At 73.1% G+C, this 55,105-nt stretch carries 57 protein-coding genes and 1 pseudogene (1 of these 58 only partly in view); 42 read left to right on the forward strand and 16 right to left on the reverse strand.

Annotated elements, in window-relative coordinates:
* Together DEJ32_RS03485 and DEJ32_RS03490 are read right to left on the reverse strand one after the other, a co-directional pair.
* On the reverse strand, window positions 1-205 hold the 5' end (the start) of the coding sequence (locus DEJ32_RS03485; RefSeq protein ID WP_110900460.1) for a DUF3817 domain-containing protein. 254 nt of this gene lie to the left of the window's left edge; the window shows 205 of its 459 coding nt (coding positions 1-205); it begins with the start codon at window positions 203-205; its stop codon lies off the left edge, out of view.
* Window positions 206-285: 80 nt separating this feature from the next.
* The gene (locus DEJ32_RS03490) at window positions 286-1,725 is read right to left on the reverse strand and encodes a DUF4832 domain-containing protein (protein ID WP_110900335.1); all 1,440 of its coding nucleotides are present in this window, start codon (window positions 1,723-1,725) and stop codon (window positions 286-288) included.
* 152 nt (window positions 1,726-1,877) lie between these two features.
* On the opposite strand from DEJ32_RS03490, the gene DEJ32_RS03495 reads away from it, so the two are divergent.
* The 3 genes from DEJ32_RS03495 to DEJ32_RS03505 are packed head-to-tail and all read left to right on the forward strand — an operon-like array spanning window position 1,878 to window position 5,016.
* Window positions 1,878-3,041 carry a Gfo/Idh/MocA family protein gene (locus DEJ32_RS03495; RefSeq protein ID WP_110900336.1) on the forward strand — a complete coding sequence of 388 codons (1,164 nt, stop codon included), beginning with the start codon at window positions 1,878-1,880 and terminating at the stop codon, window positions 3,039-3,041.
* Window positions 3,038-3,841 (forward strand): ThuA domain-containing protein, encoded by an 804-nt coding sequence (locus DEJ32_RS03500; protein WP_110900337.1) that lies wholly within the window; start codon window positions 3,038-3,040, stop codon window positions 3,839-3,841. The genes DEJ32_RS03495 and DEJ32_RS03500 overlap by 4 nt, the downstream gene beginning before the upstream one ends.
* A complete protein-coding gene (locus tag DEJ32_RS03505; RefSeq protein ID WP_110900338.1) occupies window positions 3,838-5,016 on the forward strand; it encodes a GAF domain-containing protein in 1,179 nt (392 codons plus the stop codon). The genes DEJ32_RS03500 and DEJ32_RS03505 overlap by 4 nt, the downstream gene beginning before the upstream one ends.
* A 65-nt stretch (window positions 5,017-5,081) precedes the next feature.
* Here DEJ32_RS03505 and DEJ32_RS03510 read toward each other — a convergent pair whose 3' ends face one another.
* Complete coding sequence (locus DEJ32_RS03510; RefSeq protein ID WP_146234069.1) at window positions 5,082-5,513, reverse strand: hypothetical protein; 432 nt, start codon at window positions 5,511-5,513, stop codon at window positions 5,082-5,084.
* A gap of 51 nt (window positions 5,514-5,564) precedes the next feature.
* On the opposite strand from DEJ32_RS03510, the gene DEJ32_RS03515 reads away from it, so the two are divergent.
* The 6 genes from DEJ32_RS03515 to DEJ32_RS03540 all read left to right on the forward strand — a co-directional run bounded on the left by DEJ32_RS03515 (window position 5,565) and on the right by DEJ32_RS03540 (window position 11,168).
* A complete protein-coding gene (locus DEJ32_RS03515; protein WP_110900340.1) occupies window positions 5,565-6,464 on the forward strand; it encodes an aminoglycoside phosphotransferase family protein in 900 nt (299 codons plus the stop codon).
* 92 nt (window positions 6,465-6,556) lie between these two features.
* The gene (locus tag DEJ32_RS03520) at window positions 6,557-7,219 is read left to right on the forward strand and encodes a hypothetical protein (protein ID WP_146232821.1); all 663 of its coding nucleotides are present in this window, start codon (window positions 6,557-6,559) and stop codon (window positions 7,217-7,219) included.
* 206 nt (window positions 7,220-7,425) lie between these two features.
* Window positions 7,426-8,073 (forward strand): ABC transporter permease, encoded by a 648-nt coding sequence (locus DEJ32_RS03525; RefSeq protein ID WP_110824355.1) that lies wholly within the window; start codon window positions 7,426-7,428, stop codon window positions 8,071-8,073.
* Entirely contained in the window at window positions 8,060-9,385 is a 1,326-nt protein-coding gene (locus DEJ32_RS03530; RefSeq protein ID WP_110900341.1) for an ABC transporter ATP-binding protein, read from the forward strand. The genes DEJ32_RS03525 and DEJ32_RS03530 overlap by 14 nt, the downstream gene beginning before the upstream one ends.
* On the forward strand, window positions 9,382-10,146 hold the full coding sequence (locus DEJ32_RS03535) for an ABC transporter permease (RefSeq protein WP_110900342.1): 765 nt from the start codon (window positions 9,382-9,384) through the stop codon (window positions 10,144-10,146). The genes DEJ32_RS03530 and DEJ32_RS03535 overlap by 4 nt, the downstream gene beginning before the upstream one ends.
* Complete coding sequence (locus DEJ32_RS03540; RefSeq protein WP_110889353.1) at window positions 10,143-11,168, forward strand: glycine betaine ABC transporter substrate-binding protein; 1,026 nt, start codon at window positions 10,143-10,145, stop codon at window positions 11,166-11,168. Before DEJ32_RS03535 ends, DEJ32_RS03540 begins: the two co-directional genes overlap by 4 nt.
* Window positions 11,169-11,231: 63 nt before the next feature.
* Here the strand turns inward: DEJ32_RS03540 and DEJ32_RS03545 are convergent, their stop codons facing one another.
* Window positions 11,232-11,507, reverse strand: coding sequence for a hypothetical protein (locus tag DEJ32_RS03545; protein WP_110900343.1), 276 nt, complete (start codon window positions 11,505-11,507; stop codon window positions 11,232-11,234).
* Window positions 11,508-11,609: 102 nt separating this feature from the next.
* Between DEJ32_RS03545 and DEJ32_RS03550 the strand changes: the two genes are divergently transcribed.
* The 3 genes from DEJ32_RS03550 to DEJ32_RS03560 are packed head-to-tail and all read left to right on the forward strand — an operon-like array spanning window position 11,610 to window position 14,219.
* Window positions 11,610-12,281 carry a hypothetical protein gene (locus tag DEJ32_RS03550; RefSeq protein WP_110900344.1) on the forward strand — a complete coding sequence of 224 codons (672 nt, stop codon included), beginning with the start codon at window positions 11,610-11,612 and terminating at the stop codon, window positions 12,279-12,281.
* 47 nt (window positions 12,282-12,328) lie between these two features.
* Window positions 12,329-13,774, forward strand: coding sequence for an NAD(P)/FAD-dependent oxidoreductase (locus DEJ32_RS03555; protein ID WP_110900345.1), 1,446 nt, complete (start codon window positions 12,329-12,331; stop codon window positions 13,772-13,774).
* A 1-nt stretch (window position 13,775) separates the two neighbouring features.
* Window positions 13,776-14,219: an SRPBCC family protein gene (locus DEJ32_RS03560; protein WP_110824348.1), complete on the forward strand. Its 444-nt coding sequence runs from the start codon at window positions 13,776-13,778 to the stop codon at window positions 14,217-14,219.
* A gap of 121 nt (window positions 14,220-14,340) precedes the next feature.
* On the opposite strand, the gene DEJ32_RS03565 is transcribed toward DEJ32_RS03560, so the two are convergent.
* Window positions 14,341-15,159: a shikimate 5-dehydrogenase gene (locus tag DEJ32_RS03565; RefSeq protein ID WP_110824347.1), complete on the reverse strand. Its 819-nt coding sequence runs from the start codon at window positions 15,157-15,159 to the stop codon at window positions 14,341-14,343.
* Between the two features lie 90 nt (window positions 15,160-15,249).
* On the opposite strand from DEJ32_RS03565, the gene DEJ32_RS03570 reads away from it, so the two are divergent.
* From DEJ32_RS03570 to DEJ32_RS03585, 4 genes are all read left to right on the forward strand, one after another.
* Window positions 15,250-16,188, forward strand: a complete 939-nt coding sequence (locus DEJ32_RS03570) for an NADP-dependent oxidoreductase (protein WP_110824346.1) — start codon at window positions 15,250-15,252, stop codon at window positions 16,186-16,188.
* Between the two features lie 105 nt (window positions 16,189-16,293).
* On the forward strand, window positions 16,294-16,488 hold the full coding sequence (locus tag DEJ32_RS03575; RefSeq protein WP_110824345.1) for a PspC domain-containing protein: 195 nt from the start codon (window positions 16,294-16,296) through the stop codon (window positions 16,486-16,488).
* A 75-nt stretch (window positions 16,489-16,563) separates the two neighbouring features.
* Window positions 16,564-17,961, forward strand: coding sequence for an L-serine ammonia-lyase (locus DEJ32_RS03580; protein WP_110900346.1), 1,398 nt, complete (start codon window positions 16,564-16,566; stop codon window positions 17,959-17,961).
* A 130-nt stretch (window positions 17,962-18,091) separates the two neighbouring features.
* Entirely contained in the window at window positions 18,092-20,437 is a 2,346-nt protein-coding gene (locus tag DEJ32_RS03585; protein ID WP_110900347.1) for a S8 family serine peptidase, read from the forward strand.
* A 66-nt stretch (window positions 20,438-20,503) separates the two neighbouring features.
* On the opposite strand, the gene DEJ32_RS03590 is transcribed toward DEJ32_RS03585, so the two are convergent.
* Genes DEJ32_RS03590 through DEJ32_RS03610 form a run of 5 tightly spaced genes read right to left on the reverse strand, consistent with a single transcriptional unit; the run spans window position 20,504 to window position 25,290 of the window.
* Window positions 20,504-21,340, reverse strand: a complete 837-nt coding sequence (locus DEJ32_RS03590; RefSeq protein WP_110900348.1) for a class II fructose-bisphosphate aldolase — start codon at window positions 21,338-21,340, stop codon at window positions 20,504-20,506.
* The gene (locus DEJ32_RS03595; protein ID WP_110900349.1) at window positions 21,337-22,317 is read right to left on the reverse strand and encodes a 1-phosphofructokinase family hexose kinase; all 981 of its coding nucleotides are present in this window, start codon (window positions 22,315-22,317) and stop codon (window positions 21,337-21,339) included. Before DEJ32_RS03595 ends, DEJ32_RS03590 begins: the two co-directional genes overlap by 4 nt.
* Entirely contained in the window at window positions 22,314-23,438 is a 1,125-nt protein-coding gene (locus tag DEJ32_RS03600; protein WP_110900350.1) for an N-acetylglucosamine-6-phosphate deacetylase, read from the reverse strand. Before DEJ32_RS03600 ends, DEJ32_RS03595 begins: the two co-directional genes overlap by 4 nt.
* Window positions 23,435-24,412 (reverse strand): ROK family protein, encoded by a 978-nt coding sequence (locus DEJ32_RS03605; protein ID WP_110824339.1) that lies wholly within the window; start codon window positions 24,410-24,412, stop codon window positions 23,435-23,437. Before DEJ32_RS03605 ends, DEJ32_RS03600 begins: the two co-directional genes overlap by 4 nt.
* The gene (locus tag DEJ32_RS03610; RefSeq protein WP_110824338.1) at window positions 24,412-25,290 is read right to left on the reverse strand and encodes an SIS domain-containing protein; all 879 of its coding nucleotides are present in this window, start codon (window positions 25,288-25,290) and stop codon (window positions 24,412-24,414) included. The genes DEJ32_RS03605 and DEJ32_RS03610 overlap by 1 nt, the downstream gene beginning before the upstream one ends.
* Before the next feature lie 131 nt (window positions 25,291-25,421).
* Between DEJ32_RS03610 and DEJ32_RS03615 the strand changes: the two genes are divergently transcribed.
* The 12 genes from DEJ32_RS03615 (at window position 25,422) to DEJ32_RS03670 (ending at window position 36,762) form a co-directional block, all read left to right on the forward strand.
* Window positions 25,422-26,210, forward strand: coding sequence for a DeoR/GlpR family DNA-binding transcription regulator (locus DEJ32_RS03615; RefSeq protein WP_110824337.1), 789 nt, complete (start codon window positions 25,422-25,424; stop codon window positions 26,208-26,210).
* A gap of 155 nt (window positions 26,211-26,365) precedes the next feature.
* Window positions 26,366-27,607, forward strand: coding sequence for a Gfo/Idh/MocA family protein (locus DEJ32_RS03620; RefSeq protein WP_110889341.1), 1,242 nt, complete (start codon window positions 26,366-26,368; stop codon window positions 27,605-27,607).
* On the forward strand, window positions 27,604-28,920 hold the full coding sequence (locus DEJ32_RS03625; RefSeq protein ID WP_110900351.1) for a sugar ABC transporter substrate-binding protein: 1,317 nt from the start codon (window positions 27,604-27,606) through the stop codon (window positions 28,918-28,920). The genes DEJ32_RS03620 and DEJ32_RS03625 overlap by 4 nt, the downstream gene beginning before the upstream one ends.
* Window positions 28,921-29,041: 121 nt before the next feature.
* Window positions 29,042-30,001 (forward strand): carbohydrate ABC transporter permease, encoded by a 960-nt coding sequence (locus DEJ32_RS03630; RefSeq protein WP_110824334.1) that lies wholly within the window; start codon window positions 29,042-29,044, stop codon window positions 29,999-30,001.
* Window positions 29,998-30,906 (forward strand): carbohydrate ABC transporter permease, encoded by a 909-nt coding sequence (locus DEJ32_RS03635; protein WP_181419465.1) that lies wholly within the window; start codon window positions 29,998-30,000, stop codon window positions 30,904-30,906. The genes DEJ32_RS03630 and DEJ32_RS03635 overlap by 4 nt, the downstream gene beginning before the upstream one ends.
* Window positions 30,903-31,691, forward strand: coding sequence for a hypothetical protein (locus DEJ32_RS03640; protein ID WP_110889339.1), 789 nt, complete (start codon window positions 30,903-30,905; stop codon window positions 31,689-31,691). Before DEJ32_RS03635 ends, DEJ32_RS03640 begins: the two co-directional genes overlap by 4 nt.
* Window positions 31,688-31,882, forward strand: a complete 195-nt coding sequence (locus DEJ32_RS03645) for a multidrug transporter (RefSeq protein ID WP_110900352.1) — start codon at window positions 31,688-31,690, stop codon at window positions 31,880-31,882. The genes DEJ32_RS03640 and DEJ32_RS03645 overlap by 4 nt, the downstream gene beginning before the upstream one ends.
* A gap of 49 nt (window positions 31,883-31,931) precedes the next feature.
* Window positions 31,932-33,614: a bifunctional 3'-5' exonuclease/DNA polymerase gene (locus DEJ32_RS03650; protein WP_110900353.1), complete on the forward strand. Its 1,683-nt coding sequence runs from the start codon at window positions 31,932-31,934 to the stop codon at window positions 33,612-33,614.
* A 49-nt stretch (window positions 33,615-33,663) separates the two neighbouring features.
* Window positions 33,664-34,503 (forward strand): phosphatase PAP2 family protein, encoded by an 840-nt coding sequence (locus DEJ32_RS03655; RefSeq protein ID WP_110824330.1) that lies wholly within the window; start codon window positions 33,664-33,666, stop codon window positions 34,501-34,503.
* 45 nt (window positions 34,504-34,548) lie between these two features.
* Window positions 34,549-36,177, forward strand: coding sequence for a serine/threonine-protein kinase (locus DEJ32_RS03660; RefSeq protein ID WP_110900354.1), 1,629 nt, complete (start codon window positions 34,549-34,551; stop codon window positions 36,175-36,177).
* A gap of 54 nt (window positions 36,178-36,231) precedes the next feature.
* Window positions 36,232-36,516: a hypothetical protein gene (locus DEJ32_RS03665; protein WP_110900355.1), complete on the forward strand. Its 285-nt coding sequence runs from the start codon at window positions 36,232-36,234 to the stop codon at window positions 36,514-36,516.
* A 48-nt stretch (window positions 36,517-36,564) separates the two neighbouring features.
* Window positions 36,565-36,762 carry a hypothetical protein gene (locus DEJ32_RS03670; protein ID WP_110824327.1) on the forward strand — a complete coding sequence of 66 codons (198 nt, stop codon included), beginning with the start codon at window positions 36,565-36,567 and terminating at the stop codon, window positions 36,760-36,762.
* Between the two features lie 78 nt (window positions 36,763-36,840).
* Here the strand turns inward: DEJ32_RS03670 and DEJ32_RS03675 are convergent, their stop codons facing one another.
* The gene (locus DEJ32_RS03675) at window positions 36,841-37,779 is read right to left on the reverse strand and encodes an aldo/keto reductase family oxidoreductase (RefSeq protein ID WP_110900356.1); all 939 of its coding nucleotides are present in this window, start codon (window positions 37,777-37,779) and stop codon (window positions 36,841-36,843) included.
* Between the two features lie 59 nt (window positions 37,780-37,838).
* Complete coding sequence (locus tag DEJ32_RS03680; RefSeq protein WP_110900357.1) at window positions 37,839-38,453, reverse strand: hypothetical protein; 615 nt, start codon at window positions 38,451-38,453, stop codon at window positions 37,839-37,841.
* Between the two features lie 36 nt (window positions 38,454-38,489).
* On the opposite strand from DEJ32_RS03680, the gene DEJ32_RS03685 reads away from it, so the two are divergent.
* The gene (locus tag DEJ32_RS03685) at window positions 38,490-39,335 is read left to right on the forward strand and encodes a putative RNA methyltransferase (protein ID WP_110900358.1); all 846 of its coding nucleotides are present in this window, start codon (window positions 38,490-38,492) and stop codon (window positions 39,333-39,335) included.
* 40 nt (window positions 39,336-39,375) lie between these two features.
* On the opposite strand, the gene DEJ32_RS03690 is transcribed toward DEJ32_RS03685, so the two are convergent.
* Window positions 39,376-39,795, reverse strand: coding sequence for a VOC family protein (locus DEJ32_RS03690; protein WP_110900359.1), 420 nt, complete (start codon window positions 39,793-39,795; stop codon window positions 39,376-39,378).
* Between the two features lie 102 nt (window positions 39,796-39,897).
* Here DEJ32_RS03690 and DEJ32_RS03695 point away from each other — a divergent pair, with 102 nt between their 5' ends.
* The 8 genes from DEJ32_RS03695 to DEJ32_RS03725 all read left to right on the forward strand — a co-directional run bounded on the left by DEJ32_RS03695 (window position 39,898) and on the right by DEJ32_RS03725 (window position 48,917).
* Complete coding sequence (locus tag DEJ32_RS03695; protein WP_110900360.1) at window positions 39,898-40,917, forward strand: YafY family protein; 1,020 nt, start codon at window positions 39,898-39,900, stop codon at window positions 40,915-40,917.
* Window positions 40,883-41,104 (forward strand): hypothetical protein, encoded by a 222-nt coding sequence (locus tag DEJ32_RS16130; RefSeq protein ID WP_181420574.1) that lies wholly within the window; start codon window positions 40,883-40,885, stop codon window positions 41,102-41,104. The genes DEJ32_RS03695 and DEJ32_RS16130 overlap by 35 nt, the downstream gene beginning before the upstream one ends.
* A complete protein-coding gene (locus tag DEJ32_RS03700; RefSeq protein WP_017887940.1) occupies window positions 41,101-41,190 on the forward strand; it encodes a potassium-transporting ATPase subunit F in 90 nt (29 codons plus the stop codon). Before DEJ32_RS16130 ends, DEJ32_RS03700 begins: the two co-directional genes overlap by 4 nt.
* The gene (gene kdpA / locus DEJ32_RS03705) at window positions 41,190-42,872 is read left to right on the forward strand and encodes a potassium-transporting ATPase subunit KdpA (RefSeq protein WP_110900361.1); all 1,683 of its coding nucleotides are present in this window, start codon (window positions 41,190-41,192) and stop codon (window positions 42,870-42,872) included. Before DEJ32_RS03700 ends, kdpA begins: the two co-directional genes overlap by 1 nt.
* Entirely contained in the window at window positions 42,872-45,019 is a 2,148-nt protein-coding gene (gene kdpB / locus DEJ32_RS03710) for a potassium-transporting ATPase subunit KdpB (RefSeq protein ID WP_110900362.1), read from the forward strand. Before kdpA ends, kdpB begins: the two co-directional genes overlap by 1 nt.
* Window positions 45,016-45,618, forward strand: coding sequence for a potassium-transporting ATPase subunit KdpC (kdpC, locus tag DEJ32_RS03715; RefSeq protein WP_110900363.1), 603 nt, complete (start codon window positions 45,016-45,018; stop codon window positions 45,616-45,618). The genes kdpB and kdpC overlap by 4 nt, the downstream gene beginning before the upstream one ends.
* A 123-nt stretch (window positions 45,619-45,741) precedes the next feature.
* Window positions 45,742-48,234, forward strand: coding sequence for an ATP-binding protein (locus DEJ32_RS03720; RefSeq protein WP_110900364.1), 2,493 nt, complete (start codon window positions 45,742-45,744; stop codon window positions 48,232-48,234).
* The gene (locus tag DEJ32_RS03725) at window positions 48,231-48,917 is read left to right on the forward strand and encodes a response regulator (protein ID WP_110889327.1); all 687 of its coding nucleotides are present in this window, start codon (window positions 48,231-48,233) and stop codon (window positions 48,915-48,917) included. The genes DEJ32_RS03720 and DEJ32_RS03725 overlap by 4 nt, the downstream gene beginning before the upstream one ends.
* A gap of 109 nt (window positions 48,918-49,026) precedes the next feature.
* Here the strand turns inward: DEJ32_RS03725 and DEJ32_RS16645 are convergent.
* The 3 genes and pseudogenes from DEJ32_RS16645 to DEJ32_RS03740 all read right to left on the reverse strand — a co-directional run.
* Window positions 49,027-49,611: pseudogene (locus DEJ32_RS16645) on the reverse strand (nucleotidyl transferase AbiEii/AbiGii toxin family protein); the annotation flags it as partial.
* Complete coding sequence (locus DEJ32_RS03735) at window positions 49,539-49,850, reverse strand: transcriptional regulator (RefSeq protein ID WP_110900366.1); 312 nt, start codon at window positions 49,848-49,850, stop codon at window positions 49,539-49,541. The pseudogene DEJ32_RS16645 and the gene DEJ32_RS03735, both read right to left, overlap by 73 nt.
* Window positions 49,851-49,938: 88 nt before the next feature.
* The gene (locus DEJ32_RS03740) at window positions 49,939-50,877 is read right to left on the reverse strand and encodes a LuxR C-terminal-related transcriptional regulator (RefSeq protein ID WP_258368885.1); all 939 of its coding nucleotides are present in this window, start codon (window positions 50,875-50,877) and stop codon (window positions 49,939-49,941) included.
* A 113-nt stretch (window positions 50,878-50,990) separates the two neighbouring features.
* Here DEJ32_RS03740 and hxlB point away from each other — a divergent pair, with 113 nt between their 5' ends.
* The 5 genes from hxlB (at window position 50,991) to DEJ32_RS03765 (ending at window position 55,050) form a co-directional block, all read left to right on the forward strand.
* Window positions 50,991-51,563, forward strand: coding sequence for a 6-phospho-3-hexuloisomerase (hxlB, locus tag DEJ32_RS03745; RefSeq protein WP_110900367.1), 573 nt, complete (start codon window positions 50,991-50,993; stop codon window positions 51,561-51,563).
* A gap of 26 nt (window positions 51,564-51,589) precedes the next feature.
* Window positions 51,590-52,219, forward strand: a complete 630-nt coding sequence (hxlA, locus tag DEJ32_RS03750) for a 3-hexulose-6-phosphate synthase (RefSeq protein ID WP_110824313.1) — start codon at window positions 51,590-51,592, stop codon at window positions 52,217-52,219.
* 277 nt (window positions 52,220-52,496) lie between these two features.
* Window positions 52,497-52,964 carry a hypothetical protein gene (locus tag DEJ32_RS03755; RefSeq protein ID WP_146234070.1) on the forward strand — a complete coding sequence of 156 codons (468 nt, stop codon included), beginning with the start codon at window positions 52,497-52,499 and terminating at the stop codon, window positions 52,962-52,964.
* 84 nt (window positions 52,965-53,048) lie between these two features.
* Entirely contained in the window at window positions 53,049-53,726 is a 678-nt protein-coding gene (locus DEJ32_RS03760) for a response regulator transcription factor (RefSeq protein WP_110900368.1), read from the forward strand.
* Window positions 53,719-55,050 carry a HAMP domain-containing sensor histidine kinase gene (locus DEJ32_RS03765; RefSeq protein WP_258368887.1) on the forward strand — a complete coding sequence of 444 codons (1,332 nt, stop codon included), beginning with the start codon at window positions 53,719-53,721 and terminating at the stop codon, window positions 55,048-55,050. Before DEJ32_RS03760 ends, DEJ32_RS03765 begins: the two co-directional genes overlap by 8 nt.
* The last annotated feature ends 55 nt before the right edge of the window (window positions 55,051-55,105 follow it).

A 55,105-nucleotide genomic window follows, 5' to 3' on the forward strand; every position in this document is an offset into this window, starting at 1 on the left:
CGCCGAACGACCAGCGCTGGTTGACGGCGACGACGGTCGTGGCGACGAGGTAGGCGAGGAACACGAAGCCGTGCACGCCGCCGCTGACGCGGACCGGCCAGTCCCCGGCGCCGAGGCCGTACTTCAGCAGCATGCCCACCAGGAGCATCGTCCAGGTCACGAGTTCCGCGATCGCGAGGCCGCGGAACAGGGATCGAGGCGTCATGCCGACCATCGTGGCCGACTCCGCTGAGGGACAGCACGACGCCCCGGCCGTGGTCGGCCGGGGCATCGCGTGGGTCCTGGTCAGCGTCGGACGGAGACGACCTGCTGGAGGTCGTTCACTCCGGTGCCGGCCTTCCACGTGCCGACGTTGGCGGTCTGGATCGCGAAGTCCGGGTTCCGTGCGATCGACTGCTCCGGAGCGGGCAGTGCCAGTGCCACCCGCCAGGTACCGGACGCGACCCGCGCGAGCGAGGCGGTGACCGTCGCGGTCGTCCCGGGTTGCCAGGACGACGCATCCGCACGGACGGGGACGGTCACGCGGCGGTGGCCGTTCGTCAGCACGAGCTGCACCGGACGGGGGTTGTACGGCGCGGCCCAGCCGTCGTTGCGGACCGACACCGACACCGACGCGTGCTTCCCGGAGGTCACGGTGCTCGACGTCATCGTGAACCGGTAGCCGAGCTTCTTCGCGGCGTCCGTCATGCCCGCATCGCCCCACGACGCCAGGACGTCCTGGTTGTAGTCGAGGTTCAGGTAGCTGTAGTGGTACTTCGCCATCTCGGCCGAGGCGGACGGGTACTCCGACCGCGGGGCGTTCACCGCGCAGGTCTCGCCACCGACCGGGACGTACCGCGACTCAGCGGCCAGGTAGTCCTGGTCGAGCGACAGCGGATCGGTCAGGAACGTGCCGAAGTCGTCCGGCGAGGCGAGGAAGCAGTCGTTGTGGTGGCCGATGCGCGACGCCGCGGACCCGTCGTGTGCCTGGGCGGGAGTGAGCGCGCCGGCGGTGCCGGACGGCGTGCGGAGGGCGTCCTGCTTCATCTGCATGGTGCGCACCTGGATGGAGCGGCTCGACGGCAGTGCGGCGAGCTCAGCCTCCACGACCTGGCGCCTGGCGTCCTTGTCCGCCTCCGTCAGCACGCCGGGGTTCGCCGGATCACTGGCGAAGTGGTCCGTGTAGTAGCCCTCGCCCCAGAGGCCGATGAACCCCTCCTGCAGCGTGGGGATGACGTCCGCGTTCCGGCGGAGGGTCGGCGTGAGCTGCTCGATGTGCGCGAGCACGGTGGGCAGGTCGGCGTCACCGTACGGTGCCGAGTACGGGTAGTCGCCGCCCTGCACGTAGGCGAACCGGGTGATCACGCCGACGCCGGCCGCGCGGGCGGTGTCGTAGTCGCGCTGCACCAGGCGGAGCCAGGCCGGGCTGAGGCGTCGCTGGTCGGCGAACGCTTCCATGTAGAACACCCGGACGATCTGCGTGACGCCCTCCGACCGGTAGCCGCGGAGTGTGGCGGCGTCGAGTGGGGTGTAGCCGCTGCCGTCGGCGCGGTAGTGCGTCGCGGTGGTGTGGTCGAACCCGCGGGAGGGGTTCGGGATGACCGCGTCGCTCGCCGTGTACGTCACGGTCGAGCTGGTCGGTGCCGGATGATGGTGTCCGCCGTGCGGCGACGCCCACGCGTTCGTCGGCACGGCGAGAGCGATGACGGCCGCGAGTGCGGCGGTGGTGATGGTGCGGTGCTGCATCGGACGAGCCCCTGTCCTCGGCGCGGACGCTGATCGGCACCCCCTGGTGTCGACGCCTGCGCGGATGTGATCAAAAAGTAGGCCAAACGGTCAGGAAAGACCAGCACGAGCTCGTCGTATCGATTCGACCGGAATCTCGGTAGCGTGGAGGCATGTCGCAGACGACTGATGCATCGAAGACGCTGCGCGTGGGGGTGGTCGGCCTCGGTTTCGCCGGGACCACGCACCTCGACGCATTCACCGCACTCCCCGGCGTGGAGGTGATCGCCCTCGCCGGACAGGAACCCGAACGGCTCCGCGAACTCGCGACCAGCCGGGGCGTCCCGAACGCGTACGCCGACTGGCAGGACCTCGTGGCCCGCGACGACCTGGACATCGTCTCGATCGGCGTGCCGAACAGCCTCCACCACCCGATCGCGATCGCCGCGCTCGAGTCCGGCAAGCACGTGTTCTGCGAGAAGCCCCTCGCCACGACCGGCCAGCAGGCGCAGGAGATGGTCGACGCGGCCGTCCGCAACGACCGCGTCCTCGAGGTCGCCTACAACCACCGTCGCCGTGCCGACGTGCAGTTCCTCGCGACGCACCTGCGTGGCGGGCAGACCGCCGGTACCGCCGTCGACGCCACCGACGACGGCGCCCTCGCCGAGCCGGGCACCGGCCCGATCGGGGACGTCTACCACGCCCGCGCGAGCTGGATGCGCCGTGCCGGCATCCCGGGCATCCGCAGCTGGTTCGTCAACAAGGAGACCGCGGGCGGTGGTCCGCTCATCGACCTCGGCTCGCACGTGCTCGACATCGCCCTGCACCTCATGGGCGAGCCCCGCGTGGTGACCGCCAGCGCCGTGACGTACAACGAGCTCGGCCGTGCCGGTCGGGGCGGGAGCGACCGCGACCCGGTGTCCGCCGCAACGGGCCGCCCGTTCGACGTCGAGGACTTCGCGAGTGCCCTGCTCCGCTTCGAGAACGGCGCCAGTCTGCTCCTGCAGGCGTCGTGGGCGAGCTACTCGAAGGACGTCGAGGACATCGAGGTCGAGCTGCTCGGCTCGACCGGCGGCGCGCGGCTGTTCGTCCGCGACTACGCCACCGAGGGCACCGTGACCCTGTACTCCGACGAGCAGGGCGTCCCGACGGTCACCCGCCCGGGCGTGCAGGTCCCCGCGGGTCACCACCAGCGCGTCATCGAGGAGTTCCTCGCCACCATCCGCTCCGGTCTGCACGACGGGCACCACGGCGAGTTCGCCCTGCACCGCAGCCGCGTGGTGGACGCGATCTACGCGTCGGCGCAGGCCGGGCGCGAAGTGGAGGTCGTCCGGTGAACATCGTCGTCTGGAACGAGAACGTCCACGAGACCCGCGGCGACGAGACGGTCCGCGAGCACTACCCGGACGGCATCCACGCGGTCGTCGCCGCCGGCCTGGAGGCCCGACTCGCCCCCGGCGCGGACGGCGCCGACGGCTCGCACCCGGCCCACGGCCAGCACGCGTCGACGCACACCGTCACGACCGCCACGCTGCAGGAGCCGGAGCACGGCCTGACCGAGGAGCGGCTCGCCGACACGGACGTCCTGTTCTGGTGGGGGCACATCGCACACGACCAGGTCGCGGACGAGGTCGTCGAGCGCGTCGTCGAGCACGTGCACGCCGGCATGGGCCTCGTGGTGCTGCACTCCGGTCACTACTCGAAGCCGTTCACCCGACTGATGGGCACGACGTGCTCGCTGAAGTGGCGCAACGACGGGGAGCGGGAACTCGTCTGGACGATCGCGCCCGAGCACCCGATCGCCGCCGGGGTCCCGCACCCGATCGTCATCGACCGCCAGGAGATGTACGGCGAGTACTTCGACATCCCGCGCCCCGACGAGGAGGTCTTCCTGTCGACGTTCGCCGGCGGCGAGGTCTTCCGCTCGGGGGTCGCCTACCGCCGCGGCCTCGGCAAGGTGTTCTACTTCTCGCCCGGCGACCAGGAGTACCCGGTGTACCACCACCCGGACATCCAGCGGGTGCTGGCGAACGCCGCACAGTGGGCGGCACCGACCGGGCCACGTCGGCAGCTCACCGCCGACCCCCACCCGAGGGACTGGTTCACGGACGAGGGAGCGCGTAGACAGGGCGTGTGAGCACACCGCAGGACGCCGAGCACCGCACGGCACTGGTCGAGGCGCTCGGCGTCCTCGGTGCCGGGCCCGAGGAACGCTTCGACCGGATCACCCGGATGACGCACGAGGCGTTCGGCGTGCCGTTGACGTTCCTCAACCTCGTCCACCACGACCTCGTCACGACGCAGTCGACCTTCGGGTGGAACCAGGGGTCGAGCGTGCCCGCGAGTGAGCAGTTCTGCGCCACCACCGTGCTCACCCCGGCGCCGATGGTGATCCCGGACACGACCCTCGACGAGCGGTTCGCCCACACCGCTGCCGTGGCCGAGCACGGCATCCGGTTCTACGCGGGTGCGCCGCTGTCGATGGACGACGGGACCCGCGTCGGGACGCTCTGCATCATGGACGCGCAGCCGCGCGCGTTCTCCGACGAGGACCTCGCGCTGCTGCGCGACCTGGCGCACTGGGCGGAGCGCGAGCTCGGCCACGCGCTCGAGCGCGACCGTCTCGGACGGGTCCGGACCGGCCTGGTGCCCGACCCGGTGGCGGTCCCCGGACTCGAGCTCGCGACGGTGACGGCACGACGTCCGGACGGCGGCGGTGACCTCGCCGACTGGCGGGTCGCGGCGGACGGGACCCTCGCGGTCACGGTTGGCACCGTCGCGACCGGCGGTGCGGCATCCGCGCTGCTCGCGGCGACCGTCCGCGGGGCACTCGTCGCGCGGGTGGACGAACCGCTCGCGTCCGCACTGCCCGGCCTGGAGGCGCAGGTCGCCCCCGACCTGCGGGTCGCGGACGCGGTCGCCCGGCTCGTGCAAGCCCGGCTCGACCCGACGTCGGGCCACGTCGACCTGGTGGACGCCGGGCTCGGGACCGCACTGCTCGTCCGATCGGACGGAACGCACCGGGCGCTCCCGTCCGCGCTCCCGCTCGGGGTCGGCGGTGCGGCGGAGGAGCACCCGGTGGTGGCGCTGGACCTCGCCGTCGGTGACCGGCTCGTCGTGTCCTCGGACGGCCTGACGACGCTGCCCGGGTTCGCGACCCTCGACGAGGTCGCTGCGGCGGTCACCGGTGCGTCGGACACGGCGGCCCTGGTCGACCGGGTCCGCGGACTGCTCGGGGACGAGGACCCACCGACGGACGTGACGCTCGTCGTCGTCACGCGCCGGGGGACCGCGGAGCAGCCGACCGCCTGACGGCACGCGATTCCGTGCGCCCGGACCGACCCGTGCACACGGACCGGCCAGCGCGCCCGGATGCCTCAGCGGACGGTGCGGCGCGGCCCGTCGGTGAACGCGGCCACGAGCAGGGTCGCGAGCAGCCCGAAGCCGGTCAGGACGACGCCGAGGGCCGCGAGCTGCCAGTAGGCGCTCCCGACGTGCTGCGGCTGCGTCAGGACCTCCGGCCACCACGGGTCGAGGAACGGCACGGATCCCGGGAACGGGTCGAGCCCGAACATCGCCAGGCCACCGAGGAGCATGAGGACCCCGAGCGCCGCCATCGTGCCGCGCCGCCGTCCGAGCGCGCGGACGACGAGCGCCGCACCCATCGCCACCAGCCCGACGACGGCGATCGAGAACGCCACCACGAACACCACCTGCGGCACGAGGGCGAACCAGTCGAGCACGGCGATCGGCACCAGCAGCCACCGTCCGGTCCTGGCCCACCGCGCGGGCTCCCGCCAAGCATGCATGGCGGCACGGTACGACACGAACCCGGACGACCGCCGGACTAGCATCGCGTCGTGCCCACGCCCGAAGCCGAGGTCGAGGTCGACGTCCCGCTCGTCCGGGCGCTGCTGGCCGACCAGCACCCGGACCTCGCCGACCGCCCACTCACCGTCGTCGGGAACGGCTGGGACAACGTCCTCCTCCGGCTCGGCCCCGACCTCGCCGTCCGGCTGCCCCGGCGGGCCGCCGCGGCCACGCTGGTCGAGCACGAGCAGCGGTGGCTCCCCGGGCTCGCCCGTCTCGTCGGCGGGGTCGTCCCCGTCCCGGTCCCGGTCCGCACCGGTCGACCCGGCTCCGGCTTCCCGTGGTCGTGGAGCGTCGTGCCGTGGTTCCCCGGCGTGCCCGTCGGCGACCGGACCGGAGCCGGGAGCGGGGGAGCCGTGCCGAGGACGCTCGCCGCGTTCGTGGCCGCGCTGCACGTCCCGGCGCCGGCGGACGCACCGGCCAACCCGGTGCGCGCCGTCCCGCTGCACACCAGGACCGAGGCGGTCGCCGCGCGGCTCGCGGCACACCCCGTCCCACGCGCGGTCGAGCTCGCGGCCGCCTGGCGGACCGCGGCGGACCTGCCCGAGCACGCCGGGCCTCCCGTCTGGGTGCACGGCGACCTGCACCCGTTCAACCTGCTCGTCGCGCCCGGCCCGACCGGGGACCGGCTGTCCGCCGTCGTCGACTTCGGCGACGTGACCGCGGGTGACCCGGCGGTCGACCTCGCCACCGCCTGGCTCACCTTCGGCCGGGAGGCCCGGGCCGACTTCCGACGTCGGGTCACCGCGCAGGACGCCAGCCTGGACCCGCACACGTGGGGTCGGGCGCGCGGTTGGGCCGTCTCGATCGCCTCGGCGCTCGCCGTGAGCGACGAGGCGTCGTTCCGCGCGGTAGCACTGCGGGCGATCGACGCCGTGCTCGACGACTGACCGACCGGCCCTCCGGTTCGCGCACGACCGTCGGGCGGGGGCTACCGCCGCCGCGGGCACGGGGTTAGCGTGCCCGCACACCATCCGTGCACGTGAAGATCGGGAGGGGCCTCATGACCCTCGAGTTCCGCGTCCAGCACGACGTCGCCACCGACGCCGCTCCCTCCTCCCGAGCCGTCCCCGACCGGCGTGGCCGGGTGCGGCGGGTCCTCGACCACCTCGCCGCCCGACGGACCGCCGCACGACTGCGGCGCCTCGAGGCGGAGCAGGCCGAACTGGTGGACCTGCAGCGCGTGCTGTCGGACGCTCGGGCCGTCGTGGAGCGCGGCTGGGTCCAGCACGCGTGGTTCGCCTACCTCGACGACCGCGGACGCACCCGGACCGCCTCGAGCGCCGCCGCCATCGAGGTCGTCGGCCGACCGCTCGTCGGGGCCTGTCTGGTCGGTGCGGTCGTCGACGCGGCCGGCGGCCCCCACGCCGTGCACGCCCAGTCGGTGCAGCGTTCGCTCGACCTGGTGTGGCACGCGCTCGCCGTGCCCGAGGGGTCCCCGGTGACGTGGTGTCCCGCTCCGGACGTCCGGATGGCCCGCGTGCGAGACCTCACCCGGTGGAACGACGGTGGTGACCGGACCGCCGAACAGGTCGCCGGCCTGCTCCTCACGGCCGAGCGCGTCGCCGTGCACGAACAGGCACGGGTGGCCCTGCGGTCGGTCGCGCTCCGGGCAGAGGCCGGCAGGCGCGGATCCGGCCTGTAGCCGACCGTCCCGCCCGATCGTTACCGTTCTCCCAGGGTCCCCGGTACAGCTGTGCCCTCATCAGGGGTTCTCCTCGCGCGTTCCATGGGTGTCCACCCAGGAACGGTCGCCAGCCCGCCGGTCAGACGTCCGCGACCTGCGTAGCTTGGGGCCGTCCGTACCCCGTTCCGTGGGACGGACAGCCGACCGGAGGGAGCGGAGAACCGGTGTTCCAGTACATCGCCGAGCGATGGGACCAGATCTGGTTCTCGTCCTGGCAGCACTTCTCGCTGGTGGTCCAGTGCGTCGTGCTCGCGACCGTCATCGCCGTGGTCCTCGCGGCGCTCGTCTACCGGATCCCCGGTCTGCGGTCCGCCGCGAACGAGGTGTCCACGATCGGGCTGACGCTGCCCTCCTTCGCCGTCATCGGCCTGCTGCTCGTGCCGCTCGGGTTCGGCGTCGTGCCGTCCGTCGTCACCGTGACGTTCTTCGCCGCGCTGCCGATCCTCCGGAACGCGGTCGTCGGGCTCAACGAGATCCCGCCGGCCGTCGTCGAGTCGGCCCGCGGCATCGGGATGAGCCGCTTCCGCACCCTCGTGCAGGTCGAACTGCCGATGGCGTGGCCGATCATCCTCACCGGCGTGCGGGTCTCCGCGCAGATGGTGATGGGCGTCGCCGCCGTGGCCGCGTACGCGCTCGGCCCGGGACTCGGCAGCTTCATCTTCTCCGGGCTCTCCCGTCTCGGCGGCGCGAACTCCCTCAACTCCGTGATCGTCGGCACCGTGGGCGTCGTGCTGCTCGCCCTGGTCCTCGACCTCCTGCTCCTCGGCCTCGGCCGCCTGACCACCTCGAGAGGTATCCGTGTCCAGCACTGACTCCCCGACCACCGCGCCCGACACCGACGTCACCGGCCGGAGCATCCTGCTCGACCAGGTCACGAAGCGGTACCCGGGCCAGGCGAAGCCCGCGGTCGACGGCATCACGCTCGAGATCCCGGCCGGCAAGATCGTCATGCTCGTCGGCCCCTCCGGCTGCGGCAAGACGACCACCCTGAAGATGATCAACCGCCTCATCGAGCCGACCGAGGGCCGCATCGTCGTCGGCGACGACGACGTGACGAAGATCGACGGCGACGAGCTGCGCCGCCGGATGGGGTACGTCATCCAAGCCGGCGGGCTGTTCCCGCACATGACCGTCGCGGCGAACATCGCCGTCGTGCCGAAGATGCTCGGCTGGTCGAAGGAGAAGATCGCCGCCCGCGTCGACGAGCTCCTCGACCTCGTCTCGCTCGACCCGGACACCTACCGCGACCGCTACCCGCGGGAGCTCTCCGGCGGTCAGCAGCAGCGCGTCGGCGTCGCCCGCGCGCTCGCAGCGGACCCGCCCGTCCTGCTCATGGACGAGCCCTTCGGCGCCGTCGACCCGATCACCCGGCAGCGCCTGCAGGACGAGCTCATCCGCATCCAGGCCGAACTGCACAAGACGATCGTCATCGTCACGCACGACTTCGACGAGGCCGTGAAGCTCGGCGACTGGATCGTCGTGTTCTCCGAGGGCGCGCACATCGTGCAGTACGACTCCCCGGAGCGCATCCTCGCCGAGCCCGCGAACGAGTTCGTGGAGAACTTCATCGGGTCGGGTGCCGGGCTCAAGCAGCTCACGCTCACCCGTGTCCGCGAGGTCGGGCTGGCCGACGCCGTGACGTGCTCGCCGGGCGAGCAGGCCGAGGCCGTCCTGCAGCGCATGCGCGAGGCCGGCGGCCACGGGCACGCCGTGGTCGTCGACCGGCGGCAGCGGCCGATCGGGTGGCCGTCGCGCCGCCAGCTCGAGCGCCTCGACCGGATCCCGGAGGGCATCGAGGCGGACCTGCCCGTCGTCTCCGAGGCGTCCACCCTGAACGACGCGCTCGACACCATGCTCGTCTCGAGCGCCGGGGCCGCGCTCGTGACCGGTCGCCGGGACGCCTTCCAGGGCGTCATCACGGTCGAGACGGTCATGGACGCGATCACCCGTACCCGCGCCGCGGCCGCCGAGGACCAGGCGTACACCCCCGTCGGGACGAACACGAACCCGCTGCAGGCGATGCCGAGCAGCGCGGCCGTCGACCTCGGCGACGAGCCCGCCGGGTCCGCCGACGACTCGTTCGACACCGACGCCGTCCCGACCGACCGCCGGGACGACCGGTGAGCGACGTCGTCACCGCGTCCCCGGCGACCGGGCAGCGGACGAGCTGGCGCGCGCTGGTGATCCAGCCGGTCGTGATCCTCGTCGTCCTCGCCGCGTTCGCGGTCTGGCTCGCCACCGCGGACCTCAGTGCGACCGAGCGCAGCACCCTCAACCCGTCCGGGCTGCTCGACCTCGCCTGGCAGCACGTCCTGCTCACCGTGGTGTCGACGGTCATCGTGCTCGTCGTCGCCATCCCGCTCGGCATCGCGCTCACCCGCGGACCGCTGCGCAAGGCGAGCGGGGCGATCCTGGCGGTCGCGAACTTCGGCCAGGCCGCTCCCGCCGTCGGTCTCGTCGTGCTCCTGGCCTTCTGGCTCGGGTTCACGTTCTGGGCAGCCGTCGTCGCGCTCGTCCTCTACGCGATCCTGCCGGTCCTGCGGAACACGATCATCGGCATCGAGAGCGTCGACGCCCGACTCGTCGAGGCCGGCCGGGGCATGGGCATGAGCGCCGCCGCCGTCCTGCTCAAGGTCGAACTGCCGCTCGCCGTGCCCGTCATGCTCGCCGGCATCCGCACCGCGCTCGTGCTCCTGGTCGGTTCGGCCGCGCTGGCGACGTTCATCGGTGCCGGCGGCCTCGGCCTGCTCATCACCACGGGCGTGAACCTGTTCCTGCCGAAGGTGCTCGTCTCCGGCGCGCTCCTCATCGCCCTGCTCGCCCTGTCCATCGACTGGCTCGGCCGCATCGTCGAGACGTTCGCCCGACCGAAGGGACTCCGATGACCCGCACGGCACGCACCCGCAGCCCGCGACCCCGCCGCCTGCTGACCGCCGCCGCCCTGGCGGGCGTCACCACGAGCCTCCTCGCCGGCTGCGGACTGCAGCCCGCCGCGTCCTTCGTCCCGGCGGCGGCGCCGGGCACGATCGAGCGGATCGACAGCCTGCCCGAGGACGCCCCGCTCACGGTCACGTCGAAGAACTTCACCGAGCAGCTCGTCCTCGGGAAGATCGCGGTCCTCGCCGCCTCGGCAGCCGGCTTCGACGTCACCGACGAGACGAACGTGCCCGGGTCGGTCGCCGTCCGGCAGCTCATGACCTCGCACGACGCCGACATGACGTACGAGTACACCGGCACCGCGTGGCTGACCTTCATGGCCCACAAGGAGGGCATCCCGGACAAGACCGAGCAGTGGCAGGCGGTCAAGGACGAGGACGCCGGCAACGGCCTCACCTGGCTCGCCCCGGCGCCGATGAACAACACCTACGCGTTCGCGGTGCGGGAGGAAGCGGTCGAGGACCTCGGCGGCATCACGAAGCTGTCGCAGATCGCGGAGCTGCCCGCCGACGAGCGCACGTTCTGCGTCGAGTCCGAGTTCAACTCCCGCGCGGACGGCTTCAAGCCGATGCTCGAGAAGTACGGCCTCGATCTCGGTGGCTCCGGCGACAGCGCGGTGGCGAAGGACGCGGTCGACATCCTCGACACCGGAACCGTCTACACGGCGACCGACCGCGGCACGTGCAACTTCGGCGAGGTCTTCACCACCGACGGCCGCATCAAGTCCCTCGGGCTGAGCGTCCTCGAGGACGACCGCGGGTTCTTCCCGGCGTACAACGTCGCCCCGGTGCTGTCGACCTCGACGCTGGAGGAGTACCCGCAGCTCGAGGGCGTCTTCGACCAGATCTCGCCGGAGCTCACCGACGCGGTGCTCCAGGAACTCAACCGCCAGGTGGACGTCGAGGGACGTGAGCCCGCCGACGTCGCGTTCGAGTGGATGGTGAAGAAGGGCTTCATCACGGAGCCCTGACATCGCGAGGTCGCGATGACGGACGGGAGGCGCGGTGCCAGCAGGCACCGCGCCTCCCGTCCGTCATGCCCCCTGGACCACCGACTGCCAGGTGGCGAGCAGGCCCATCCCGAGCCCGAAGACGAACAGCAGGATCCAGAAGGCCAGCGCGACGAGGTTCAGCAGGATCCCCCACCCGGCACGACCGCGGGCGGCGGGTTCCCGACCGCGGGAGGCGATGCCGAGGCAGAGTCCGACCACCGGGGCGACGAACGTCCAGCCCGCGAGCAGTGAGCAGATGCCGAGCACCAGGCTGGCGGTGCCGAGGCCGGTGCGCTGGGAATCGTACGTGGTGACCATGCCCTCGACGGTACGGGCGGGGCGGACCGGTGGCGTCCCTCCAGACGGTGATCCGTGTCCGTCTCCGGGCGGACCGTCGTCCGTCGCCGGTATCGTCGTCGCATGGCACTGTTCGGACGACGCAAGCCCGACGTGCGCGACCGACCCGTCAGCCAGGTCGAACTGAAGCGCGCCGTGGACGAGGGCTTCCTCATCGCGAAGGCCGCCGTCACCGTGGCCGTGGCGAACCGCATCATCACGAACGCCCTGCGCGACCAGGGGTACTTCGACCACGCCCTCATCGCCGACGCCGCCCGCCAGGAACTGCACCGGATGGCCGAGGAGCAGCGTGCCGACGCCGAGCGGATGCGGGCGATCCGGGTCCGGTCGAGCAAGCAGGGCGGCCGCTCGCAGCACCAGCACGACTACCGCCGCGGCGACGACCTGAAGCTCCGGACGCGCGAGGCCACCTACGAGGAACTCGCCGAGCGGCTCGACGCCCGGCGTGACGACCAGTACTTCGTCGACGGCATCGTGCTCGCCGCCCGGGCCCGGGCCTGGGACGACATCGGCACCACGGTCGTCGGACGACTCGGGTGGGCGCAGCGGCCGGCCGACGACTACGAGATCGGGCGGGAGGAGCGCGTGCAACAGCTCCTCGACGAGGACTTCGCGGCCCTGGTCGCCGAGCACCCGGTGGGCACGGGCCGGCCGGTGGGCGACGACGACCCGACGGACGTCGACGGGTCGGATGACGGCACGGCCCCGGCCGAGGCGGACACCACCACGAGCTGACCGGGTGCCGGTACCACGTCCAGCCGCCGCTCCGTAGGCTCACCCGCATGGTTGATGCGGTGGTCGTCGGAGCCGGACCGAACGGGCTGGCCGCGGCGGTGACCCTCGCCCGCGCCGGGCTCAGCGTCGAGGTGGTCGAGCGGAACGACACCATCGGCGGTGGTGCCCGGACGAAGGAACTGACCCTCCCGGGCTACCTGCACGACGTCTGCTCGGCCGTGCACCCCATGGCGCTGCAGTCCGAGTTCTTCCGGGCCTTCGGCATGGAGCAGCGGATCGAGCTCCGCCTGCCCGAGGTGCAGTTCGGCCACCCCCTCGACGGCGGCCGGGCCGGCATCGCGTACCAGGACCTCGACCGGACCGCCGACGCCCTGGGCCTCGACGGCCGCGCCTACCGGCAGCTCATGGCCCCGCTCGTCCGGAACGCCGACCAGGTGTCCGACTTCGCCACCGACGCCCTGCTGCACGTGCCACGACACCCGGTGACCGTGGCCCGCTTCGGACTCCGTGCGCTCGAGCAGGGGACCCGCGCGTGGAACGCACGCTTCCGCGACGAGGTCGCCCCGGCGATGATCAGCGGCGTCGCGGCGCACTCCATCCAGCACATGCCGTCGCTCGCCACGGCCGCCGCGGCACTCTCGCTCGGCGTCTACGCCCACGCCCGCGGGTGGCCGGTGCCCATCGGCGGGAGCCAGGCGATCGTCGACGCGCTCGCCGCGGACCTCGTCGCGCACGGCGGCACGATCGAGACCGGTCGCGAAGTGCACGCGCTCGGGGACCTGACCCCGGCCAAGGCGGTGTTCTTCGACACGAGCGTCCCCACCATGCTCGCCATCGCCGGGGACCAGTTGCCGACACCGAAGCGCGGGGCCCTGCGTCGGTTCCGGTTCGGCAACGCAGCGGCCAAGGTCGACTTCGCACTGTCCGAGCCGGTGCCGTGGACGAACCGGGAGCTCCGACGCGCCGGCACCGTGCACATCGGCGGCACCCGTGCCGAGATCGCCGAGGCCGAGGCGCAGGTCGCCCGCGGGCAGGACCCCGAGCGCCCGTACGTCCTCGGCTCCGAACCGACCGTCGTCGACCCGGGCCGGGCCCCGGAGGGCGGTCACGTCTTCTGGGCGTACGCGCACGTCCCGGCCGGCTCGACCGTCGACCACCAGGAATCCGTCATCCGCCAGATCGAGCGCTTCGCCCCGGGCTTCCGGGACACCATCGTGGCGACGAACAGCCGGACCGCGGCGGACATGGCGCAGTACAACCCGAACTACGCCGGCGGCGACATCGCCTCCGGTGCCGCGAGCTTCTGGCAGCTGGTCAAGCGTCCCGTGCTCTCGAGCGACCCGTGGCGGATGGGCGGCGGCATGTACCTGGCCTCGCAGTCCGCGGCTCCCGGGCCCGGGGTGCACGGGATGGCAGGCTGGCACGCGGCGAAGAGCGCCCTCCGGCACACCTACGGGCTGCCGGTGGACGTCGACCTGGCACCGAGGAGCTGACATGGCGAAGAACGTCCGGATCATCCACTGCACCCCCGAAGAGGTCTTCGACGTCCTCCGCGACGGCTGGCTCTACCCGACGTGGGTGGTCGGCGCGTCCCGCATGCGCGGCGAGGACCCGGGGTGGCCCGCGGTCGGCACGGAGATCCACCACTCGTTCGGCGTCTGGCCGTTCGTCATCAACGACACGACGACCGTCCTCGAGTACGACGAGCCACGTCACATGGTGATCCAGGCGCGGGGCTGGCCGGTCGGTGAGGCGCGCGTCGAGGTCGACGTCGAGCCGCACCCGCGCGGCTGCCGCGTGACGATCCGCGAGAACCCGGTGAAGGGCCCCGGGTCGCTCGTGCCGGGCTTCATCGCGCAGCCCGGCATCTGGTTCCGGAACCACGAGACCGCCCGCCGACTCGGCTGGGTCGCTGCGGGGCGCGCGCGCAGCCACTGACGCTGGCGAGCACCGGGACGCCCCCGTCCGCGTGCGACGCCGCGGCCTGCGCGAGACGCCGCCGGATCCGGCGGCGTCTCGGCGAGGCGACGGCGTCTCGCGGCGACGGGGGCGCCTCGCGTCACTCCTCCCGCGAGAACGCGCTCGCGCGGGCGACCTGGTCGGCCGTCAGCGCCACGCCCGTGTACCGCTCGAACTGCCGGGCGGCCTGCAGCGCGATGACCTCGGCGCCCGTGATGACGTGTGCACCGGCCTCCCGACCGGCCCGGACGAGCGGGGTCTCGGCGGGGAACGCGACGACGTCGAAGACCGTGTGCGCGGCGGTGATGCGTTCCGGCGTGAACGACAGCGTCGCCTCGTCGTCGCCGCGCATGCCGAGCGGCGTGACGTTGACGAGCAGGTCGGCGTCGCCGGCACCGTCCTCGTCCGCGACCCAGGCGTAGCCGTACTGGTCGGCGAGGGCACTGCCGGTCGCCTCGTTGCGGGCGACGACGGTCAGGCGCTCGAACCCGGCACCACGGAACGCCGCGGTGACGGCCTTCGCCATCCCGCCCGAGCCACGCAGCAGGACCCGTGCGGAGCGGTCGACACCGTGCGAGTCGAGCAACGACGCGACGGCCTCGTAGTCGGTGTTCGACGCGGTGAGGACGCCCCCGTCGTTGACGATCGTGTTGACGGAGCGGATCGCGCGGGCAGACTCCTCGAGTTCGTCGACGAGGGGGATCACGTCCTCCTTGAACGGCATCGACACCGAGCAGCCGCGGATGCCGAGCGCCCGGATCCCCGCGACGGCGCCGGGCAGGTCCGTCGTGGTGAAGGCCTTGTAGACGAAGTCGAGGCCGAGCTCGTCGTAGAGGAAGTTGTGGAAGCGGGTGCCGATGTTGCTCGGACGGGCGGCGAGCGAGATGCACAGCTGCATGTCCTTGTGGAGGATGGGCATGGCGTCAGTGTCCCACGACACCGCCGATGGAGCGGTCCACGTGGTGTCGCTCCGGGCGCGGGACAGCGTGCTGGCGTACCGTGACGCGGGATGACTGCTCTCCCTGACACCATGCGCGCCGTCCGCTTCGACGAGTGGGGCGACCGTTCGGTCCTGCACGTGGCCGAGGTCCCCGTCCCCGAGGTCGCCCCCGGGCGGGTCCTCGTGAAGGTCCGCGCCGCCGGCGTCAACCCCGGCGAGACCGCGATCCGCCAGGGCCTCGTCGACGACCACGACCCCGAACGGCTGCCGTCCGGGCAGGGCACCGACCTCGCCGGCACCGTCGCCGCGATCGGCCTCGACGTCGACGGGTTCGAGGAGGGCGACGAGGTCCTCGGGTGGTCGTGGGAGCGATCGAGCCAGGCGGAGTACGTCTCCGTCCCCGCCGGGCAGCTCGTCCCGAAGCCCCGCCTGCTCTCGTGGGAGGCCGCCGGTGGCCTCGACGTGATCGCCACCACCGCGGCGGCAGCCGTCCGCGCCGTCGACCCGCGGCCCGGCGAGACCGTCGTCGTGTCCGGTGCCGCCGGGGGCGTGGGCGGGTTCGTCACGCAGCTGCTCACCAACGAGGGCGTCGACGTCATCGCGATCGCCTCCGAGGCGAACCACGAGTGGCTGCGCGAGAAGAAGGCCCGCCCGGTCGCGTACGGCGACGGCCTCGAGGACCGGATCCGCGGACTCGCCACCAACGGCATCGACGCGCTCATCGACACGTTCGGCCCGGAGTACGTGCACCTCGGCATCACGCTCGGGATCCCCGCCGACCGCATCGAGACGGTCATCGCGTTCGACGCCGCGGCCGAGGTGGGCGCGAAGGCGTCCGGCAGCGCGGACACCGCCGACCCGGAGATCCTGTCGGCACTCGCGAACATGGTCGCCGACGGGTCGATCGAGGTCCCGATCGCCGCGACCTTCCCGCTCGACGCGGTGCAGGACGCCTACGCCCAGCTCGAGGAGCGGCACACCCGCGGCAAGATCGTCCTGCTCCCCTAGGGCGACGGCCGGGAGGCCCGTGCAGCGCGGGTGGGGTTGCCCCCACCCCGCAGCGGGGTGCCGGCCGGGTGCCGCCGTGCAGCGGGACACCGTAGCGTCGGGGACATGACGAACACACTCCACCGTCCCCGCTCCGGTCGCCTGCTCGCCGGGGTCTGCGCCGGCATCGCCGACCGCTTCGGCTGGTCCCGCACCGCCGTCCGCGTGCTCTGGGTCCTGCTGAGCCTGTTCCCCGGGCCGCTCTGGATCGCCTACGTGGTGCTCTGGATCGTGATGCCGACCGAGGGGAAGCGCCGCTGACCTCCCCGGGGTCGTCCGCACGGGGCCCGGCTCCGGAGCCCTGCCGTCCCGTCCGGACGGCGTAGGCTCGTCGTCGTGCCGGTCTCCGTCTTCGAGCTGTTCAGCATCGGTGTCGGCCCGTCGAGCTCCCACACCGTGGGACCGATGCGCGCCGCCGCCGACTTCGCCGCGCGGACGGCGGACGGACCCGTCGAGTCCATCCGCGTCGACCTCTACGGCTCGCTCGCCTCGACCGGTCACGGACACGGCACGCTCGGCGCCGTCGCGGTCGGGCTCATGGGGCACCGCCCGGAGGACGTCGACCCCGACGTGATGACGGCCGCGCTCGCCGCCCTCGAGTCCACCGGACGCCTGACCGTGGCGAGCGGGACCGTCGTGCCGTTCCGACTCGCCGACGTCGTGCTGCACCCGCTGACGATGCTGCCGCGGCACCCGAACGCGATGCGCCTCCGGACGTTCGACGCGACCGGGACCGAGACCGCCGTCGAGACGTACTACTCGATCGGCGGTGGGTTCATCGCCCGCGACGGGGACGAGGAGCCGGGCGAGGGCGTCGCCGGCACCGCGATCCCGGTCGAGACGGACGCGGTGCCGTACCCGTTCTCCAGCGGAGCCGAGCTGCTGTCCGCCTGCGCGACCACGGGCCTCCCGGTCAGCGGTGTGGCGCTCGCCAACGAGACCGCGCACCGCAGCGAGGACGAGGTCCGTGCCGGGCTCCTGCGCATCCACGCCGTGATGGAGGACTGCGTCGAGCGCAGCGTCCGACGCACCGGCACGCTGCCCGGCGGGCTCGAGGTCCGCCGACGTGCGGCCGACTGGTACGAGCAGCTCACGCGTGACGACCCGGACCACGACCCGCTCTTCGCGATGGAGTGGGTGAACCTCACGGCGATGGCGGTCAACGAGGAGAACGCCTCGGGCGGCCGCGTCGTCACCGCGCCGACGAACGGTGCCGCCGGGATCATCCCCGCGGTGCTCGCCTACGCCCTGACCTACGTCGGACCGGTCGCACGCGGGTTCCGGGCGGAACGCGACGACGCCGTCGTGCGGTTCCTGCTCACCGCCGGTGCGATCGGCTCGATCTACAAGGAGCGCGCCTCCATCTCCGGCGCCGAGGTCGGCTGCCAGGGCGAGGTCGGTTCCGCGGCGTCGATGGCGGCGGCCGGGCTCGCCGAGGTCCTGGGCGGGACCCCCGAGCAGGTGGAGAACGCGGCCGAGATCGCCATGGAGCACAACCTCGGGCTGACGTGCGACCCGATCGGCGGCCTCGTGCAGATCCCCTGCATCGAGCGCAACGCCATCGCCGCGAACAAGGCCGTGAACGCCGCCCGGATGGCGCTGCGCGGCGACGGGGTGCATCACGTCTCGCTCGACCAGGTCGTCGAGACGATGCGGCAGACCGGTGCCGACATGTCGACGAAGTACAAGGAGACCGCGATGGGTGGTCTCGCGGTGAACGTCCCGCTCTGCTGAACCGCGGCCGCAGCCCCCGGAACTGGGGCTGCGGCGGTCGTGCCGCCCCGCGTTAGCGTGCAGCGTCCGTCACCGCTCGGACCGACGGTCAGGGACGGCCGTCGTCGCCGACCTCCGGGAGCGATCGCTCATGTCACCCCGCACGCCGACCCTCCTCGCCACCGCCGTCGTGGTGGCGCTCGCCGTCACCGGTACGGGGCTCCCCGCGCAGGCGCTGCCCGCCGCCACCGCTCCTGCGGCCGCCACCGCGACCACCGCTCCTGCTGCCGGCACCGCTGTGCCCGCTCCCGCGACCGGTGGCGTGCCCGCCCCGGCCGACGCCACCGTCGGCGCGACACCCGGCGACACCGCGGTCGACCTGACGCTCGTGCTCCGGCCGGTCGACCCGGCCGCCCTCACCGCGCTCCCCGGGGCGACCGCCGGGGACACCGTCGACCAGCGCGCGGACGCCGTGGCGGCGGTCGCACCGGTCGAGGACGCCCGGTCGCGCGCTCGGACCGTGCTGACCGACGCCGGTTTCACGGTGACCGACCCGGACACGTGGGAGGTCGAGGCGCACGGCACCGCAGCCCAGGCGGAGGCCCTGTTCGGCGTCGACCTAGTCGGCACCGGCGACGGCATGCACCCGACCGCCGAACCGACCCTGCCACAGTCCTTCGGCGGGAGCGTCGTCGCCGTGCTCGGGCTCGACGTGCGCCCGGCGCTGGCGCACGCGGCCGTCCCCGCCGGGTACGGCCCTGCCACCTTGGCGAGCGCGTACCGGTCCTCGGGGTCGGCCACCGCGGGCGCCGGCGCGACGGTCGCGACCGTGCAGTTCTCCGGCTGGGACCGCAACGACCTGAGCGCCTACGCCGCGGCGACCGGACGGAAGCTCCCCGCACTCGACCAGATCGCGGTCGACGGCGCGGACCCGCACCGGGGTGACGGGTACCAGGGCGAGACCGAGGTCGCGCTCGACCAGCAGGCGCTGCTCGCCGTCGCGCCGGGTGCCCGTCAGCGGGTGTACGTCACGCCGAACTCGTTCCAGGGCAGCTACGACGCCTACAGCCGCATCGCCGACGACGTCCGCACCGCCGGCATCACCGCGGTCAGCATCTCGTGGGGCAGCTGTGAGACGCAGACCCCGGCCGGGGCACGGGCGGCGCTCGACGCGGCGCTGTCGCGGATCGTCGCAGCCGGCGCCACGGTCTTCGCCGCTACCGGTGACGACGGCGCCCGCTGCCCGACCGGCCCGAGGACGACCATCCGCGACGTCTCGTACCCGGCGTCCTCGCCGGCGGTCGTGGCCGTGGGCGGCACGTCGCTCAGCAGGACGAAGGCCGGGTGGACCGAGTCCGGGTGGTCGAACTCCCTCGGCGCGGGCGGCGGTGGCACGTCGTCGGCCTACGCCCGGCCCGCGTGGCAGACCGGCACCGGCATCACCGGCACGAAGCGCATGCTGCCCGACGTCGCCGCGCTCGCCGACCCGGCGAAGGGTCCGGCGGTGTACATGTCGACGGCGCACGGCTTCGTGCTCGGCGGCGGCACGAGCCTGGCGTCCCCGGTGCTGGCCGGACAGCTCGCCGTCGCGCTGACCGCACGTGGGTGTGCCGTCGGCGTGGGCGACGTGCACCAGGCGCTGTACGCGAACCCGACCGCGTTCCGGGACGTCGTCACCGGCAGCAACGGCACCGCGCCCGCTACCCGGGGCTGGGACGCGGCGACCGGGCTCGGCTCGCCGAAGTGGTCCGCCCTCGGACGGCTCCTCCCGACCGCGGCGGACTGCACGCGGCCGACCACCACCGCGGCCGCGGCGGGAGCGGGCGCGACGGCCGTGACCTCGGGGACCCGGACCGTGCCGTCCGGGACGTCGATCCACTCGCCGAACGGCCAGTACTGGCTCGACGTGCAGGCGGACGGCTCGCTGGTCGAGTGGGGCAACGGCCGCCGGCTCTGGCAGAGCAGCGGGCGTGCCGCGGGTGCCGGTCTGCGGCTCGGCACCACCGGGCGGCTCGCCGTCGTGGCGCCGTCCGGTGCGGTCCTCTGGTCCACGTCCGCACGGACCGCCTCCGGCGGCGCACGTCTGACGGTGACCGACGCCGGCGACGTCCGCGTGACCGCACGGGACGGTGCCGTGCTGTGGCACAACCGGGCCCCCGGTGCCGACCGGCTCGTCCCCGGGGCCACGCTCGTCCCGGGGCAGTCGCTGCGGGACGCCTCCGGCGGCCGGCGGCTCACCATGCGCTTCGACGGGGACCTGGTGATCGGCTCCGGCAACCGGGTGCTGTCCCGGCGGTCCGGCGGTGGCGCGGGGGCGTCCCTCCTGCTGCTGCCGAGCGGCGACCTGGTGCTCGCGAGTCCGTTCGGCCAGACGCGGTGGTCCACCGGCACGGCGGAGCGCGGGGGAGCCGGCATGGTCCTGCGGATGCAGTCGGACGGCAACCTGGTGCTCCGGAAGGGCACGACGGTGGTCTGGGCGAGCCGCACCCGGGGCTGAGCGGACCGGACCGCTCGACGTGCTCCGCGTGACCGACGGCGGGTCCGCCGGTGGTGCTCCTCCGGCTCAGCCGGCCAGGAGCGTGAGCAGCCGGGCGGTCTCGGCGGCGACGGCGTCCCGACCCGCGGCCACGTAGCGGCGCGGGTCGACGAGGTCCGGCCGGTCGTCGAGGACGTCCCGCAGCGCCCGGGTGAACAGGCCGTTCAGGTGCGTGGAGATGTTGATCTTCGTCATGCCCGCGTGGACGGCACCGCGGAGCTCGTCATCCGACAGGCCCGACGAACCGTGCAGGACGAGCGGCACCGGGACGGAGGCCCGCAGCCGGCCGACCAGGTCCCGGTCGACGGACGCTTCACGGGTCTGCATCGCGTGGGAGGTGCCGACGGCCACCGCCAGGGCGTCGACACCGGTCGCCGCGACGAACGCGGCGGCGTCGTCCGGGTCGGTCCGGACCCCGGGTGCGTGGACACCGTCCTTGCCACCGACCTCGCCGAGTTCGGCCTCGATCGCGATCCCGGCGGTGTGGCACGCGTCGGCGAGCTCCCGGGTCGCGGCGAGGTTGGCGTCGTAGTCGAGGTGCGAGCCGTCGTACATGACCGAGTCGACGCCGAGGTCGATGCCGGCGTGGACGAGTGCGCGGTCCTCGACGTGGTCGAGGTGCACCAGGACCGCCACGTCGGCGGATCGTGCGATCGCCTGGGTCGCGGTGACGATCGGCGTCACCCCACCGTGGTAGCGGATGCAGTTCTCGCTGATCTGCAGGACGACCGGCAGTCCGGCCTGCTCGGCACCGGCCACGATGGCCTCGGCGTGCTCGAGGAGGACGACGTTGAAGGCGCCGACGCCCCGGCGGGCGGTGCGGGCGGTGTCGAGGAGGCCGGTGAGGGCGAGGGCGGTGGTCATGTGGTGCTCCCGGTTCGGTCGAGCTGGGTCAGGAATCGGTCGACGGCGTCGAGGTCGACCTCGCCCGCGACGGGACGCAGGACCGCGGCGGCGCCGTACGCCGCGGCGGAACGCAGGGCGTGGCGGACGATGTCGTGCCCGAGGGGGTCGTGCCCGAGGAGGTCCGAGCGCGGGGCGCCCGACGTGGTGCGGCTGCCGGAGGCGGTGAGGGCGAGGACGAGCCCCGCCGTCGCGGCGTCGCCCGCGCCGGTCGGGTTGCCGTGGACGTCGGGGACGGCCGGGACGGTGACGACTCCGGTCCGCGTGTGCGCACTGATGCCCGCGGCACCCGCGGAGACGACGACCATCCCGGCTCCGCGTGCGAGCAGGTCGAGGGCGCCGGTCCGTTCGTCCCGGGCACCGGTGGCGTCGAGGAGCTCGTCGCGGTTCGGCTTGCAGATCGACGCACCGGCGGAGGCGGCCTCGAGCAGCGCCGGACCCGACAGGTCGGCCACGACGGGCACCCCGGCGTCGACCGCGTCGCGCACCCAGGCGCGCACCACGACGGGGTCGGTGCCGCGCGGGAGGGACCCGGACACGACGAACGCGGACGCCGTGGCCCAGCTGTGGCGGAGTGCGACGCCCACCGCGGCCCATTCGTCCGCGTTCACCGTGGGTCCGGGTTCGCCGTACATCGTCGGGTGCACGAGGTCGTCGACGACCGTGACCGTGGTGCGCGTGTCCCCGGCGACCGGCACCGCGGTGACCGCGAGTCCGTCGCGCTGCAGGGCCGCGGCGGTCCAGGCGCCGGTGGTCCCGCCGAGCGGCAGGACCGATGTCGTCGCCACGCCGGCGGCGTCGAGCACCCGCGCCACGTTGACGCCCTTCCCGCCCGGTCGGCGGGCGACGTCGAGCACGCGCTGGGTGACGCCCACGGACTGTTCGGCGACGCGGTAGGTCACGTCGACCGCCGGGTTCGGGGTGAGGACGACGATCACGCGGGGACCTCCAGGACGACGGGACGGCCGGCGGGGTCGATGACGACCAGGTCGGCCGCAGCACCGACGGTGAGTGGTGGACGCAGGCCGAGCACGGCGGACGCCCGGACGGACGAGGCGACCACGGCCTCCCGGACGTGGCCGGGACGGTCGCTGTCGGGACGAGCGGCGAGGACCCGGGCGACGGCGTCGCCGACGGTGATGGTGCTGCCGGCCAGCGAGGACCGGTCGGCGAGCATCGCGACACCGCCCTCGACGACCACGTCGGACCCGGCGATCCGGTACGCCCCGTCCGCGCAGCCGGTGGCGGCCATCGCGTCCGAGACGAAGACCATGCGGTCACCGGCGGCGCGGCGGACCAGGTCGACGGCGACCGGGTCCAAATGGTGGCCGTCGACGATGCACTCCACGGTCAGCCGCTCGTCCGCCAGGGCGACCCCGACCGGACCGGGCTCACGGTGGTGCAGCGGGGGCATGCCGTTGAAGAGGTGGGTGACCAGGGTCGCGCCGGCGTCGGCCGCTCGCTGCACCTGCTCCGTGTCGGCGTCGGTGTGCCCGATCGCGGCGACGACCCCGGCGTCGACCAGTCGGCGGATCGCGTCGATCGCGCCGGGGAGTTCGGGTGCGAGCGTGACGACCCGGAGGGCCGCGCCGCCGGCGTCGACCAGGAGGTCGACCTCGCCGGCGGTCGGCGCGTGCAGCAGGGACACCGCGTGCGCGCCGCGTCGAGCGGGCGACAGCCACGGCCCCTCCAGGTGCAGCCCGGCGAGGGTCCCGTCGGCGACGAGCGGTCGGAGGCGGCGGAGCGCGGCGACCGTGTCCGGGACGGTCCCGGTCGCGATCGAGGCGACGAGGTGCGCGGTCCCGAGTCCGGCGTGGTGCGCGGCGGCGGCGCGGGCCTCGTCGGCCGAGCACGAGGCGAAGTCGTGACCGAGGGCGCCGTGCGCATGGAGGTCGACGAACCCCGGGACGACGGTGCCGGGTGCCTCGAGCACGCGGTCGGACGTCGGCGCCGGGCCGCTCCCGACCGCGGTGACACGACCCCCCGTCACCGCGATCCAGCCGTCGACCAGGTCGGCCTCGGCGGTGACCACCCGTGGCGCGCGGACGAGCGTCGTCACGCCGACACCGCCGTGGGCCCGTCGTCGTGCTGCTGCGAGCGGTCGTCGTCCCGCCGGTGGCGGGTCGGCAGGTCTCGTTCCAGCAGCTCCTCGGCGAGGAGGCCCGCACCGATCGCGCCGGCTGCGTCGCCGTGCCGTGCACCGACGACGGCCGGGACCCTGACGCCCACCAACCGGTCCGTCAGCGCCGCGGTGAGCGGGTCGAGCAGGAGCGGGCCGGACTGCGCGAGTCCACCGCCGATGACCAGCGTGTGACAGCCCGCGACGGCCGTCAGCCAGGCCAGCGCGTCCGTGAGCACGTCGACGCAGTCGTCCCACACCTGCCGGGCACGGAGCTCGCCGTCGCGGACGCGGAGCATCGCCGCGTGCGCGGTCGGTACGCCGCACCGGCGGGCGACGGCACCGGCCGAGGCGACCTCCTCGACCCGGAGGCCGGCGAGCGGCCCGTGGGGGATGCGGACCTGGCCGATCTCGCCGGCCCAGCCGTCACCGCTGACGACCCGGCCGTCGACGACCAGGGCGCTCGCGAGCCCGGTGCCGACCGGGACGAACGCGACCGTGCCGCGGTCGAGTCCCCCGGCCCGCACCTCCGCGAGTGCCCCGGCGCGGACGTCGTGGCCGAACGCGAGCGGGACGTCGGTGCCCGACGCCCGGAGCGCCGCGGCCACCCGCTGGCGCACGGGCACGTCCTGCCAGCCGAGGTTCACCGACAGCACCGAGCGGCCGGCGGCCTCGTCGACCACTCCGGGGACGACGAGGCCGACGGCGCCGAGGCCCGTGCCGTGCTGTCGGGCGACCGAGCCGGCGCGCACGGCGAGCTCGGCCACGACGACGGCGAGGGCATCGGCAGCGGGGTCGTCGCGGGGAGTCGGGACGCGCTGCTCGTCGAGCACCAGTCCGTCGTCCGCGGTCAGTCGGGCCTTGATGCCCGTGCCGCCGACGTCGACTCCGAGCACCGCCCCGCGCGCGGTCATCAGGTGAGGATGACCGAACGGGTCAGCGATCGCGGGTGGTCCGGGTCGAGACCGCGGCGCTCCGCGAGGGCGACGGCGAACCGGTGGACGACGACGAGTCCGGCGAGCGGGTCGAGGTCGTGGTGCACGAGGCGGGCACCGGTGGCGGCGACCTCGTCGGCGAGACCGTCCGGCACGGCGCCGAGGGACCAGACCAGGCGACCGGGCTGCGCGATCGCGATCGGGCCGTGGCGGTAGTCCATCGCCGGGTACGACTCGGCCCAGAACTGTGCGGCCTCACGCGTCTTCAGGGCGGCCTCGGCCGTCAGACCCACCGCGGCGCCACGGCCGACGAACGTCACCTGCTCGGCGTCGAGCAGGTCGTCGATCGGCAGGGTGAGCGCGGTCTCGGCCTGGTCGGCGAGGCGCTCGACGTCGTCGCCGAGGGAGGCGCGGAGCAGCGCGAGCGCCGTGGTCGCGAAGCGGGTCTGCACCACGGAGCGCTCGTCGGCGAACGGCAGCGCGACGACGGCGTCCGCGTCCGCCGCAGCGGGGCTGTCCGGTACGGCCGTGATCAGCACGGTGCGCTGCTCCGGCAGGGCACGCAGCAGGTCGATGATCTCGGTGGTCGTACCCGAGCGCGAGATGGTGACGACGCGGTCGTACTGCCGGTCGACGGGGTACTCGGAGCCGGCGAACGCGTCGGTCTGGCCGAGGCCCGCTGATTCGCGGGCGACGGCGTAGCTCATCGCGATGAACCAGCTCGTGCCGCAGCCGATGACGGCGACGCGCTCACCCGGCTGGGGCAGGACGTCGATGAACGAGGGCAGCAGGGCCGCGGCGGAGCGCCAGGAGTCCGGCTGCGATGCCAGCTCGGCGCCCACGAAGGTGTCGGACATGGTGTCCTTCCGGTCGGACCGATCCGTGTGATCGGATACCGGCCAGCATGACGATCGATCGTGCTCGATGCAAGTGCAAAACGTCATTTCCGATCACGCGACGGGCGGAGACGCGCCCGTAGGATGACGCCATGACCCCGCAGCAGAGGCTCAACGCCCTCCTCGAGCTGGTGAGTGACCGTGGCAACGTCTCGATCACCGAGATCGGGGACGAGCTCGGGATCTCCGCCGCGACCGCCCGCCGCGACCTCGCCACGCTCGCCGACCAGCGCCTCGTCACCCGGACCCACGGGGGCGCCGCTGCCCTCGGCGCCGGGTACGAGCTCCCGCTGCAGTACAAGATCGCCCGCCAGGCCGAGGCGAAGACGGCGATCGCCCGGGCGACCGCGGCCCTCGTGGCCCCCGGCGACACGGTCGGGCTGAACGGCGGGACCACGACGACCGAGGTGGCGCGGGAACTGGGCAAGAGCGAGCGCTTCATCCGCGCCGACGGCGAGTACGGCATCACGATCGTCACCAACGCCCTGAACATCGGGTACGAGCTGTCGGTCCGCGCCAACGTCAAGATCGTCGTGACCGGCGGAGTCGCCCGTCGGCAGTCCTACGAGCTGATCGGGCCGCTGGTCCGGGACACGCTCGACGAGTTCGCGCTGGACGTGGTCGTGCTCGGCGTGGACGGGCTGACGGGGCAGTACGGCGCCACGACCATGCACGAGGGGGAGGCCGAGGTCAGCCGGCACTTCGCCTCGGTGGGTCGTCGGGTGATCGTGGTCGCCGACTCGACGAAGATCGAGCGGTCCACCTTCGCCCGCATCTGCCCGCTCGACCGCATCGACGTCCTGGTCACGGACCGTGGCGTCCCGGCGTCGTTCGCCACGGACCTGGCCGCCGCCGGCACGGAGCTCGTGGTCGCGGACTGACCCGCCGACCCGTCCCGCGCCTCCGGACGGAGGGCAGGAACGTTACCGGCGTGTAAAACCCCCGCATCTCGCTTCCGTGAGCGATCCATGAGCACATATTGTGCATTCATGATCGATTTGGCATCATGGCCGTCACAATCACGCAAGGGAGCGAGATGAGCACCACGAGCACCCGCACACTCCGAGTCGGCGTGGTCGGCATCGGCCAGCGGTCGTACATCGCGGACCACGTGGCCGCCGCCGGGCTCGACGCCGACGGGGTCGACGCCCGGATCGTGGCCGCCGCCGACGTCACCGAAGCCGGCCGACAGCGCGCTGCCGAGGCCTGGCCGGACGCCACCGTCGTCGACGGACACCGCGCACTGATCGGGACCGACGGTGCCCCGAACGCCGTCGACGCCGCGATCGTCACCACCCCGGACTGGACCCACGCCGAGATCGCGATCGACCTGCTCCGGGCCGGCATCGCCGTCTACCTCGAGAAGCCCCTCGCCATCACGGTCGAGGACGCCGACGCCGTCCTCGACACCGCCGCCGAGACCGGCACCCCGCTCTACGTCGGCCACAACTTCCGGCACGCGGCCGTGGTGCGCCTGATGCTCGACGTGATCGCACGCGGTGAGATCGGCGAGGTCAAGGCCGTCTGGGTCCGCCACTTCGTCGGCAACGGCGGCGACTACTACTTCAAGGACTGGCACGCCGACCGCAGCCGGGTGAACTCGCTCCTGCTGCAGAAGGCCAGCCACGACCTCGACGTCGTGCACGCGCTCGCCGGCGCCTACACCAGCCGGGTCGTCGGCATGGGGTCACTCTCCGTCTACGGGGACGTCACCGACCGCCGGGACCGCAGCGGCGAACTCATGACCGACTGGTTCTCGTTCGACAACTGGCCGCCCGCCGAGCAGACCGGCCTGAACCCCGTCGTCGACGTCGAGGACGTGTCGATGGTCATGATGACGCTCGACAACGGCGTCCAGGCCAGCTACGAGCAGTGCCACTTCACGCCCGACTACTGGCGGAACTACACGGTCATCGGCACCCACGGGCGCCTCGAGAACATCGGCGACACCGGCGGCGGCGTGGTCAAGGTGTGGAACCACCGCCGGAACTGGGACGTGGCCGGGGACGTCGAGTACCCGATCGACGGCGTCGAGGACGGCCACGCCGACGCCGACCTGCTCACCGTGACCGAGTTCCTCCGTTCCCTGGCGTTCGGCGAGCCGACCACCCTGTCCCCGATCGCGGCGCGCGCCGCCGTCGCCGCCGGGGCACTCGCCACCCGCTCGCTCCGCAACGGCTCCGTCCCCATCGACGTGCCGCCCCTCCCCGACGCAACCCTCCGACACTTCGCGACCGCTCCCGACCGCGACGACGTCCCCGAAAGGACCACCCGATGACCGCTCCAACCGCCCGTCCGGGCCGCGGCCGCCGCCGCGCACTGCTCGGTCTCGCTGCCGCCGTCAGCGCCGTCGCGCTCCTCGCCGGATGCAGCAGCCAGTCCTCCGCCGGGTCCTCGGACTCCGGCTCCGGTGAGGTCGCGAAGGACACGAAGGCGAACCTGACGTACGCCGTCTGGGACCAGAACCAGGTGAAGGCCATCAAGGCGAACATCAAGGGGTTCAACGAGGAGTACCCCGACATCACGGTGAACGTCGACGTCACGCCGTACGCCAGCTACTTCACGAAGCTGCAGACGCAGGGCTCGAGCAACACGCTCCCCGACCTCTTCTGGATGAACGGCCCGAACTTCCAGCTGTACGCAGCGAACGGCAAGCTGGCCCCGATCACCGGCGAGGTGAAGTCCGGCGCGATCGACCCGGAGAACTACTCGCCAGCGCTCAACAAGCTCTACACGTACGACGGCACCCAGTACGGCGTCCCGAAGGACTTCGACACCATCGGCGTCTGGATGAACAAGGCCCTGTTCGAGAAGGCCGGCGTGGCCATGCCGTCGAAGGACTGGACCTGGGACGACTTCCAGGAGACCGGTGCCGAGCTCTCCGAGAAGCTGAAGTCGGACGGTGCGTACGGCGCCGCCGCGGGCATGGACGGGCAGACCACCTACTACGACACGATCTTCCAGGCCGGTGGCTCGGTCATCGACGGCGACGAGTCGGGGTACGACTCGAAGGCCACGCAGGAGGGCATCGGTTTCTGGACCGACCTGATCGCGTCCGGGGCCTCGCCCTCGATCAAGCAGCTGACCGACACCACGGCCGACCAGTGGTTCACCTCCGGCAAGGTCGCGATGTACCAGGGCGGCAGCTGGTTCCGCTCCGCGCTCATCGGATCCGACCTCGAGAAGGACGTCGTCGCCTACCCGCTGCCGAAGGGCAAGGAGCAGGCGACCGTCATCCACGGCGTCTCGAACGTCGTCGCGGAGGGCTCGAAGGAGAAGGCCGCCGCGCAGGCACTCCAGGCCTACCTGGCCAGCAAGCCCGCCCAGCAGCAGCAGGGCGACATGGGCGCCGTCATCCCCGCCTACACCGGCACGCAGGACGCCTTCACGAAGACCATGCCCGATGCCGACCTGCAGGTCTTCCTCGACGCGGTCGACTACGCCAAGCCGCTGCCGGTGTCGAAGAACACCGCCGCGTGGAACACCCTCGAGACGAACCTGCTGCCGAGTGCGTTCGACGGTTCCGAGCCCGTCGACCAGGTGACGAAGGAACTCGCCCAGAAGATGGACGCGGCACTCGCCGAGGAGTGACGACGAGCCGGTCGGTCGGGCCCCACGCCCGACCGGCCGGCACCCGCACGTCCGCACCCCCCGCAGCACCCAGCACCACCCGGACCACCCGATCCGACCGCCCTGGCCGAGGAGCGACCTGATGACGATCCACACCCAGCGACCCGATGCCGCGCAGGCGTCCCCGCCGCCCGAGACCCGCCCCGCCGACCCGTCGCGGCCGACGCGGGCCCCACGCAGCGACGGATTCTGGCCGTGGCTCTTCGTCCTGCCGCTGCTCATCGGCGTCGGCACCTTCTTCATCTGGCCGATCATCCAGACGTTCTACTACTCGTTCACGAGCTGGGGCGTGTTCGGCGGAGCGAGCTTCACCGGACTCGCGAACTACACGCGACTGCTGGCGGACCCGCAGCTCTACCAGTCGCTGGGCAACACGATCGTCTACACCGTGATCGTCCTGCTCGGCATCCCGATCGCGGTCTGGCTCGCGAGCCTGCTGAACACCCCCGGCCTGCGCTTCGCACAGTTCTACCGCGTGCTGTTCTTCCTGCCCTACGTCGCGATGCCGGCGGCGATCGCCCTGGTCTGGCGCATCATGTTCAACGGCGACTTCGGCATCGTGAACTCGTTCCTCGGCCTGTTCGGCATCGACGGCCCGTACTGGATCTCGACCCCGGGCTTCGCGCTCGTCGCCGTCTCGCTGGTCGGGCTGTGGTCGTCGCTCGGGTTCTCCATGATCATCCTGGGAGCCGGGCTCAAGGACATCCCGCCCGAGCTGTACGAAGCGGCCGAGCTCGACGGCGCCAGCCGGTGGCGGCAGTTCCGCTCGGTCACGGTGCCGCTCCTCAGCCCGAGCATCTTCTTCGTGCTCATCGTCACGACCATCTCGAGCTTCCAGCTGTTCGACCTGCTCTACGCGATCCTCGGCCCGCTGAACCCGGTGGTCCCGGAGACGATGTCCCTCGTCTTCTACTTCTACAACTCCGGGTTCGTCGACGGCGACAAGGGCTTCGCGGCGGCGATCGCGATGGTCATCTTCCTGCTCATCGGCATCATCACGGTCGTCCAGTTCCGTGTCCAGAAGAAGTGGGTGCAGTCATGACCGGCATCATCGAAGCGCACGGCAGCAAGCTCTCGGCGGCCGCCTCGGCCGCCAGCCGGAGCCGGGTCCGTGGCCAGGCACGTCCCGGTCGCCGCGGCGGCAGCCACTGGTGGATCCACGTGGTGCTCGGGGTGGGTGGGTTCGTGATGGCGTTCCCGTTCCTCTGGCAGATCATCATGTCGCTGTCGACCAACGCGCAGGTGACCTCCCCGACGCCGGTGTTCTGGCCGGGTCAGCTGCAGTGGGACAACTTCGCGCAGGTGTTCGAGCGGCTGCCGTTCCTCAGCCAGCTCGGGACGTCGATCTGGGTGACGCTCATCCGGACCGTGGCGCAGATCGTCCTGTGCACGCTCGCCGGCTACGCCTTCGCGCGCATGCGGTTCCGGGGCCGTGGGCTGATCCTCGGGATCGTGCTGTCGATCCTGCTGGTGCCGTCGCAGGTCTACCTCATCTCGCAGTACCAGATCGTGCAGGGACTCGGCTGGCTCGACACCCTCGCCGGCATCGTCGCGCCGGGGCTGTTCAGCGCGTTCGGCACGTTCCTGATGCGGACCGCGTTCCTCAACATGCCCGCCGAGCTCGAGGAGGCTGCCCGGATGGACGGTGCGAACCCGTTCCAGACGTTCTGGCGCATCATGCTCCCCCTGGCGCGACCGTCCATGAGCGTGCTCGCGATCACCACCGTGCTCTGGTCGTGGAACGAACTGCTCTGGCCCCTCGTGGTGTCGACCCGTGCCGAGGCCATGCCCCTGGCCGCCGGGCTCGCGACGCTGTCGAGTGACCGGACCGTGAACTACCCGGTGCTGATGGCAGCGAGCCTGATGGCGATGGCGCCCGTGCTCATCATGTTCATCGTGCTGCAGCGCCGGGTGATCGACGGGCTCGCCTCCTCCGGTCTCAAGTGAGTCCGGCCGACGACGGACGGGAGGCCCGCCCCGACCCCGTCGCGCTCCTCACCGCCGCCGTCGGCTCGCCGGGGGAACCAGCGGGGCTGGCTCCGGCGCTCGAGGACGCCGTGGCCCACCTCGGCCCGACGCGCCGGGAGGCCGCCCTCCTCGGAGCCCTCCGTGCGGTGCTGCCGGTCACCGAGCAGTGGCTCGTCACCCACGGTTGCAGCCCGGAGGACGCCGCGGCGAGCGTCGCCGACGTCGACCGCAAGGTCGGCCGCTACGGGCTCGACGGCACGGGTCTCGACTGGCTCGTCCAGGTGGCGACCGGCCGCGTGGTGGCCGTGGGGCGCCTCCAGTTCGAGCGGACCGCCCGGCTGCCGGACGGGACGCTGGCGTGGGGGGTGCACGTGCCGGAGACGGGACCGCTCGACCCGGCCGCATGCGACCGGTCGTTCGCGGCCGCGCCCACCGTGCTCCGGCGGCTCGACCCGGCGTCCACGGTCGACACGTTCGTGTGCTCGTCGTGGCTGCTCGATCCCGAGGTCGCTGCCGTCCTCGGCCCGTCGTCGAACACCGCGCGCTTCGCAGCGCGGTTCGCGCTGCTGCCGGGACCGGCCGATCCGCACGGGGCGGGTGACGTCTCCGTGGCGAAGTTCGTCTTCGGCACCGACCTGGCGTCCGCGCGTCGGGCGGTGCCCTCGGGTCGGCTCCAGCGTGCGGTCCAGGAGCGGTGGGCCGCTGGCGGGTACTGGTCCGAGCGCGCCGGGACCGCTCCGGTCGGCGTACCGTCGCCCGCATGAGCGCACCCGACCGAGACCACCTGGACGACGGCGTCGACATGACCTTCGAGGAGCGTCGGCACGACACGTTCCGCCGGATGTCCGGGTCCGACGAGCACGACGAGGCACCCCGCGTGGAGGTCGAGGAGACCGAGCCCGGCGACGTCCGCATCGACGTCGCCGACAGCGCTGCGGTCCGCCCGGGCGACTGAGCGCACCGCCCGGTGCGGGGCGGACGGTGGCGCACGGCAGAATCGACCCGTGCACCTCGTCCTCGCCGCCGTCGGCGGCCGCGTCACCGCGACGCCGCTGACGGACGCGGGGCAGCCGGACGGCGAGCCGACACGGGTGGCCGAGTCGGACCTCCCGGCCTTCGTCGCCGTGACCGACGCACCGGGCGTCCGTTGGGTCTGGTCCGACACCGCGCGTTGGTACCCCGCCGTGCTCGCCGCCGGCGGGCGGGTCGCCCGCTGTGTCGACCTGCGCCTGGGACACCGGGTCCTCCGGACCGCCCTGGCGAGCCGCGGGTCCGCCCTCGCGCAGGCGCCGGAGAGCGGCTGGGACGCACCGGCCGTCGTGGAGGCCCGGCCAGCGCCGGCCACGCAGGCGTCGCTCTTCGACGACGACCTGTTCGCGCTCGCCCCGGCCGACGACCTCGACCCGGTCGCGGAGTTGCGGGCGCAGCTCGACGCCGTGGCCGGTTCGACCGAGCCGGGCGCGCTCCGACTGCTGCTGGCGGCCGAGTCCGCCGGTGCGCTCGTCGCGGCCGAGGTCAAGCACGCCGGCCTGCCCTGGCGGACGGACGTGCACGAGCGCCTGCTCGCCGACGCCCTCGGACCACGGGTCCCGTACGGCGTCCGTCCCCGGAAGCTCGAGGACCTGGCCGAGGTCCTGCGCGAGCGGCTCGACGACCCCGGCCTCAACCCGGACTCACCCGCGGACGTCCTGCGGTCCCTGCGGCGGGCCGGGCTCGTCGTGGAGAGCACCCGGAAGTGGGAGCTGCAGCACCTGGAGCACCCGGCGATCGAACCGCTGCTCGAGTACAAGCGGCTGTACCGGCTGCTCACCGCGAACGGCTGGACCTGGCTCGACGAGTGGGTGCGGGACGGCCGGTTCCACCCCGAGTACGTCGTCGGCGGGGTCGTCACCGGACGGTGGGCCGCGAACGGCGGCGGCGCCCTGCAGCTGCCGAAGCAGGTCCGGGCCGCCGTGGTCGCCGACCCCGGGTGGAAGCTCGTCGTCGCGGACGCAGCGCAGCTCGAACCGCGGGTCCTCGCGGCGATGTCCGGCGACACCGCCATGGCGGCCGCCGGCGACGGGCAGGACCTGTACGACGGGGTCGTGGCGTCCGGTGCCGTGCAGACCCGGCAGCAGGCCAAGATGGCGATGCTCGGGGCGATGTATGGCGCCACCCAGGGCGAGGGCGGCCGGTTCGTCCCGCGGCTCGCCCGGGCCTTCCCGCGCGCGCTCGACCTGGTCGAGCAGGCGGCCCGGGCCGGGGAACGCGGCGAGCCCGTGACGACGCGGCTCGGCAGGACCTCCCCGGTCCCCGACCCGTCCTGGTTCGAGGCGAGGAACCGCGCCTACTCGGTGGAGGGGTCGCCGGGCATGCAGCGGGCCGTCGAGTCGCGAGCCCGGAGCTGGGGCAGGTTCACCCGGAACTTCGTGGTGCAGGGGACGGCGGCGGAGTGGGCGCTCTCCTGGATGGGCGGCCTCCGCACCCGGCTCGCCACCAGGACGTCCGGGCCCGTCACCGCCGGCGCACACATCGTGTTCTTCGTGCACGACGAGCTCGTCGTGCACGCTCCCGCCGCGGACGCCGAGTGGGTGGCCGAGCAGGTCCGCGCCGCCGCAGTCGACGCCGGGCGGATCATGTTCGGCGGGTTCCCGGTCACCTTCCCGCTGTCGGTGGCGGTCGTCGACGCCTACTCCGAGGCGAAGTAGCCGCACCGTCGGCCGGGCCTGCACAGCCACGGGAGTCCAGGCTGGTCGGATGGAACAGCACGACACCCCCTCCGGTCGGACCCCCGTGATCGGCGGCGCCGACCGCGAGCGCGCCGACCGGACCGTCGGCGACGTCGACCTCACCCGCTGGCGGACCCGCGCCGGCCGGTCGGTCGCGGACGGGTGGGCCGCCCTCGGTCGACGGTACGGCGCCCTCCCGTTGCTCGTGTTGACGCTGCTCGTCGGGATCGGCATCGCGACGACCGCGACCTGGGCCGCGTCCGAGGTCTACGACGCCGTGCGCGAGGCCGACGACGTCGCCGTGCTCGACCGCCCCGTGCTCGACTGGATGCTGACGCTCCGCTCGCCCGTGCTCGACCAGGGCGTCACGTGGTGGACCGACATCGCCGGGACCATCGGGATGCCGATCGTCGCCGTGCTCTTCCTGATCGGGTTCACGGTCCAGCGCCGCGCGTGGACGCCGCTCGTCCTGCTCGTCGCCGCCAGCGCCGGGTCGCTCGCGATGACCATCGCCGGCAAGGACCTGATCGGTCGCAGCCGTCCGCCCCTGTCCGACGCCGTCCCGCCGTACGAGCACTCGCCGTCGTTCCCGTCCGGGCACACCCTCAACTCCACCGTCATCGTCGGCACCATCGTGTACCTGCTGCTCCTCCGCCAGAGCCGCGTCGTGACCCGGGTCTGGACGATCGTCGCGGGCACGCTGTTCGTCCTGTCGGTCGGCGTCTCGCGGGTGTTCCTCGGGCACCACTGGACGACGGACGTCCTGGCGGCGTGGGCACTCGGCCTCGCTTGGCTCGCGGTGGTGATCACCGCGCACCGGCTCTACCTGACGGCGCTGCACCGGGGGGCGGAGCCCACCCCGTCCTGACCCGGCTGCGCGTGCTCGCCAGCTGAGCCCGGTAGGTTCCCCTGCATGGAAGAACGGCTGATCGGTGGCAGGTACCGGGTGACCGGGACCCTCGGACACGGCGGGATGGCGTCGGTGTACCGCGCCGTCGACGAGCAGCTCGGACGCGAGGTCGCGGTCAAGCTCTTCCGCATCGGCCCGGTCGACCACGGCGAGCGGGCTCGCGCGGAGGCCGAGATCCACGTGCTCGCCGGGCTCCGCAGCCCGAACCTCGTGACGCTGTTCGACGCGGCACTCGACACCGCCGACGGCGACTCGTTCCTCGTCATGGAGCTCGTCCCGGGCAGTGACCTCGCCACGCGGTTGCGCGAGGGACCGCTCGACACCGTCACGACCGCCCGCGTCGGGGCGCAGGTCGCGGAGGGCCTCGCCGCCGTGCACGCGCAGGGCATCGTGCACCGGGACGTCAAGCCCGCGAACGTTCTGCTCGAGCAGGACGGCGAGCACGTCAAGCTCGCCGACTTCGGCATCGCGCTCCTCCGCGACGCCGCCCGGGTCACGGGCACCGGCACCGTGATCGGCACGGCCGCCTACCTGGCCCCGGAGCAGGTCCTCGGTCAGCCGGTGACCGGCGAGGCCGACGTGTACGCGCTCGGGCTCATGCTCCTCGAGGCCCTGACCGGCAAGCAGGCCTTCCCCGGCAGCGCCGTCGAGGCAGCCACCGCCCGACTCGCGCGGGCTCCCGAGATCGACCAACACCTGCCGACGGCGTGGCGGACGCTCCTGCACGTCATGACCGCGCAGCACCCGGAGGACCGTCCGTCCGCCGCGGAAGCGGCGGCGCGGCTCCGGGCACTCGGCCGCGACGACGTCGCGCCCGCCACCCAGCTCCTGCCGGGAGGCCCGGGGGCGCTCACGAAGGCGGCTGCCGCTGGCGGGGCGGTCGGGGCGGCCGCCGCGGCCGGAGCGGGAGCCGCGTCGGCGGACGCCGCGACCCGTGCGATGCCGGTGAGCGGAGCCTCCGATGCGGACACGGCGACCCGCCGCCTGCCGACGCAGTCCGCACGCAGCGCTGACGACGACGTCGCGACCACGGTGCTCGGGACGCCGGCCGGTGCCGGTGCCGGTGCCGGTGCCGCCGGCGGTGCGGGTGGACGGACGGGTACCGCTGCCGTCCCGGCCGGCCCGTCGGGGAGTGCGCCCGAGGAGCGCGAGCGGAAGCGCTGGGTGCTGCCGGTGATCGTCCTCGCCGTGCTCCTGGTCGCCGGGGTGCTGGTCGCAGCGCTCGCCCTCGGCCGGGACGACGGGACGCCGGCTCCCACCCGATCCAGCGAGCCCGCCGAACAGCAGCCCACCGAGGACCAGTCGAGCGAGCCGGCCGAGGAGCAGCCGAGCGAGCCCGCGGAGCAGCAGCCGAGCGAGCCCGCCGAGCAGCAGCCGAGCGAGCCGGCCGAGCAGCAGCCGAGCGAGCCCGCGGAGGAACAGCCGAGCGAGCCGGCCGAGGAACTGCCCTCGTCGGTCCCGGAGCCCAGCGTCGAGACGAGTCTGCCGGTCGAGGAGCCCCTGGACACCGGCGTCGACACGACCTCGCAGGAGGTCCCGGCGAACCCGGGCAAGGGCACCGGGAACGGCGGACCGGGTGGTGGCCCCGGCAGCGGACCCGGCAAGTCCGGCGACGCTCCCGGCCGGGGCTGACGCCCGACGGACAGTCCGGACGCGCTGTCCACCTGCGAGGAGCACACTCGACCCATGTCGATGAGCGCACCGTTCGATCCCATGCAGCAGGGCAGCGACGTCCCCGTGGACGGTTCCGACCAGGACGAACTCGAGGTCGAGGAAGCCCGCGGGGCCACCGGCGGGCCCGAGTCCTCCGGGTCCGAGCCGTCGGGAGCCGACGTGTCCGGAGCCGCGGCGATCGGGAACCCCGGTGACTCCCCGGTCCGACACGACGACGAGGACGAGGCCGGCGGCGGGCCCGTCTTCCGCACGCCCGAACCCGGCGACCGCCTGCACCCCGAGGACCTCGGCTCCTAGCCAGCCGACGTTGCGGCGACTCCCGGGGACGCCGGGCATGCTCATCGGATGTCGATGAGCAGCGCGTTCGACCCGTCGAAGGGTCGCGCCATCCCCGAAGACCAGGTCAGCGGCGACGGGCTCGAGCTCGACGAGGACCCGGCTGCGTTCGGGTTCCGGATCGAGGTCGTGTCCGGGGGGACGACCGACCCGACCGCGGCGCCGACGCTGCGGGACCACGACGAGGACCCCGACCCGACGCGCTGAGGCGACAGGTCGGGGCCCGGTGGGACGTGGCCCTCCCGGTGGGAGGAGGCCCGGAGGTCAGGCGTCAGGCCTCCTGCGTCAGGGGACGGTGTGGCCTGCCGCCGTCAGGACGCGGTACCACTCCTCGCGGCTGAGCTCGACGTCCGAGCCGGCGGCGGAGTCGCGGACGCGCTGCGGGTTCGTCGTCCCGAGCACCACCTGGAAGTGCGCGGGGTGCCGGGTGATCCACGCCACCGCGATCCCGGTCGGGGTGACGCCGTGCGCCGAGGCGATCTCCTCGAGCACGTCGTTGAGCTCGGCGTGGTGCTCGCGGTCGCCCAGGAAGACGCCGTCGAAGAAGCCCTTCTGGAACGGCGACCAGGCCTGCAGCGTGACGTCATTCAGGCGGGCGTGGTTGAGGATGTCGTTGTCCCGGTCGATCGACTGGTCGAGGCCGGCCATGTTCGCGACGAGGCCCTGGGTGATGACGTTCGCGTGCGTGATGCTCAGCTGCACCTGGTTGAACGCGAGCGGCTGCCGCACGGACTTCTTCAGCAACTCGGTCTGTCCGGGGGTGTGGTTCGAGACGCCGAAGTGGTGCACCTTGCCGGCGGCGTGCAACTCGTCGAACGCCTTCGCGACCTCGTCGGGCTCGACCAGCGCGTCCGGGCGGTGCAGGAGCAGCACGTCGATGAAGTCGGTGCGCAGGGCGGTCAGCGACTCCTCGACCGAGGACATGATGTGCTCGTACGAGAAGTCGAAGTACGCGCCGTTCGCGGTCGGCCGGATGCCGACCTTGGTCTGCAGCTGGATCTCGCTGCGCTCGGCCGCGGACAGCGTGACCGCGCCACCGAAGCGCTCCTCGCAGCCGTGCCAGCCGCCGTACACGGCCGCGTGGTCGAACATCGTCACGCCCGCGTCGCGCGACGCGGCGTACAGCGACCGGATGTCCTCGTCGCTCATGTCGTTGATCCGCATCAGTCCGACGACGACGTCGGAAGCGGTGAGGTCCGTCTGTGGCAACTCCAGTGTCTTCACCGGACCGATCCTGCCAGCCGGCACCCGTCCGTGCGAGGCCCTGGCCGTACCCGCTTCGGCTACGCGAGCAGGACGGCGACCACCGCGGAGCGGTCGACACCCCAGCCGGCGGTGAGCGTCGCTCCGGCCGGGATCGGTCCTCCGAGCACCCGGAGGACCGCGACGGCGCCGTGCCCGGTCGTGATCGTCGTGGTCGTCCCCTCGGTGTGCACCGTGACCTCGGTCACCGTGGGGGACTCCGCGTCGGCACCGCTGCCCGACGCCCGTCCCTCCTTCTCGACGGTGCCGTTCCCGGAGGCCCGCTGCAGGTCCGCCTCGTGGCCGCCGGTCGCGATCGCACGGCGCAGCACGTCGGCGTAGACGGGGTCGCCCACGGCGTCGTACACCCAGCGGTGCCCGAGGACGGAGTGCTCCATCTCGGTGACCAGGAAGGGGTCGGCGCCGGCGAGCGGAGCACCGCGGTAGGTCAGCGGCACGTGCAGCACGGGCCCGTCCCCGGCGCGGACGAGGTACGTCTCCACCCCGACCTCGCCGTCGGGGTCGTCGAACCGGAACCGGCCGACCTGCTCGACCGCGGTACGGGTGCCGACCCCGCTCCAGGGCTGTCCGGGCAGCCAGGCGCTGATCGCGTCGAGTTTGCCGGGGGTGAGGGTCGCTTCGTGGATGACGGCCATGCCGGCAACCTACCGCCCTCCCCGTACCCTGGACCGGTGCGCGACGACCTCCTCCCCGTGCTCGCGTGTCCCGTGTGCACCGAGCCGCTCGCGCGCACCGGGAGCGGACAGGCCGGGTGCGCGGACGGACACCGGTACGACGAGGCGAAGCAGGGACACCTGACGCTCCTGCCCGCCAAGCGCCGGACGCTGACCGCGGACACCCCGGAGATGGTGGACGCGCGTCTGCGGTTCCTCGGGCGCGGGCACTACGCGCCCGTGGAACGTGCGCTCGCCGCCGTCACCGTCAGCGCGACCGCTCCCGGCATCGTCCTCGACGTCGGGTCCGGCCCCGGCACCTACCTCGCGCACGCGCTCGACGCCGCGCGACCGGCGGAGGAGGACGGACCGGCAGGACCGGACGGGAGGCTCGGGGTCGCCCTGGACCTGTCGGCCGTCGCGATCCGACGTGCGGCGCGCGTCCACGCGCGCGCCGGTGCCGTCGTCGGGGACGTGACCGAGCGCCTCCCGGTCGTCGACGACGCCGCGGCCGTCGTGCTGGACGTCTTCGCACCGCGCAACCAGCGGGAGTACGCCCGGGTGCTGCACCCCGCCGGGGTGTTGGCCGTCGTGACGCCACGGGCCGGGCACCTCGCGGAACTCGCCGAGGCGACGATCAGCGTCGACCCCGAGAAGGAACGGCGCCTGCACGGGTCCCTCACACCGGCGTTCGCGCTCCGGTCGAGCGAGGACCTGACGTGGACGATGGACCTGTCCGCCGAGGACGTGCACGACGTGGTGCACATGGGGCCGAGTCACCACCACGTCGCGGCCGACACGGTCTTCGCGCCGACGACCGTGACCGCCGCCGTGACCGTGAGCACCTGGGTGCCGGTCGGTTGACCGGGCCGGGCGCGCTCGTGGCACGCCCGGTCCAGGCGGGTCAGGGCTGCTGCTGCGGCATGTCGAACGCCCACACGGCCCCGAACTGGTCGCGGAGCTGCCCGGCCAGGGGCGACCACGCCGACGGGCCCAGCGGCTGCCGGACCTCGGCGCCTACGGCGAGCCCGTCCCACGCGGCGCGGAGCTCGGCCTCGTCCGTGGCGATCAGGTACACGTATGAGGCGTTCTGGCCCTGGTCGTAGGGCTGTCCCGGCCAGACGTCGAACGCCATGACCCGGGCGCCCCCGGGGAGCTCGACCTGACCGAAGACGACCCGGTCGGCCCACGCCGGGTCCTCCGATGCGCCCGTCTGCCCGTACGTGGCGACCGAGGCCTCGGTCCCGAAGGCGGCCGCGTAGAACGCCAGGGCCTCCTGGGCCCGGCCGTCGAAGTTGAGGTGCGGGGTGGTGGTGAACGTCATGTCGACTCCTCGTGCTGGTGGCGACCGCTCCGGCCGCGCTGCTGACGAGCCTCCCCGGTGATGCGGTCAGATCGTGTCCGCATCCTCCGGCAGACTCGCACCATGTCCGGACCGTCGTCTCGCATGCTCACCCTGCTGTCGCTGCTGCAGGTCCGGCGCGACTGGGCCGGTGACGTGCTGGCCGAGCGGCTCGACGTCAGCCCGAGGACCGTGCGCCGCGACGTCGACCGCCTGCGGGAGCTCGGCTACCGGATCACGTCGCTCCGTGGCCCGACCGGTGGCTACCGGTTGGCGGCGGGCTCGGAGTTGCCACCGCTCCTGTTCGACGACGACCAGGCGGTCGCCGTCGCCCTGGCACTCGCCGTCGCACCGGCGTCCGGCGCGGACATCGCCGACGCCGCAGCGCGGGCCCTCGCGACCGTGCGCCAGGTGATGCCGTCGCGGGTCCGCCACCGGATCGACGCGGTCGAGGTCGCGACCGCGCCGGAGAGCACCGTCGTGGACCCCGCGGTCCTGGTCGCCGTGAGCGACGCCGTCCGTTCCGCCCACGTCCTCCGCTTCGCGTACACGTCCGCCTGGCCCGGCGTCGGTACGGACGACGGGCCGACCCGCCGCGTCGAGCCGCACGCCGTCGTCGCGCGGTCGGGTCGCTGGTACCTCCTCGCCTGGTCGCCCGATGCGGACGACTGGCGCACGTACCGCATCGACCGGATGCAGCCCCGGGCGCCGAGCGGTCTGGCGTTCACACCCCGGCCGGTGCCGGGCGGTGACCCGGCGGCGTTCGTCGCGGCCCGGTTCCGCGGGGCCGAGGGGACCGCTGATCCCCTCGGACGTGGCTGGCCGTGCACCGGCACCGCCGTCCTCCACGTCCCGGCGAGCGGAGTCGCACCGTACGTCGACGACGACGCCGTGCTCGAGGACCTCGACGACGGCACCTGTCGGCTGACGACGGGGTCGTGGTCGTGGCCGGCGCTCGCGGCCCGGTTCGCCGGGTTCACCGTGCCGTTCACGGTGGTCGGTCCGGAGCATCTCCGAACGGCGACGACGGCGCTCGCCGATCAGCTGCGCGCCTCTGTTAGTGGCGCGCATGCGTCGCGCACGCGTCCGTCAGGGAACCGTTAGGACGGGCCGGGAGGCACAGCACCGGGCACAGCATCGGTACCGCACCACCACCGGTGCGGTCCACGGCACCTGCCGCGGGCACCTCGATCTCCAGGAGTCCCACGTGTTCGACGTCTTCGTCGTCGCCGGTGTCCTCGCCGTGTTCGGCGTCGTGACACTGATCGCCAGGGGGGTGGAGCGGCTGTGATCGGCATCACCATCGCCGCTGCCGTCCTCGGCATCGCCGCTGTCGTGTACCTCGTCTGGGCGCTCGTGCGCCCCGAGCGGTTCTGATGGGCACCGCGCAGACCTGGGCGGGCATCGCCCAGGTCGCCGTCCTCGTCCTGCTGCTCGTCCTCGTGCACCGTCCCGTCGGCGACTGGATGGCCCGCGTCTTCACGAGCCCCCGGCACGGCCGTGTCGAGCGACTCGTGTACCGCGTGATCGGCGTCGACCCCGACGCCGAGCAGTCCTGGCCCGCCTACCTCCGCGGCGTGCTGCTCTTCAGCGTCGTCGGGCTGTTGCTCGTCTACCTGCTCCAGCGCATCCAGGTCGTGCTGCCGGGCGACCTCGGCCTGCCCGCCGTGGGACCCGCGCTCGCGTTCAACACGGCAGCCTCGTTCGTCGCGAACACGAACTGGCAGTCGTACTCGCCCGAGGTCACCGTCGGGTACTCCGTACAGATGGCCGGGCTCGCGGTGCAGAACTTCCTGTCGGCAGCGGTCGGGCTCGCCGTCGCCGTGACGCTCGTCCGCGGGTTCGCTCGTCGGAAGGCCGGCACGATCGGCAACGTCTGGGTCGACGTCGTCCGTGGCACCGGCCGGCTGCTCCTGCCGCTGGCCTTCGTCTCCGCCCTCGTGCTCGTCGCGGGCGGTGTCATCCAGTCCTGGGGCACCGGGGCCGACGTCCCGACGCTCGCCGGCGGGACGCAGCACGTCCCGGACGGGTTCGTCGCCTCGCAGGAGGCGATCAAGATGCTCGGCACGAACGGTGGCGGCTACTTCAACGCGAACTCGGCGCACCCGTTCGAGAACCCGCAGGCGTGGACGAACCTGTTCGAGGTGTTCCTCATGCTCGTCATCCCGTTCTCCCTGCCGCGCGCCTTCGGGAGGATGGTCGGCGACACCCGTCAGGGGACCGCGATCGTCACCGTGATGAGCAGCATCTTCCTGGTGTCGCTCTCGGCCATGTCGATCGCGGAGCTCGCCGGTGGCGGTGCCGCGACGCACGCCGCCGGTGCCGCGATGGAGGGCAAGGAGGTCCGCTTCGGCATCCTCGGCTCGACGCTCTTCGGGACGGCGACGACCTCGACGTCCACGGGCGCCGTGAACGCCATGCACGACAGCTTCACCCCGCTCGGCGGCATGATGGCGCTCGTCAACATGATGCTCGGCGAGGTCACGCCCGGCGGCGTCGGCTCCGGCCTGTACGGCATGCTCGTGCTCGCCGTGATCACGGTGTTCATCGGCGGGCTGCTCGTCGGCCGCACGCCGGAGTACCTCGGCAAGAAGATCCGCGCCAAGGAGATGACCTTCGCGGCGCTGTACATCCTGGTCACCCCGACCGTGGTGCTGCTCGGCACGGCGCTGTCGCTCGTCATCCCGGGCGTCCGGGAGCAGGTGCTCGGCACGAGCCTCTTCAACCCGGGCAACCACGGCCTGTCCGAACTGCTCTACGCGTTCACCAGCGCCGGCAACAACAACGGCTCGGCCTTCGGCGGTCTCACCGCGAACACGACGTGGATGAACTCCGCGCTCGGTGTCGCGATGCTGCTCGGCCGGTTCGTGCCGATGGTGTTCGTCCTGGCGCTCGCCGGGTCGCTCGCCGCGCAGGACAAGGTCCCCGCGACCGTCGGCACCCTGCCGACGCACCGGCCGCTGTTCATCGCGCTCCTCGGTGGCGTCGCCGTCATCGTCACCGCACTCACCTACTTCCCGGTGCTCGCACTGGGGCCGCTCGCAGAAGGACTGTCCTGATGACCACCCTGACTCCCGAGACGGAGCAGCACACGACCCCCGAACCGGGCCGACGCCCGTCCGCGTTCGGGCCGCGCCAACTGGTGGCGGGCCTCCCGGGCGCGTTCCGCAAGCTGGACCCCCGGCTCATGTGGAAGAACCCGGTCATGTTCCTCGTCGAGGTGGGCGCGGCCCTGACGACGGTCACCGCCGTCGTCGAGCCGTTCAGCCGGACGGGAGGCGCGGCCGACTCCGGCGCGCCCGTCCCGTCCTCCTTCACCCTCGTCATCGCCGTCTGGCTGTGGCTGACCGTCCTGTTCGCCAACCTGGCGGAGTCGGTCGCCGAGGGCCGGGGCAAGGCCCAGGCCGACACCCTGCGGAAGACCCGCTCGACGACCACCGCCCGGCGCATCGTCGGGTACTCCCCGGCCGACCCGGCCGCACTGTCGGCGTCCACCGAGGACGTCGCGTCGGTCGACCTGGCGAAGGGCGACCTCGTCGTCGTGGTCGCCGGGGAGGTCATCCCCGGTGACGGCGACGTCGTCGACGGCATCGCCTCGGTCGACGAGTCCGCCGTGACGGGCGAGTCCGCACCGGTCATCCGCGAGTCCGGTGGCGACCGCAGCGCCGTCACGGGTGGCACCCGCGTGCTGTCCGACCGGATCGTGGTGCGCATCACGTCCACCCCGGGCGAGACCTTCATCGACCGGATGATCCGGCTCGTCGAGGGTGCCGCCCGCCAGAAGACGCCGAACGAGATCGCGCTCAACATCCTGCTCGCGTCGCTGTCGATCGTGTTCGTCGTCGTCTGCCTCACGCTGCAGCCGATCGCCGGGCTCGTCGGCTCGACGGTCAGCATCACGGTGCTCATCGCCCTGCTCGTCTGCCTCATCCCGACCACCATCGGTGCGCTGCTCTCGGCGATCGGCATCGCCGGCATGGACCGGCTCGTGCAGCGCAACGTCCTCGCGATGTCGGGCCGCGCGGTCGAGGCAGCCGGTGACATCACCACGCTGCTCCTCGACAAGACCGGCACGATCACGTACGGCAACCGTCGGGCCTCCCGGTTCGTGCCGGTGCCCGGGGTGACCGAGGTCGACCTCACCGCCGCGGCCGCGCTGTCCAGCGCTGCGGACGGGACGCCCGAGGGCCGCTCGATCGTGGACCTGGCGCTGACCGCCGGGGCCGTGCAGGGCCTCCCGGCCGGCGCCGTCGAGGTGCCGTTCACCGCACAGACGCGCATGTCGGGCGTCGACCTGCCGGACGGCACCGAGGTCCGCAAGGGCGCCGCGGCAGCGGTGCTCGCCTGGGCGGACACGAGCGACCCCGCCGTCACGGCGTCGGTCGACGCGACCGTCGCCGAGGTCTCCGACCAGGGCGGGACGCCGCTCGTCGTCGCCCGGAAGGACCCGTCGGGCCGGGTCGCGCTGCTCGGTGTCGTGCACCTCAAGGACGTCGTCAAGGACGGCCTCGCCGAGCGCTTCACCGAACTGCGCAGCATGGGCATCCGCACCGTGATGATCACGGGCGACAACCCGCGCACCGCGAAGGCGATCGCCGCCGAGGCCGGCGTCGACGACTACCTCGCCGAGGCGACGCCGGAGGACAAGCTCGCGCTCATCAAGCGGGAGCAGGAGGGCGGCAACCTCGTCGCGATGACCGGTGACGGCACGAACGACGCCCCGGCGCTGGCCCAAGCGGACGTCGGCGTCGCGATGAACACCGGGACGACCGCGGCGAAGGAGGCCGGCAACATGGTCGACCTCGACTCGGACCCGACCAAGCTCATCGACGTCGTCCGGATCGGCAAGCAGCTCCTCATCACCCGCGGTGCCCTGACCACGTTCTCCATCGCCAACGACATCGCCAAGTACTTCGCCATCATCCCGGCGATGTTCCAGGCGACGTTCCCGGGCCTCGGCGTCCTCAACGTCATGGGGCTGCACAGCCCCGCGTCGGCGATCCTGTCGGCGATCGTCTTCAACGCGCTCGTCATCGTCGCGCTCATCCCGCTGTCCCTGCGTGGCGTGAAGTACCGCGCAGCGTCGGCGTCGTCGATCCTCGGCCGCAACCTGCTCGTCTACGGGCTCGGCGGCGTGGTCGTCCCCTTCATCGGCATCAAGCTGATCGACCTCGTGGTCGGTCTCATCCCGGGGTTCTCGTCATGACTTCCACTCGTTCGTTCTCCCGCTCCGCCGGCGTGGCCGTCCGCCTCACCGTGCTCGCCACCGTCGTCCTCGGCGTCGCCTACCCGCTCGCGGTGTGGGGCGTCGGCCAGGCCGCCTTCTCCGACCAGGCGAACGGCTCGATGGTCACCGACTCGTCCGGCACGGTCGTCGGTTCCTCCCTCATCGGCCAGTCCTTCGCCGGGAAGGACGCGGACCGCTGGTTCCAGTCCCGTCCTTCCGCCGCGGGGGAGGAGGGGTACGACGCCGGTGCGTCGTCCGGGTCCAACCTGGGCCCGTCCAACCCCGACCTGACGAAGGCCGTCGAGGAGCGCCGAGCCGCGATCGCGGAGGCCGACGGCGTGCCCGCATCGCAGGTGCCCGCGGACGCCGTGACCGCGTCGGGCTCCGGCCTCGACCCGGACATCAGCCCGGCGTACGCGGAGCAGCAGGTGTCCCGTGTCGCCGCCGCCCGCGGGCTGTCCGAGGCCCGGGTGCGTGCCCTGGTCGCCGAGCACACCGACGGCCGCCAGCTCGGCGTGCTCGGCGCCCCCGCGGTGAACGTCCTCGAGCTGAATCTGGCCCTGGCGCGGGCGCACTGACCCCGGTGTGGACCGGACTCGTACAACCGGGACCCGTCCGAACCGCGTGTGACTGCGGTTCGAGCTGGACGACGACGTGCAGATCCGGTCCGCGCCGGGCACCGAGCAGGAGAGGATGAGCACGTGAAGCGAGGCAAGCTGCGGGTGCTGCTCGGTGCGGCCCCCGGCGTCGGCAAGACCTACACGATGCTCGAAGAGGGGCGTCGGATGGCCGACCACGGGCGGGACGTGGTCGTCGCCGTCGTCGAGACCCACGGCCGCGCCGCCACCGCCGCGCTCGTCGACGGGCTCGAGGTCGTCCCGCGTCGGACGGTCGAGCACCGCGGGGTCGCGCTCGACGACATGGACCTCGACGCCGTGCTCGCCCGTCGCCCCGAGGTCGCCCTCGTCGACGAGCTCGCCCACACGAACGCCCCGGGCAGCCCGCACGAGAAGCGCTGGCAGGACGTCGAGGCGCTCCGGGCCGCGGGCATCGACGTCATCTCGACGGTGAACGTGCAGCACATGCAGTCCCTCGGCGACGTCGTCCGCGAGATCACCGGCACCGTGCAGCGCGAGACCGTCCCCGACGCAGTCGTCCGCGCCGCCGACCAGATCGAGGTCGTCGACCTCTCCCCGCAGGCCCTGCGTGACCGCCTGTCCGACGGGCTCGTGTACCCGGCCGCCCGCGTCGACGCCGCACTGTCGAACTACTTCCGGCTGGGCAACCTCACCGCCCTCCGCGAGATCGCGCTGCTCTGGCTCGCCGACGAGGTCGACGACGCCCTGAAGCGGTACCGCGCCGAACACGGCATCGCGAACCGGTGGGAGACGCGGGAGCGCGTCCTCGTCGCCCTGACGGGAGGCCCGGAGGGCGAGACCCTGCTCCGTCGCGGCGCCCGCATCGCGGCCCGGTCCGCCGGCGGCGAGCTCGCGGCCGTGCACGTCACGACGAACGACGGCCTCCGCGAGCGGCACCCCGGCGCGCTCGGCACGCAGCGCGCCCTGCTCGAACAGCTCGGCGGCACCTACCACCAGGTCGTCGGCGACGACGTGCCGACGACCCTCGTCCGGTTCGCCCGCTCGATCGACGCGACGCAGATCGTCATGGGCATCAGTCGTCGCAGCCGTCTCGCCGCCGCACTCACCGGCCCGGGCATCGGCAGCACGGTCATCCGCGAGTCCGGCGACATCGACGTGCACGTCGTGACGCACGAGCGCGCCGGCGGCGGGTTCGCGCTGCCGAAGCTCGGCGGGAGCCTGTCCCGCAGCCGGGTGGTCGCCGCGTTCGTGCTCGCGCTGGTCGCCGGGCCGCTGCTGACCTGGCTGCTCAGCCTGACCGACGACCCCGACTCCATCACGGTCGACGTCCTGGCCTACCAGCTGCTCGTGCTCGTGGTGGCGCTCATCGGCGGCATGCTCCCCGCGGTGTTCGCCGCCGTGCTCTCCGGGTTGAGTCTCGACTTCTTCTTCGTGCAACCCCTGCACCAGGTCACCGTGCAACAGCCCTGGCACCTGGTCGCCCTCGTCATGTACGTCGTCAGCGCCGTGCTCGTCAGCTTCGTGGTCGATCGCTCCGCCCGACGCTCCCGCACCGCCCGCCGCGCGGCCGCCGAGTCCGGGCTCCTCGTCGGGATCGCCGGGAGCGTCCTCCGCGGCGACGACGCCCTCCAGGCCCTCGTCGACCGGACCCGCGAGGCGTTCGGCTTCGCTGGGGTCCGGGTCCGCCAGGGCGACGAGGTGCCGGCGACGTCGGGGACGTTCGGGGACGCACCGGACGCGACCACGAGCCTCCCGTCCGGCGCCGTCCTGGAGTTCGCCGGTGCGCCTGACGACCCCACCCAGCGCCGGCTGCTGCGGGTCGTCGAGCAGCAGCTCGACGCCGCCCTCGAGCACCGCGCGCTGACCCGCACCGCCGTCGACGCGGAGCGGATCACCGCGGTCGACCGGGTGCGGAGCGCGATCCTGGCGGCCGTCAGCCACGACGTGCGGCGACCGATCGCCGCCGCGTCCGCGGCCGTGCAGTCCCTCCGGGCGCGGGACGTGCGGTTGCGCGAAGCCGACCGGGAGGCCCTGCTCGCCACCGCCGACGAGAGCCTCCGTCAGCTGGCGGTGCTGTTGGGCGACCTGCTCGACGTCAGCCGTGTGCAGGCCGGGGTACTGGCCGCGTCCCCGGTCCCGACCTCGCTCGACACGGTCGTCGCCCCCGCGCTCGACGAACTCGAGCTCGGGCCGGAGGACGTCGACCTCGACCTGCCCGCCGAGCTCCCGCCGGTGCTCGCCGACCCCGTGCTGCTGCAGCGCGTCGTCGTGAACCTGCTCGCCAACGCCGTCCGCTACTCACCCGACGGCGAGCGCGTCCGGATCGCGGCGAGCGCCTTCGCCGGCGGGGTCGAACTCCGGGTCGCCGACCGCGGCCCGGGCATCCCCGAGGACCGGCGCGAGGACGTGTTCCAGCCGTTCCAGCGCCTCGGCGACACCGACAACGAGACCGGGCTCGGACTCGGACTGGCGCTCGCGCGCGGGTTCACCGAGGGCATGGGCGGCACGATCGAGGTCGACGACACCCCGGGCGGCGGGCTCACCGTCGTGGTGCGGTTGCCGATCGCCGGACACCTGGGAGTGGTGGGACGATGAAGGTGCTGATCGCCGACGACGACGCGCAGCTCGTGCGGGCGCTCGCCGTGACGCTCGGGGCCCGCGGGTACGAGGTCGTCACGGCCCGGGACGGTCGGGCGGCCATCGACGCCGTCATCACCGAGCGGCCGGACATCGTCATGCTCGACCTCGGCATGCCGCGGCTCGACGGCATCGGGGTGCTCGAGGGCATCCGCGGGTGGTCGCAGGTGCCCGTGCTCGTGCTGTCCGGGCGGACGGACTCGGGCGACAAGGTCGACGCGCTCGACGCCGGTGCCGACGACTACGTGACGAAACCGTTCGAGATGGACGAGCTCCTCGCCAGGCTCCGGGCGCTCGGTCGGCGGCGGGCTCCCGCGGGCGGGGAGGCGGCCCCGACGATCCGGGTCGGCGACCTCGTGGTGGACCTCGTCGCGAAGCAGGTCACCGCTCCCGACGGTCCGGCGATCCGGCTCACCCCGACCGAGTGGCGGCTGCTCGAGGTCCTCGTGACGAACCCCGACCGACTGCTGACGCGGGAGATGCTCCTCACCGAGGTGTGGGGTCCGACGCACGGCACCGACTCGGGCTACCTGCGGCTGTACATGGCGCAGCTGCGGCGGAAGCTCGAGCCGGAGCCGTCCCACCCGCGGTACCTCGTGACGGAGTCGGGGATGGGCTACCGGTTCGCGCCGGCGGGCTGACCCCCGGTCTCGTCCTCCAACTCGCCCGCCCGGGCGAGCGCGCGCCGCCGTACTCGGCGAACCGGTCGTCCGCGACGCGCGTCACGAGGCGGAGTTGCCGTGCGAAGACGACGGGGTCGTACCCGGCGTCCCGCTCAGCGACGAGACGCAGGAGATCGGCGTCCGTCCACCGCCCGGAGGCCCGGATCGCGTCGACGTCGATGAAGTCGCGCACCTCGAGGCGGCCGTAGAGCGCGTCGAGCTTGGAGGCGACGGCGTCGTCCGCGGCCAGCACCGGTCCGATCGGGAGATCCGCCGGAGCCTGACCGCGCCAGTCGTACCCGAAGTCCATCTCCAAACGGTCACCCTCCGCGGACGTCACCAGGAGCTGCGCGAACAGCTCGTCGTGCCGTCGGACGTCGACCCGGTAGCCGTGGCCGGAGAGGACGCCGACCGCGTCCTCGACTGCCGTACGGAACAACTCGCGGTCGTACCGGTCGGTGAACAGGTCGATGTCGCGGGTCGACCGGTCGACGAGACCGTGTTCGCGGATCGCGCCGGAGCCGGCGAGCACGAAGCCCTGTCCGCCGACCGTCCTCAGGACGAGCGCGGTGACCTCCCGCTGCGCAGCGCGCAGGTCGGTCACGCCGTCAACTCCGGGAAGTGCGCCTCCCACGCTGCCCGGACGCGATCGGGCAGCAGGAGATCCGGCCATGTCCGGACGAGCAGGTCCCGGTCGAGCAGCGCCGCCTGGGCTCTGGCGTTGCCCTCGCGGAGGACCGCTTGGTACGCCTTGGCGACGTCCGAGGTGGATGCCAGGTCGACCAGCGGTTCCGGGCCCCAGTAGACCTCGAGCGGGAGCACGAGCGGACCGGTTGCCGGACCGCGGAGGTCGTCGAGGGAGGCGACGACGTCGACCGGCTTGACGTCCTGGAACAGCACACGCGGGTTCATCACACCTCCCTCGCTCCGATCGTGCCAGAGCCGTCGGTAGGACGCCACCGCGCCGTGGGTAGGACGCCACCGCCCGCGTGGTCCCGCTTCAGCCGGCGTGCACGTGCGCCGCGAGCTCCGCCCGGGTCCGCGCCCCGAGCTTCCGGAGCAGGTTCGCCACGTGGTACTTCGCCGTGTTCACCGAGATGCCGAGGCCGTCCGCGATCTCGCGGTTGCCGACGCCGGTCGCGACGAGGCGCAGGACCTCGGCCTCGCGGGGCGTCAGGTCGGCCTCGTCCGGGCTCGGCACCGATCCGGGGGCGGGGTCGAGTGGGATCGTGATGTCGAGCACGGACCCCCAGCCCGGCGTCGAGTCGACGTGCATCCGTCCGTCGAGGACCCCGACGCGCTCGGCGATCGGCCGCATCGCGTCGTCCTGCACGTCGTGCGTCCCGGCACCGTCGTCCCGTAACTGCATGAGCAGGTTGCGCCCGTCGCAGTCCCACTGGATGCGGACCCGGTTCGCGTTGCCCTCGTCGACGAGGGTGAGCACCGCGTTCCGGACGATCGCCCGGGCTGCGTGCGCGACGTCGCCGGGGAGCGCGCGGCCGGTCGCGGGCGGTTCGACGAACTGCACGTCGAGGTCACCGAACCGGACGAGCGGACGCAGGTCGGCGCGCAGGCGCGAGAACGCCCCCGTCACCGGCTCGAGCAGGACCTCCCGCTGGCGGTCGCTCGACGTCCGCAGGTCGACGAGGGCCGCGGACGCGATCTCGACCGCCTCCGCACGGGCCGCGGCGTCGCCGACGCGGGGGGAGCGCAGGACCGCGAGCACCGACTCGAGGGTGAGCGAGTGCCGGTCGGTCAGGTCCGCGACGACGCGGGCGTGCTCCGCGGCCTCCGCGCGGCTGGCGTGGGCGACGGCACCACCGGCGGGTGCGGGGAGCGCCGGACGGGAGGCCTGGCCCGGCCCCCCGACGGACGTCACCTGGTCGTCGGGGGCGGTGCGCGCCTCCCGGCCGGTCTCCGGGTCCGTCTCGTCGTCCACGAGCCCGAACCTACCCGCCCTGCTCTGCGCGACGACCCGACCCACCCGTTCGGACGGGAAGCCCGCCGTGTCGGGTAGCGGCGCACCACTCCCGTCAGGCGCAGGCTCGGGACATGTCCGAACAGACCCTCACCGCCGCGCTCGACCTCGTCAGCCACGAACTCGACGACCTCGTCGACGCGGTCGGGGAGAGCGACCCGGAGCCCGCTGCACGCGCCCTCGACCTGCTCGACGGCGCCGAGCGCGTCTTCGTGCACGGTGCCGGACGGTCCGGGCTCGCGCTGCGCATGACCGCGATGCGCCTCATGCACCTCGGGCTCGACGTCCACGTCGTCGGCGAGGTGACGACCCCCGCGATCGAGTCGGGCGACGTCCTGCTCACCGCGAGCGGCTCGGGCACCACCGGCAGCATCGTGCAGGCCGCACGGACCGCGGTGGACGTCGGCGCGCAGGTGGTCGCCGTGTCGACCACGGCCTCGTCGCCGCTCTCCGAGCTGGCCGAGGTCACCCTCGTCCTGCCGGCCGCGACGAAGACCGACCGCTCCGGCACCGCATCGGCGCAGTACGCGGGCAGCCTGTTCGAGCAGGGCGTCGTCCTGCTCGGCGACGCGCTGTTCCACGCGCTCTGGCAGCGCAGCGGACACTCCGCCGACGACCTCTGGCCGCGGCACGCCAACCTCGAATGACCCCCACGGAAGAAGGAAGCACCAGCATGCAGCTGCAGTTCGCCATCGACACCCTGTCCACCGAGACCGCGCTCGAGCTCGCCGCCCAGGCAGCCCCGCACGTCGACATCCTCGAGCTCGGCACCCCGCTCGTGAAGAGCGCCGGCGTCGCCGCGATCACCGCGATGAAGGAGGCGCACCCGGACAAGATCGTGTTCGCCGACCTCAAGACGATGGACGCCGGCGAGCTCGAGGCCGACATGGCGTTCCAGGCCGGGGCCGACCTCGTCACCGTGCTCGGCGTCGCCGGGGACAGCACGATCGTCGGTGCGGTCGCCGCCGCGGAGAAGCACGGCAAGGGCATCGTCGTCGACCTGATCGGCGTGCCCGACAAGGCCGCTCGTGCCCGCGAGGTGACCGCGCTCGGCGTCGAGTTCGTCGAGGTGCACGCCGGCCTCGACGAGCAGGCCGAGGAGGGCTTCACCTTCGACACGCTCCTCGACGAGGGCAAGGCCTCGGGTGTGCCGTTCTCGATCGCCGGTGGCGTGAAGGCGTCGTCCGTCGCCTCCGTCAAGGCCGCCGGCGCTCGCGTGGCCGTGGCCGGCAGCGCGATCTACAGCGCCTCGGACGTCGGCGCGGCCGCCGCCGAGATCCGCGCCGCGATCGACGCCGCGTAGTCCCCTCGCAACACTTCACGTGGGCGACACCACGCACCGGGATCCCGTTGCGCGATGTCGCCCACGTTGCTTCCCCCGAGACGCCGTTCCTCCTCCGAGACGCCGCTGTGCTGGCGAGACGCCGCGGTATCCGGAGGCGTCTCGAGGAGAACAGGGCGTCACGGGGACACGGGGGTGTCGCAGCAGCCGGCTGGTCGTGGCCGACTCACCCGCTCGGATGACCGGGCACCGCCGTTCGGCCGATGTCACCGCCTCGCCTGCTCCCTAGCGTGAGGGCATGACTTCAGGGTGGGACGCGTGGGGGCAGGACGACGACTGGGAACGCTGGACGGCTCGGCCGTCCAGAGCGCAGCGGGAGATCGCCGAGCGGGTACCGCGCCCGTCACGAGAGGGTGCTCGTCTCCTGGCAGTCCTGACCAGCATCGGCGTCGTGCTGTGGATCGCGGGACTGTGCCTCGTCGCCCAACGGGCCGCAACACGGGACGTCCCGCTCGGCGGCCTGATGCCGGCCGCCGTCGCCGGTACCTCCCCGGACCAGCTCGAGCACATCCACGGGCTGTGGGGCATGCTCCAGCTGACGACCCTGCCGGTGATGCTCGTCCTGTTCGCGACCGCCGCCTGGTCGTCCCGTCGACGTCGGGCGCGGTGGAGCCCGGCCGTCGCCATGGCCCTCAGCGCCGTCGGCATGACGGTAGGGGTCGCGCTCGTCATGCAGGGCATGCAGACGTGGTCGCTCAACCGCTGATGCGGGCTGTCTGGTGAGTGTCCGAGGGACCCCGGCGCGGCCCGGCTTCAGCGCCGGTTCAGGCCGCGCCGCCATGCTCGGACGATGCGCGTGCTGGTGGTCGACGACGAGGTGCGGCTCGCCGACGGCATCCGGAAGGGCCTGCAGGCCGAGGGGTTCGCCGTCGACGTCGCCCACGACGGGGTCGACGGGCTCTGGTACGCCCGCGAGAACCCGTACGACGCCATCGTCCTCGACCTGATGATGCCGGGCATGAGCGGCTGGAAGGTCTGCGAGACCCTCCGCGCCGAGCAGGACTGGACCCCGGTGCTCATGCTGACCGCGAAGGACGGCGAGTGGGACCAGGTCGACGCCCTCGACGCCGGCGCCGACGACTACGTGACGAAGCCGTTCTCGTTCCCGGTGCTCGTCGCACGCCTCCGTGCGCTCGTCCGGCGCGGATCCCGGGAACGCCCCACGGTCCTCCAGGCCGGCAACCTGCGGCTCGACCCGGCGGAGCGTCGTGTCTGGCGCGGCGAGACGTTGCTCGACCTGACGAGCCGGGAGTTCACCGTCCTCGAGTACCTCATGCGGCACCCCGGGCAGGTGCTGTCGAAGCGGGACGTCATCGCGAACGTCTGGGACGACGACTTCACGGGGGACCCGAACATCGTCGAGGTCTACGTCGGGCACCTCCGCCGCACGGTCGACCGGCCCTTCGGCCGGTCGGCGATCGAGACCGTCCGCGGGGCCGGGTACCGTCTCGCCGCCGACGGTGGTTGACCGGTCGCGTCCGTCCCGTCGCCCTCGTTCCATCCGCGCGCGTGCGACGGGAGGCGCGGCCCTCGTCGTCCTCGTCGCCCTCGTCATCGGGGCGGTCGCGTTCGTCGGGGTCCTGCGGACCTCGCTGTCCGACGGCGTCCGGTCGTCGGCGGAGCAGACGCTCGACGGCCTCGCCACCCGGGTGGAGGCGGACGGAGCCGGTGCGGTGACGGCGGAGGACGACGACGTGCTCGCGCAGCTGCAGGACGACGACGGCCGCGTGCTGGCGCGGGCGGAGGACAGCCCCGGCCGGCCGCTCGCCACCGACGAGGAGTCCCGGTACCGGCACGACGGTGAACGGTGGCTGCTCGTCGCCGACGACGTCGACCTGCCGGACGGCACCGGCGGCGTCCTCGTCGTCGGCGCCCCGCTCGAGGACGCCGACGCCGCCGTGCAGACGGTGACCGTGCTGCTGGTCGTCGCCGTCCCGGTCGTCGTGGCGCTCATGTCGCTCGTGACCTGGTTCGTCGTCGGCCGTGCGCTCCGTCCGGTCGACCGCATGCGCCGCGAGGTCGACGACGTCGAGGGGGCGAACCTGCACGCCCGGATCGACGAACCGGGCTCCGGGGACGAGGTCGACCGGCTCGCCGTGACCATGAACCGCATGCTCGGCCGGCTCGAGGCGTCCCAGCAGGCCCAGCGGCGGTTCGTCTCCGACGCCTCGCACGAACTCCGCTCCCCGCTCGCGACGATCCGCCAGCACGCCGAGGTCGCACGGGCGCACCCCGAGGTCACCGACACCGCTGACCTGGCCGACGTCGTGCTCGACGAGGGCGCCCGTCTGCAGGAGCTCGTCGAGTCGCTGCTCCTGCTCACCCGCCTGGACGAACGCGGACGTGACCGGGACCGTGCCGTCGACCTCGACGACCTCGTGTTCGCGGAGGCGTCGCGGCCGCGGGCGAGCGTGCACGTCGACGTGTCCGGGGTCGCACCGGCCCGGGTCCGCGGCGACGACCGGCTGCTCGGACGGGTCGTGCGGAACCTCGTGGACAACGCCGTCCGGCACGCGGACCGGGCGGTGACCGTCGCGCTCGGGAGCGTCGCGGGCGATGCGGTGCTCACCGTGGACGACGACGGGCGCGGGATCCCCGAGGGCGACCGGACGCGCGTGTTCGAGCGGTTCGTGCGGCTCGACGAGGGCCGGGCGCGGGACGCCGGGGGCTCCGGGCTGGGACTCGCGATCGTCGACGCCGTGGTCCGCGGGCACGGCGGGTCCGTCGCGGTGTCGGCCGCGCCCGACGGGGGAGCGCGGTTCACCGTGCGGCTGCCACTCCTGCGGGACTGAGTCGCGCCCGGTGCCCGGTCGCCGGCTGGTGCGGCGTCGCCCCAGGTCGCTTCAG

This window comes from Curtobacterium sp. MCPF17_046 (assembly GCF_003224295.1).
Classification (GTDB): domain Bacteria; phylum Actinomycetota; class Actinomycetes; order Actinomycetales; family Microbacteriaceae; genus Curtobacterium.

What these genes read in the sequence shown, in the direction of transcription:
- DEJ32_RS03660 (WP_110900354.1), top strand. Translation starts at nt 34,549, where the DNA reads ATGGAAGAACGGCTGATCGGTGGCAGGTACCGGGTGACCGGGACCCTC.
- DEJ32_RS03570 (WP_110824346.1), top strand. Translation starts at nt 15,250, where the DNA reads ATGACTGCTCTCCCTGACACCATGCGCGCCGTCCGCTTCGACGAGTGG.
- DEJ32_RS03680 (WP_110900357.1), bottom strand. Translation starts at nt 38,453, where the DNA reads ATGGCCGTCATCCACGAAGCGACCCTCACCCCCGGCAAACTCGACGCG.
- kdpC (WP_110900363.1), top strand. Translation starts at nt 45,016, where the DNA reads ATGACTTCCACTCGTTCGTTCTCCCGCTCCGCCGGCGTGGCCGTCCGC.
- hxlB (WP_110900367.1), top strand. Translation starts at nt 50,991, where the DNA reads ATGTCCGAACAGACCCTCACCGCCGCGCTCGACCTCGTCAGCCACGAA.
- DEJ32_RS03635 (WP_181419465.1), top strand. Translation starts at nt 29,998, where the DNA reads ATGACCGGCATCATCGAAGCGCACGGCAGCAAGCTCTCGGCGGCCGCC.
- kdpA (WP_110900361.1), top strand. Translation starts at nt 41,190, where the DNA reads ATGGGCACCGCGCAGACCTGGGCGGGCATCGCCCAGGTCGCCGTCCTC.
- DEJ32_RS03540 (WP_110889353.1), top strand. Translation starts at nt 10,143, where the DNA reads ATGACCCGCACGGCACGCACCCGCAGCCCGCGACCCCGCCGCCTGCTG.
- DEJ32_RS03755 (WP_146234070.1), top strand. Translation starts at nt 52,497, where the DNA reads ATGACTTCAGGGTGGGACGCGTGGGGGCAGGACGACGACTGGGAACGC.
- DEJ32_RS03490 (WP_110900335.1), bottom strand. Translation starts at nt 1,725, where the DNA reads ATGCAGCACCGCACCATCACCACCGCCGCACTCGCGGCCGTCATCGCT.
- DEJ32_RS03615 (WP_110824337.1), top strand. Translation starts at nt 25,422, where the DNA reads ATGACCCCGCAGCAGAGGCTCAACGCCCTCCTCGAGCTGGTGAGTGAC.
- DEJ32_RS03605 (WP_110824339.1), bottom strand. Translation starts at nt 24,412, where the DNA reads ATGACCGCGCGCGGGGCGGTGCTCGGAGTCGACGTCGGCGGCACGGGC.
- DEJ32_RS03550 (WP_110900344.1), top strand. Translation starts at nt 11,610, where the DNA reads ATGGCACTGTTCGGACGACGCAAGCCCGACGTGCGCGACCGACCCGTC.
- DEJ32_RS03630 (WP_110824334.1), top strand. Translation starts at nt 29,042, where the DNA reads ATGACGATCCACACCCAGCGACCCGATGCCGCGCAGGCGTCCCCGCCG.
- DEJ32_RS03645 (WP_110900352.1), top strand. Translation starts at nt 31,688, where the DNA reads ATGAGCGCACCCGACCGAGACCACCTGGACGACGGCGTCGACATGACC.
- DEJ32_RS03695 (WP_110900360.1), top strand. Translation starts at nt 39,898, where the DNA reads ATGTCCGGACCGTCGTCTCGCATGCTCACCCTGCTGTCGCTGCTGCAG.
- DEJ32_RS03760 (WP_110900368.1), top strand. Translation starts at nt 53,049, where the DNA reads ATGCGCGTGCTGGTGGTCGACGACGAGGTGCGGCTCGCCGACGGCATC.
- DEJ32_RS03725 (WP_110889327.1), top strand. Translation starts at nt 48,231, where the DNA reads ATGAAGGTGCTGATCGCCGACGACGACGCGCAGCTCGTGCGGGCGCTC.
- DEJ32_RS03555 (WP_110900345.1), top strand. Translation starts at nt 12,329, where the DNA reads ATGGTTGATGCGGTGGTCGTCGGAGCCGGACCGAACGGGCTGGCCGCG.
- DEJ32_RS03565 (WP_110824347.1), bottom strand. Translation starts at nt 15,159, where the DNA reads ATGCCCATCCTCCACAAGGACATGCAGCTGTGCATCTCGCTCGCCGCC.
- DEJ32_RS03670 (WP_110824327.1), top strand. Translation starts at nt 36,565, where the DNA reads ATGTCGATGAGCAGCGCGTTCGACCCGTCGAAGGGTCGCGCCATCCCC.
- DEJ32_RS03495 (WP_110900336.1), top strand. Translation starts at nt 1,878, where the DNA reads ATGTCGCAGACGACTGATGCATCGAAGACGCTGCGCGTGGGGGTGGTC.
- DEJ32_RS16130 (WP_181420574.1), top strand. Translation starts at nt 40,883, where the DNA reads ATGCGTCGCGCACGCGTCCGTCAGGGAACCGTTAGGACGGGCCGGGAG.
- hxlA (WP_110824313.1), top strand. Translation starts at nt 51,590, where the DNA reads ATGCAGCTGCAGTTCGCCATCGACACCCTGTCCACCGAGACCGCGCTC.
- DEJ32_RS03620 (WP_110889341.1), top strand. Translation starts at nt 26,366, where the DNA reads ATGAGCACCACGAGCACCCGCACACTCCGAGTCGGCGTGGTCGGCATC.
- DEJ32_RS03590 (WP_110900348.1), bottom strand. Translation starts at nt 21,340, where the DNA reads ATGACCACCGCCCTCGCCCTCACCGGCCTCCTCGACACCGCCCGCACC.
- DEJ32_RS03665 (WP_110900355.1), top strand. Translation starts at nt 36,232, where the DNA reads ATGTCGATGAGCGCACCGTTCGATCCCATGCAGCAGGGCAGCGACGTC.
- DEJ32_RS03655 (WP_110824330.1), top strand. Translation starts at nt 33,664, where the DNA reads ATGGAACAGCACGACACCCCCTCCGGTCGGACCCCCGTGATCGGCGGC.
- DEJ32_RS03610 (WP_110824338.1), bottom strand. Translation starts at nt 25,290, where the DNA reads ATGTCCGACACCTTCGTGGGCGCCGAGCTGGCATCGCAGCCGGACTCC.
- DEJ32_RS03560 (WP_110824348.1), top strand. Translation starts at nt 13,776, where the DNA reads ATGGCGAAGAACGTCCGGATCATCCACTGCACCCCCGAAGAGGTCTTC.
- DEJ32_RS03575 (WP_110824345.1), top strand. Translation starts at nt 16,294, where the DNA reads ATGACGAACACACTCCACCGTCCCCGCTCCGGTCGCCTGCTCGCCGGG.
- DEJ32_RS03690 (WP_110900359.1), bottom strand. Translation starts at nt 39,795, where the DNA reads ATGACGTTCACCACCACCCCGCACCTCAACTTCGACGGCCGGGCCCAG.
- DEJ32_RS03510 (WP_146234069.1), bottom strand. Translation starts at nt 5,513, where the DNA reads ATGCATGCTTGGCGGGAGCCCGCGCGGTGGGCCAGGACCGGACGGTGG.
- DEJ32_RS03625 (WP_110900351.1), top strand. Translation starts at nt 27,604, where the DNA reads ATGACCGCTCCAACCGCCCGTCCGGGCCGCGGCCGCCGCCGCGCACTG.
- kdpB (WP_110900362.1), top strand. Translation starts at nt 42,872, where the DNA reads ATGACCACCCTGACTCCCGAGACGGAGCAGCACACGACCCCCGAACCG.
- DEJ32_RS03735 (WP_110900366.1), bottom strand. Translation starts at nt 49,850, where the DNA reads ATGAACCCGCGTGTGCTGTTCCAGGACGTCAAGCCGGTCGACGTCGTC.
- DEJ32_RS03585 (WP_110900347.1), top strand. Translation starts at nt 18,092, where the DNA reads ATGTCACCCCGCACGCCGACCCTCCTCGCCACCGCCGTCGTGGTGGCG.
- DEJ32_RS03545 (WP_110900343.1), bottom strand. Translation starts at nt 11,507, where the DNA reads ATGGTCACCACGTACGATTCCCAGCGCACCGGCCTCGGCACCGCCAGC.